56 protein-coding genes, 1 tRNA gene and 1 other RNA gene (2 of these 58 cut by a window edge) are annotated in these 56,182 nt (G+C 71.0%); 31 read left to right on the forward strand and 27 right to left on the reverse strand.

Annotated elements, in window-relative coordinates:
• Together ABD143_RS32375 and ABD143_RS32380 are read right to left on the reverse strand one after the other, a co-directional pair.
• Positions 1–636, reverse strand: the 5' portion of a protein-coding gene (locus tag ABD143_RS32375; protein ID WP_343985537.1) for an S-adenosylmethionine:tRNA ribosyltransferase-isomerase. The gene continues 453 nt to the left of window position 1, outside the view; 636 of the gene's 1,089 nt are visible here — the first part of the coding sequence; its start codon is at positions 634–636; its stop codon lies off the left edge, out of view.
• A complete protein-coding gene (locus ABD143_RS32380) occupies positions 633–1,331 on the reverse strand; it encodes an SDR family NAD(P)-dependent oxidoreductase (RefSeq protein WP_343985539.1) in 699 nt (232 codons plus the stop codon). The genes ABD143_RS32375 and ABD143_RS32380 overlap by 4 nt, the downstream gene beginning before the upstream one ends.
• A 51-nt stretch (positions 1,332–1,382) precedes the next feature.
• Here ABD143_RS32380 and soxR point away from each other — a divergent pair, with 51 nt between their 5' ends.
• Entirely contained in the window at positions 1,383–1,853 is a 471-nt protein-coding gene (gene soxR / locus ABD143_RS32385; protein ID WP_343985541.1) for a redox-sensitive transcriptional activator SoxR, read from the forward strand.
• A 75-nt stretch (positions 1,854–1,928) separates the two neighbouring features.
• Here soxR and ABD143_RS32390 read toward each other — a convergent pair whose 3' ends face one another.
• On the reverse strand, positions 1,929–3,053 hold the full coding sequence (locus ABD143_RS32390) for a polysaccharide pyruvyl transferase family protein (RefSeq protein WP_343985543.1): 1,125 nt from the start codon (positions 3,051–3,053) through the stop codon (positions 1,929–1,931).
• Positions 3,054–3,333: 280 nt separating this feature from the next.
• On the opposite strand from ABD143_RS32390, the gene ABD143_RS32395 reads away from it, so the two are divergent.
• Complete coding sequence (locus tag ABD143_RS32395) at positions 3,334–3,657, forward strand: NIPSNAP family protein (protein ID WP_343985545.1); 324 nt, start codon at positions 3,334–3,336, stop codon at positions 3,655–3,657.
• A gap of 61 nt (positions 3,658–3,718) precedes the next feature.
• Positions 3,719–4,474 carry a tyrosine-protein phosphatase gene (locus tag ABD143_RS32400; RefSeq protein ID WP_343985547.1) on the forward strand — a complete coding sequence of 252 codons (756 nt, stop codon included), beginning with the start codon at positions 3,719–3,721 and terminating at the stop codon, positions 4,472–4,474.
• Between the two features lie 10 nt (positions 4,475–4,484).
• Here the strand turns inward: ABD143_RS32400 and ABD143_RS32405 are convergent, their stop codons facing one another.
• Together ABD143_RS32405 and ABD143_RS32410 are read right to left on the reverse strand one after the other, a co-directional pair.
• On the reverse strand, positions 4,485–4,877 hold the full coding sequence (locus ABD143_RS32405; protein ID WP_343985549.1) for a hypothetical protein: 393 nt from the start codon (positions 4,875–4,877) through the stop codon (positions 4,485–4,487).
• Between the two features lie 40 nt (positions 4,878–4,917).
• On the reverse strand, positions 4,918–5,160 hold the full coding sequence (locus ABD143_RS32410; protein ID WP_343985551.1) for a ribbon-helix-helix domain-containing protein: 243 nt from the start codon (positions 5,158–5,160) through the stop codon (positions 4,918–4,920).
• Positions 5,161–5,287: 127 nt separating this feature from the next.
• Between ABD143_RS32410 and ABD143_RS32415 the strand changes: the two genes are divergently transcribed.
• From ABD143_RS32415 to ABD143_RS32425, 3 genes are all read left to right on the forward strand, one after another.
• Complete coding sequence (locus tag ABD143_RS32415) at positions 5,288–6,457, forward strand: acyl-CoA dehydrogenase family protein (protein ID WP_343985553.1); 1,170 nt, start codon at positions 5,288–5,290, stop codon at positions 6,455–6,457.
• 9 nt (positions 6,458–6,466) lie between these two features.
• Positions 6,467–7,483: an acyl-CoA dehydrogenase family protein gene (locus ABD143_RS32420; RefSeq protein ID WP_343985555.1), complete on the forward strand. Its 1,017-nt coding sequence runs from the start codon at positions 6,467–6,469 to the stop codon at positions 7,481–7,483.
• A gap of 75 nt (positions 7,484–7,558) precedes the next feature.
• Positions 7,559–8,107 (forward strand): DUF2087 domain-containing protein, encoded by a 549-nt coding sequence (locus ABD143_RS32425; protein WP_343985557.1) that lies wholly within the window; start codon positions 7,559–7,561, stop codon positions 8,105–8,107.
• Positions 8,108–8,281: 174 nt separating this feature from the next.
• Here the strand turns inward: ABD143_RS32425 and ABD143_RS32430 are convergent, their stop codons facing one another.
• From ABD143_RS32430 to ABD143_RS32450, 5 genes are all read right to left on the reverse strand, one after another.
• Positions 8,282–9,244, reverse strand: a complete 963-nt coding sequence (locus tag ABD143_RS32430; protein WP_343985559.1) for a hypothetical protein — start codon at positions 9,242–9,244, stop codon at positions 8,282–8,284.
• An 11-nt stretch (positions 9,245–9,255) separates the two neighbouring features.
• Entirely contained in the window at positions 9,256–10,956 is a 1,701-nt protein-coding gene (locus ABD143_RS32435; protein ID WP_343985561.1) for an ABC transporter family substrate-binding protein, read from the reverse strand.
• Between the two features lie 91 nt (positions 10,957–11,047).
• On the reverse strand, positions 11,048–13,210 hold the full coding sequence (locus ABD143_RS32440) for an ABC transporter ATP-binding protein (protein WP_343985563.1): 2,163 nt from the start codon (positions 13,208–13,210) through the stop codon (positions 11,048–11,050).
• Positions 13,207–14,199 carry an ABC transporter permease gene (locus tag ABD143_RS32445; protein ID WP_343985565.1) on the reverse strand — a complete coding sequence of 331 codons (993 nt, stop codon included), beginning with the start codon at positions 14,197–14,199 and terminating at the stop codon, positions 13,207–13,209. The genes ABD143_RS32440 and ABD143_RS32445 overlap by 4 nt, the downstream gene beginning before the upstream one ends.
• Before the next feature lie 21 nt (positions 14,200–14,220).
• Complete coding sequence (locus ABD143_RS32450) at positions 14,221–15,198, reverse strand: ABC transporter permease (RefSeq protein ID WP_343985567.1); 978 nt, start codon at positions 15,196–15,198, stop codon at positions 14,221–14,223.
• A gap of 311 nt (positions 15,199–15,509) precedes the next feature.
• On the opposite strand from ABD143_RS32450, the gene ABD143_RS32455 reads away from it, so the two are divergent.
• The 6 genes from ABD143_RS32455 (at position 15,510) to ABD143_RS32480 (ending at position 20,521) form a co-directional block, all read left to right on the forward strand.
• Entirely contained in the window at positions 15,510–16,040 is a 531-nt protein-coding gene (locus tag ABD143_RS32455) for a PadR family transcriptional regulator (protein WP_343985569.1), read from the forward strand.
• Between the two features lie 188 nt (positions 16,041–16,228).
• The gene (gene prfB, locus ABD143_RS32460) at positions 16,229–17,338 is read left to right on the forward strand and encodes a peptide chain release factor 2 (RefSeq protein WP_343985571.1); all 1,110 of its coding nucleotides are present in this window, start codon (positions 16,229–16,231) and stop codon (positions 17,336–17,338) included.
• Positions 17,339–17,446: 108 nt separating this feature from the next.
• Positions 17,447–18,136, forward strand: a complete 690-nt coding sequence (gene ftsE / locus ABD143_RS32465; protein WP_343985573.1) for a cell division ATP-binding protein FtsE — start codon at positions 17,447–17,449, stop codon at positions 18,134–18,136.
• Between the two features lie 6 nt (positions 18,137–18,142).
• Positions 18,143–19,045: a permease-like cell division protein FtsX gene (gene ftsX, locus ABD143_RS32470; RefSeq protein ID WP_343985575.1), complete on the forward strand. Its 903-nt coding sequence runs from the start codon at positions 18,143–18,145 to the stop codon at positions 19,043–19,045.
• A 40-nt stretch (positions 19,046–19,085) separates the two neighbouring features.
• Complete coding sequence (gene smpB / locus ABD143_RS32475; protein ID WP_343985577.1) at positions 19,086–19,571, forward strand: SsrA-binding protein SmpB; 486 nt, start codon at positions 19,086–19,088, stop codon at positions 19,569–19,571.
• A 50-nt stretch (positions 19,572–19,621) separates the two neighbouring features.
• Entirely contained in the window at positions 19,622–20,521 is a 900-nt protein-coding gene (locus tag ABD143_RS32480) for an amidohydrolase family protein (RefSeq protein ID WP_343985579.1), read from the forward strand.
• 29 nt (positions 20,522–20,550) lie between these two features.
• Here the strand turns inward: ABD143_RS32480 and ABD143_RS32485 are convergent, their stop codons facing one another.
• Both ABD143_RS32485 and ABD143_RS32490 read right to left on the reverse strand, forming a co-directional pair.
• Entirely contained in the window at positions 20,551–21,339 is a 789-nt protein-coding gene (locus ABD143_RS32485; protein ID WP_343985581.1) for an LppU/SCO3897 family protein, read from the reverse strand.
• Positions 21,340–21,668: 329 nt separating this feature from the next.
• Positions 21,669–22,415: a DUF4328 domain-containing protein gene (locus ABD143_RS32490; RefSeq protein ID WP_343985583.1), complete on the reverse strand. Its 747-nt coding sequence runs from the start codon at positions 22,413–22,415 to the stop codon at positions 21,669–21,671.
• A gap of 197 nt (positions 22,416–22,612) precedes the next feature.
• Here ABD143_RS32490 and ssrA point away from each other — a divergent pair.
• The 3 genes from ssrA to ABD143_RS32505 all read left to right on the forward strand — a co-directional run bounded on the left by ssrA (position 22,613) and on the right by ABD143_RS32505 (position 26,003).
• Positions 22,613–23,004: a transfer-messenger RNA gene (gene ssrA, locus ABD143_RS32495) on the forward strand.
• A gap of 259 nt (positions 23,005–23,263) precedes the next feature.
• Positions 23,264–24,604 (forward strand): serine hydrolase domain-containing protein, encoded by a 1,341-nt coding sequence (locus tag ABD143_RS32500; protein WP_343985585.1) that lies wholly within the window; start codon positions 23,264–23,266, stop codon positions 24,602–24,604.
• A 169-nt stretch (positions 24,605–24,773) separates the two neighbouring features.
• Entirely contained in the window at positions 24,774–26,003 is a 1,230-nt protein-coding gene (locus ABD143_RS32505; RefSeq protein WP_343985587.1) for a saccharopine dehydrogenase family protein, read from the forward strand.
• A gap of 4 nt (positions 26,004–26,007) precedes the next feature.
• Here ABD143_RS32505 and hpxZ read toward each other — a convergent pair whose 3' ends face one another.
• The 7 genes from hpxZ to ABD143_RS32540 form a co-directional block, all read right to left on the reverse strand.
• Positions 26,008–26,412 (reverse strand): oxalurate catabolism protein HpxZ, encoded by a 405-nt coding sequence (gene hpxZ, locus ABD143_RS32510; protein WP_343985589.1) that lies wholly within the window; start codon positions 26,410–26,412, stop codon positions 26,008–26,010.
• Positions 26,409–27,200, reverse strand: a complete 792-nt coding sequence (locus ABD143_RS32515) for a hypothetical protein (protein WP_343985591.1) — start codon at positions 27,198–27,200, stop codon at positions 26,409–26,411. Before ABD143_RS32515 ends, hpxZ begins: the two co-directional genes overlap by 4 nt.
• Positions 27,197–28,000, reverse strand: coding sequence for a hypothetical protein (locus ABD143_RS32520; RefSeq protein WP_343985593.1), 804 nt, complete (start codon positions 27,998–28,000; stop codon positions 27,197–27,199). Before ABD143_RS32520 ends, ABD143_RS32515 begins: the two co-directional genes overlap by 4 nt.
• Complete coding sequence (locus ABD143_RS32525; protein WP_343985595.1) at positions 27,997–28,677, reverse strand: cysteine hydrolase family protein; 681 nt, start codon at positions 28,675–28,677, stop codon at positions 27,997–27,999. Before ABD143_RS32525 ends, ABD143_RS32520 begins: the two co-directional genes overlap by 4 nt.
• On the reverse strand, positions 28,674–29,399 hold the full coding sequence (gene biuH, locus ABD143_RS32530) for a biuret amidohydrolase (protein WP_343985597.1): 726 nt from the start codon (positions 29,397–29,399) through the stop codon (positions 28,674–28,676). The genes ABD143_RS32525 and biuH overlap by 4 nt, the downstream gene beginning before the upstream one ends.
• Positions 29,396–30,772 (reverse strand): allophanate hydrolase, encoded by a 1,377-nt coding sequence (gene atzF, locus ABD143_RS32535; protein WP_343985599.1) that lies wholly within the window; start codon positions 30,770–30,772, stop codon positions 29,396–29,398. The genes biuH and atzF overlap by 4 nt, the downstream gene beginning before the upstream one ends.
• A 112-nt stretch (positions 30,773–30,884) precedes the next feature.
• A complete protein-coding gene (locus tag ABD143_RS32540) occupies positions 30,885–31,595 on the reverse strand; it encodes a GntR family transcriptional regulator (protein ID WP_343985601.1) in 711 nt (236 codons plus the stop codon).
• 112 nt (positions 31,596–31,707) lie between these two features.
• Between ABD143_RS32540 and ABD143_RS32545 the strand changes: the two genes are divergently transcribed.
• Complete coding sequence (locus ABD143_RS32545) at positions 31,708–33,006, forward strand: MFS transporter (protein ID WP_343985603.1); 1,299 nt, start codon at positions 31,708–31,710, stop codon at positions 33,004–33,006.
• Here ABD143_RS32545 and ABD143_RS32550 read toward each other — a convergent pair.
• On the reverse strand, positions 33,003–33,734 hold the full coding sequence (locus ABD143_RS32550) for a VIT1/CCC1 transporter family protein (RefSeq protein WP_343985606.1): 732 nt from the start codon (positions 33,732–33,734) through the stop codon (positions 33,003–33,005). The two genes, ABD143_RS32545 and ABD143_RS32550, sit on opposite strands and share 4 nt — an antisense overlap.
• A 112-nt stretch (positions 33,735–33,846) precedes the next feature.
• Here ABD143_RS32550 and ABD143_RS32555 point away from each other — a divergent pair, with 112 nt between their 5' ends.
• Entirely contained in the window at positions 33,847–34,323 is a 477-nt protein-coding gene (locus ABD143_RS32555) for a MauE/DoxX family redox-associated membrane protein (protein WP_343985609.1), read from the forward strand.
• A 1-nt stretch (position 34,324) separates the two neighbouring features.
• Positions 34,325–35,077, forward strand: coding sequence for a DsbA family protein (locus ABD143_RS32560; protein ID WP_343985612.1), 753 nt, complete (start codon positions 34,325–34,327; stop codon positions 35,075–35,077).
• Between the two features lie 2 nt (positions 35,078–35,079).
• On the opposite strand, the gene ABD143_RS32565 is transcribed toward ABD143_RS32560, so the two are convergent.
• Positions 35,080–37,092, reverse strand: coding sequence for a S9 family peptidase (locus ABD143_RS32565; RefSeq protein WP_343985615.1), 2,013 nt, complete (start codon positions 37,090–37,092; stop codon positions 35,080–35,082).
• Positions 37,093–37,175: 83 nt separating this feature from the next.
• Between ABD143_RS32565 and ABD143_RS32570 the strand changes: the two genes are divergently transcribed.
• Positions 37,176–37,248: transfer RNA gene (locus ABD143_RS32570), tRNA-Ala, on the forward strand.
• 165 nt (positions 37,249–37,413) lie between these two features.
• Positions 37,414–38,091, forward strand: a complete 678-nt coding sequence (locus ABD143_RS32575; protein WP_343985618.1) for a site-specific integrase — start codon at positions 37,414–37,416, stop codon at positions 38,089–38,091.
• A 489-nt stretch (positions 38,092–38,580) separates the two neighbouring features.
• On the opposite strand, the gene ABD143_RS32580 is transcribed toward ABD143_RS32575, so the two are convergent.
• Positions 38,581–41,700 (reverse strand): GAF domain-containing protein, encoded by a 3,120-nt coding sequence (locus ABD143_RS32580; RefSeq protein ID WP_343985621.1) that lies wholly within the window; start codon positions 41,698–41,700, stop codon positions 38,581–38,583.
• Positions 41,701–42,365: 665 nt separating this feature from the next.
• Here ABD143_RS32580 and ABD143_RS32585 point away from each other — a divergent pair.
• Together ABD143_RS32585 and ABD143_RS32590 are read left to right on the forward strand one after the other, a co-directional pair.
• Positions 42,366–43,214, forward strand: coding sequence for an RICIN domain-containing protein (locus tag ABD143_RS32585; protein ID WP_343985624.1), 849 nt, complete (start codon positions 42,366–42,368; stop codon positions 43,212–43,214).
• A gap of 143 nt (positions 43,215–43,357) precedes the next feature.
• A complete protein-coding gene (locus ABD143_RS32590) occupies positions 43,358–43,492 on the forward strand; it encodes a hypothetical protein (protein ID WP_343985627.1) in 135 nt (44 codons plus the stop codon).
• Positions 43,493–43,526: 34 nt separating this feature from the next.
• Here ABD143_RS32590 and ABD143_RS32595 read toward each other — a convergent pair whose 3' ends face one another.
• Entirely contained in the window at positions 43,527–43,793 is a 267-nt protein-coding gene (locus ABD143_RS32595; RefSeq protein WP_343985630.1) for a hypothetical protein, read from the reverse strand.
• 878 nt (positions 43,794–44,671) lie between these two features.
• Between ABD143_RS32595 and ABD143_RS32600 the strand changes: the two genes are divergently transcribed.
• Entirely contained in the window at positions 44,672–44,806 is a 135-nt protein-coding gene (locus ABD143_RS32600; RefSeq protein WP_343985633.1) for a hypothetical protein, read from the forward strand.
• A gap of 45 nt (positions 44,807–44,851) precedes the next feature.
• Here the strand turns inward: ABD143_RS32600 and ABD143_RS32605 are convergent, their stop codons facing one another.
• Complete coding sequence (locus ABD143_RS32605) at positions 44,852–45,466, reverse strand: CGNR zinc finger domain-containing protein (protein ID WP_343985636.1); 615 nt, start codon at positions 45,464–45,466, stop codon at positions 44,852–44,854.
• A gap of 187 nt (positions 45,467–45,653) precedes the next feature.
• Between ABD143_RS32605 and ABD143_RS32610 the strand changes: the two genes are divergently transcribed.
• The 4 genes from ABD143_RS32610 (at position 45,654) to ABD143_RS32625 (ending at position 50,592) form a co-directional block, all read left to right on the forward strand.
• Positions 45,654–46,937 (forward strand): MFS transporter, encoded by a 1,284-nt coding sequence (locus tag ABD143_RS32610; RefSeq protein ID WP_343985885.1) that lies wholly within the window; start codon positions 45,654–45,656, stop codon positions 46,935–46,937.
• 30 nt (positions 46,938–46,967) lie between these two features.
• Positions 46,968–47,801: an alpha/beta fold hydrolase gene (locus ABD143_RS32615; protein ID WP_343985639.1), complete on the forward strand. Its 834-nt coding sequence runs from the start codon at positions 46,968–46,970 to the stop codon at positions 47,799–47,801.
• Between the two features lie 495 nt (positions 47,802–48,296).
• On the forward strand, positions 48,297–49,310 hold the full coding sequence (locus ABD143_RS32620; protein WP_343985642.1) for an AraC family transcriptional regulator: 1,014 nt from the start codon (positions 48,297–48,299) through the stop codon (positions 49,308–49,310).
• A 289-nt stretch (positions 49,311–49,599) separates the two neighbouring features.
• The gene (locus ABD143_RS32625) at positions 49,600–50,592 is read left to right on the forward strand and encodes an alpha/beta hydrolase (protein ID WP_343985645.1); all 993 of its coding nucleotides are present in this window, start codon (positions 49,600–49,602) and stop codon (positions 50,590–50,592) included.
• Positions 50,593–51,030: 438 nt separating this feature from the next.
• On the opposite strand, the gene ABD143_RS32630 is transcribed toward ABD143_RS32625, so the two are convergent.
• The 3 genes from ABD143_RS32630 to ABD143_RS32640 form a co-directional block, all read right to left on the reverse strand.
• Positions 51,031–52,317 (reverse strand): ArsB/NhaD family transporter, encoded by a 1,287-nt coding sequence (locus ABD143_RS32630; RefSeq protein WP_343985648.1) that lies wholly within the window; start codon positions 52,315–52,317, stop codon positions 51,031–51,033.
• 64 nt (positions 52,318–52,381) lie between these two features.
• Complete coding sequence (locus tag ABD143_RS32635) at positions 52,382–52,840, reverse strand: CBS domain-containing protein (protein WP_343985651.1); 459 nt, start codon at positions 52,838–52,840, stop codon at positions 52,382–52,384.
• Between the two features lie 134 nt (positions 52,841–52,974).
• Positions 52,975–53,256: a cation:proton antiporter regulatory subunit gene (locus ABD143_RS32640; protein WP_343985655.1), complete on the reverse strand. Its 282-nt coding sequence runs from the start codon at positions 53,254–53,256 to the stop codon at positions 52,975–52,977.
• Positions 53,257–53,551: 295 nt separating this feature from the next.
• Between ABD143_RS32640 and ABD143_RS32645 the strand changes: the two genes are divergently transcribed.
• The 4 genes from ABD143_RS32645 to ABD143_RS32660 all read left to right on the forward strand — a co-directional run.
• Positions 53,552–54,565 carry a sensor histidine kinase gene (locus tag ABD143_RS32645; protein ID WP_343985657.1) on the forward strand — a complete coding sequence of 338 codons (1,014 nt, stop codon included), beginning with the start codon at positions 53,552–53,554 and terminating at the stop codon, positions 54,563–54,565.
• Positions 54,562–55,254 carry a response regulator gene (locus ABD143_RS32650; protein ID WP_343985660.1) on the forward strand — a complete coding sequence of 231 codons (693 nt, stop codon included), beginning with the start codon at positions 54,562–54,564 and terminating at the stop codon, positions 55,252–55,254. Before ABD143_RS32645 ends, ABD143_RS32650 begins: the two co-directional genes overlap by 4 nt.
• Positions 55,255–55,402: 148 nt before the next feature.
• Positions 55,403–55,951 carry a hypothetical protein gene (locus ABD143_RS32655; protein ID WP_343985663.1) on the forward strand — a complete coding sequence of 183 codons (549 nt, stop codon included), beginning with the start codon at positions 55,403–55,405 and terminating at the stop codon, positions 55,949–55,951.
• Positions 55,927–56,182, forward strand: the 5' portion of a protein-coding gene (locus ABD143_RS32660) for an NfeD family protein (RefSeq protein WP_343985665.1). The gene runs 176 nt beyond the window's last position; only the first 256 of its 432 coding nucleotides appear in the window; its start codon is at positions 55,927–55,929; its stop codon lies beyond the right edge, outside the window. Before ABD143_RS32655 ends, ABD143_RS32660 begins: the two co-directional genes overlap by 25 nt.

Consider the following 56,182-nt stretch of genomic DNA (forward strand, 5'->3'; position numbering starts at 1 on the left):
TTGGAGCGCGGTCAGCACGTCCGGGGTGAACGGTCGGCCCGCGCTGGGCATCTCCGCGCTGCCGAACTCGGGTTCCGCCCGGGCGAACACCGTGCGGTAGGCGGCGAGCGGCCACTCGCCGTGGAGATAGGAGTAGCGGATCGGACGGCCGACGGCAGCAAGCCAACCCCGGAGCCCGCCCGCCACCGGAATGCGCGCCCGCCACAGCCTGCTGCCTGCGACGGTCCGCGGGTCGGGGTGCCCGGTCAGCAGCGTGGCCGCCACGCCGCACGGCAGGAGCACGGTCTCGCCCGCCACGCCGTCGGTCACCCGCCGCCCGCCGGGCGTGCGCAGCTCGACGACGTGCAGCCCGTCCGGTGCGGGACCGGAGACGTGCAGCGTGACGGGCCTGCCGTCGTCCCGGTGGCCGTCGATGGCGGCCGGCTCGGTCTCGGAGGTGTTGACGACCACGAGATCGCCTGGTGCCAGTGCGAGCGGCAGGTCGCGAAACCGCACGTGCTGCGGCGGGCCGGCGTGGCCCGCGACGAGCAGCCGCACCTCGTCGCGGGCCAGGCCGCGCACCTCGGGCGGCTCGGTGGCCGCGAGCGCCTCGGGAACTGTGAACTCCGTCGCCGGGGCGGGCCGCCGCAACGTCACCGGGTGCTCCCGGCGGCGAGATCCGCTGCGCGGTGGCGGCCGCTGGGCGGGCGCTCGTCGAGCAGGCGCAGGAGCGCCGGCACGACCGTCGCCGGTTCGGGCCGGTCGGAGATGTCCTCGCCGGGGAACGCCCGCTGGTGCATCGCCGTGCGCATGTCGCCCGGGTCGAACGCGTGCACCCGGAGGCTCGGCTCCTCGACGGCGAGGACGGCGGTGAGCTGGTCGAGCGCGGCCTTCGCCGCCCCGTAGCCGCCCCACCCCGGGTAGGCCTCGACCGCGGCGTCCGAGCTGAGGGAGACGACCGTGCCCGTCGCGGACGCGCGCAGCATCGGCAGCGCGAGCTGGGTGAGCGCGAGCGGGGCGAGCACGGTCGTCTCGAACACGCCGCGGAGCGCGTCGAGGGGGTAGTGCTCGAGCACGGGGAGCGGGGAGGGGCCCAGCTCGCCCGCGTTGTGCACGAGCAGGTCGAGCCCGCCGTGCCGGCGCGCGGTGGCGACGAGCGCTTCGCGGAAGGCGGGATCGGTGACGTCGCCCGGTACCGCGACGACGCCGGGCAGGCCGGCCGTGGCCGCCCGCAGCCGCCCGCCGTCGCGGGCGCAGGCGACGACTGTGGTGCCGCGGGAGCTGAGCGCGGTGGTGAGGGCGAGCCCGAAGCCCTGACCTGCCCCCGTGACGATGGCGGTTTCGAAGGTCATACGGGTACGGTGCGACCTGAAGTCAGCTTTAGGTCAAGGGGGGACGGGGCGTTGGACACAAAGGACCTGCTCACCATCGGTGAGGTCGCCCACCGCAGCGGGTTTCCGCCGTCGGCACTGCGCTATTACGAGAGGGAGGGGCTGCTGCGGACCACGCGGACCGCCGGCGGGCAGCGTCGCTACGAGCGCTCGGTGCTGCGACGGCTCGCGTTCATCAGGGCGGCGCGGACGGTCGGCGTCGGGCTCGACGAGGTGCGCCATGGGCTCGACCAGCTCCCGGATGGCCGCACGCCGACGAAGGCGGACTGGTCGCGGCTGTCGCGCTCGTGGCGAGGGCGGCTCGACGAGCAGATCCAGGCGCTCGTGGCCCTGCGGGACGGGCTCGACTCGTGCATCGGCTGCGGCTGCCTGTCGCTGCAGCGCTGCCGGCTGTACAACCCCGGCGACCGGGTGGCGGAGCTGGGCCCGGGCGCCCGCCTGCTGCCCCCGATGCTCCGCCGCACGCCGGCAGAGGGCGTCTGAGAAATGCCTGGATAGCCACATTCAAGGCGGTAGCGGCCCTGATGCGGCTTTCCAGGCGTTCGGGTGGGCAGGCCCCTACGAGGAGAGCAGGCGGGGGCGGGCGGACCAGCGCGCCGGGAGCGTCCGATCGACCCACGCGTGCAGGTCCTCCACCGGCGGACGGGTGCTGATGGCCGACTGCTCGTGCTCGGCCAGGAACGCCGTGGTGCGCTCCTCCCAGCCGACGCCGAGGCAGGGCACGCCTGTGGACACGGCGAAGATCAGGGCGTGGATGCGCAGGCCGAACAGCGCGTCCGCCTCGCCGACCACGGCCTTCGCGAGCGCGGGCGGCAGCTGCGGGCCGAGTACCGGGATCGGCCTGCCGAGCCGCTCGCCGAGCTCGCCCACCAGCACCTCGTCGCGGCGGGCGAGGCCGAGGCCGTAGTCGGCGTGGGTGCTGATCGCGAGTCCGGCGACGGCGCCGCCGCGCTCGATCCACCGGCGGGCGAGCCGCTCGGCGGCTTCCTGCAGCGCGTCGACGAGGATCGGGTTGGGCAGCGCCTTCGGGGCGACGAGCAGCAGCGGCACCGCCGGGTCGACGCCTGCGGCTGCGAGCGCGCGCCTGGCGTCGGCGGGCGGGGCGGGCTTGAGGCCCATCGCGAGGTCGCCCACCACCGGCGCCACGATGTCGTCGCCGAGGGTGGCGGCCGAGACCTCGTCACGGACGCTGATGCGGCCGGGCTTGCGCACCGACCGGCGCAGCAGGTCGAGGACGCGGTCGGGGGTGCCCGGGTACACGCCGATGGCCAGGTACGTGATGTCCCGGCCGCGGGCGGTGGCCGCCCACACGATCGCCGGCAGGACGTTGACCAGCGAGGACGCGCCGGTGCCGAACAGGCCGCCACCGACGACCGCGATGCCGTCGCACCACTTGAGCGCCTTGGTGAACGGGAGGCCCTCCATGGGCACCGCGGCGACGCGGTGCAGCGCCTCGACCATCCGGGGGTTGCGTGACATCACGCGCACCTCGACGTCGTCGGGAAGCTCCTGCAGGGTGCGGGCGAGCATCGCCTCGTCGCCCGTGTTGCCGTTGCCGAAGTTGCCGATGATCAGCACCCGGGTGTGGCGAGGCGCTGCGGCCCCGCGGCTCTCGTGCGCGGCGTGCCTCCTGCCCAGGTCGGCGAGCTGCTGGCGGATCAGGTTGGTGCGGGGGTCCGTCATCGAGTTCCTCGTGTCGGGCGGCGAGTCTCGGTGACCACCTGCGGTCACGCGTCCGCCGCAGCCTACGGCGTACCGGGACTGGCCCGGATGGGGTGTTCCACGACCGGCGGCGCGTGCGCGGCGGGCGGCATGCCTCCGGGCGTGTCGATGATCACGATGTGCGCTCCCGGCGCGGGGGACGCCGCCCACCGCGCGATGCCTCGTTGCACGGTCGGTCCCGGTCGGTCCGCAGTGTGACGGGCTTGCCGGCGGCGCACGCTCGTCGGCATACGCTCCGAGCATGATTTACGAGCTCAGGGAGTACACGACCGTGCCGGGGCGGATGCCGGCGCTCGTCAAGCGGTTCAACGACCACACGCTGGGCATCTTCGCGAGGCTCGGCATGGAGGTCGTCTTCATGTCCGTCACGGAGCTGGGCGCGGACTCGACCAACGAGCTCGTCTACGTGATGAAGTTCGACTCCTACGACGACATGGCCACGAAGTGGGAGGCGTTCCGCGCCGACCCGGAGTGGAACGAGGTGCGGCGCGCGAGTGAGGCCGACGGCCCGATCGTCGTGGCGGTGGGCAGGCGGCTGCTCAACCCGGCGGCGTTCAGCGGCTGATTCCGAGATCCTCACCCGCGGTGGGTGGGAATCAGCGATCATTTGAGCAAGGGTTGAGCGCGTGTCTGCATCCGTGGAGCGCTGGCTCACCCTCGAAGGCCTCAGCAACGTCCGGGACGTGGGCGGGCTGCCGCTGCGCGGCGGCGGCACCACCCGCGGTGGCGTGCTCCTGCGCAGCGAGTCGCTGCACTTCTGCACCCCGGGCGACGTCGAGCATCTCGTCGACGTGTTCGGGTTGAAGCTCGTGCTCGACCTGCGCACGCGGCGCGAGATCGAGCGCGACGGGCCGACCGCGGTCGCCCGCGCCGGTGTCGAGACGGTGGCCCTGACCTTCATTCCGGAGGACGGGCGGGAGCTGCCCGAGACCGACGGCGTCGACCCGCTGGTGCACATCTACCTCGGCTACCTGCGCAACCGGCCGGACAACGTCGTCGCGGCGGTGCGGAGGCTGGCCGCGGTCGACGCAGGCCCGGCGCTGGTGCACTGCGCGGCGGGCAAGGACCGCACCGGCACGCTCGTCGCGCTCGTGCTGGACGCGGTCGGTGTGGAACGCGATGCCGTCGTGGCGGACTACGCGCTCTCCGGCGAGCAGATCGAGGCGATGTTCCGGCGCTGGACCACCGCGTCGGGTGAGCCGATGCCGGCCGACCTCACCCCGCACATCCCCCGCGCGGCGGCGATGGCCGAGGTGCTGGCCACCCTCGACGCCGAGCACGGCACGGACGGGGCAGGCGGAGCGGCGGGCTGGCTGCTGGCCCACGGTCTCGACGAAGCCGACCTGGAGCACCTCCGCAAACGCCTGACGGAGAGCTCCTGAGGGCGGGACACTACGGGAGCTCTTCGATCGTCACCGTGGTGTCGAGCATGCGGAGGGTGCCCGGCTCGCCGGTGACGGCGGGCCAGCCCCGGCGCCGCGCGCTCGCGGCCACCTGACCGGCCACGATGTCGTCCTGCCCGGACGCGGCGAGCAAAAGGCCGGACTCCCAGGCCGACGCCGTGCCCAGCTCGTCGATCACGGTGTTGGGCAGGTCGAGCAGCACCTGAAGGGCCGGGTGGTGCTCCGGTTCGAGCAGCGCCCACGCCCGGCCCAGCGCCGTGCTCGGGATCGCGAGGACGATGTTCTCCTCGACGGCCGCCCAGACCAGAGCGCGGACGTACACCGGCCGGCCGATGGCGAACGCGGCGAGGGCGGTGGCGTCGAGGACCCGGCCGCCGATCATGCCGTGGCAGCCGGGTGGGCGGGAGTGGAGGCGTGGCGCATCAGACGGCGGCCGCGGGCGGCACAAGGCGCAGGGTGCGCCGCGCCAGCGCGAGCTCGTCCGCGGGGGGCGGACCACCGTAGAGGTCTGCCAGGGCGGCCAGCGACCGTTCTCGGAGCTGGCGGGCGGACACGGCGTCCGCGATGTACGCCGAGATGCTCCGCGCGGATCCGCGCCGCACCGCATTGCGCGCCTCGGCCATCAGCTCCGCCGGGAGGCTCACGGTCACACGCTCAGTGCGCATGTGCGGAGAGTACCGCTTCGGGTGCTTCTGCTCACCGACCGTCAGGTAACCCGGCCGGGCGACGCAGGTTACTCGTCGGTATGCGATGGTGGGCGCAGATGCTGAACCAGCGTGCGAGGAGGCCGAGGTGGACCTGACCTACACGCCCGCGGAGGAGGATTTCCGCCGGGAGCTGCGTTCGTGGCTGCAGGCCAACATCCCCGCCGAGTGGACCCGTCCGGGCTTCTGGGAGTCCCTCGACGACGCCGAGAGCTTCCGGCTGCGCCGCGACTGGGAGCGCGACAAGGCGCTCGCCGGGTTCGCGGGGATCTCGTGGCCCACCGAGTACGGCGGCCGCGGCGGCACGCCCGGCATGAAGGCGATCTACGACGAGGAGACGGTGCTCGCGCAGGCGCCCCGCACCGTCAACGCGCTCGGCCTGACCTTCCTCGCGCCCACCGTGATGGCCATCGGCACGGACGCGCAGAAGAAGGAGATCATCGGCCCGATGCTGCGCAACGAGGTGATCTGGTGCCAGGGCTTCTCCGAGCCCGGCGCCGGTTCCGACCTCGCGGCCATCTCCACGAAAGGCGTCCGCGACGGCGACGACTTCGTCGTCAACGGGCAGAAGGTCTGGACCACCAACGCCGTGCACGGCGACAAGATCTTCACGATGGTGCGCACGGAGCCCGGCTCCCAGCGCCACCGCGGCATCTCGATGCTGCTGATCGACATGCACCAGCCCGGCGTCGACGCGCGGCCGCTCAAGCAGATGAGTGGCGCGAGCGAGTTCGGTGAGGTCTTCTTCGACGACGCCCGCGTGCCCGCCACCGGCTCGCTCGGCGAGATCGGCGACGGCTGGCGCACGGCGATGCTGCTGCTGTCGTTCGAACGCGGCGCGTCCGGGATCGCGCAGTACACGGAGTTCCGCCGGCAGTACGACGAAATCGTGGCCGTCGCCAGAAAGCTCGGCCGCGACCGCGACCCGGTGGTGCGCGACAAGCTCGCCCGGGTGCTCACCGAGCTGGAGTGCCTGCGGCTGCACGCCATGCACGTGCTCACGCAGGTGGAACAGGGCCGCGACCTCGGGTTCGAGGCGTCGATGACGAAGCTCCAGTGGTCGGAGGCGTTCCAGGACCTCTGGGAGGTGTTCGACGACGTCCTCGGCGAGGACGCCACCCTCGACTCGATCGACGGGCTGGACCTGCGTCCCCTGCACGCGCAGGCGATGTGGTCCCGGTCGGTCACCATCTGGGGCGGGTCGTCACAGGTGCAGCGCAACGTCACTGCCGAGCGTGTGCTCGGCCTGCCGCGGTAGGGAGTCGCCGTGTACTTCGCACTCACCGACGACCAGCGCGAGTTCGACGCCGCCGTGCGGTCGTACCTCGGCGAGCGGTTCGACCTGGACGCCGTGCGCGGCGTGGTCGAGACCCCGGAGTCGGACGGCAACCCAGCCTCCTTGTGGAAGGCCGCGGGCGAGCAGGGGTGGCTCGCCGTGCTCGTCCCGGAGGAGCACGACGGCCTCGGACTGGGACTGGTCGAGGCGCAGGTGATCGCGCGGGCGCTGGGGGCTGGGGTCGCGCCGGGGCCGTGGCGCGGCACGGTGCTCGCCGCCGAGGCCGTGCGCCTGGCCGGATCCGACGAGCAGCGGGCAGCCTGGTTGCCGCGGCTCGCCGCGGGCGCCGCCGTCGGGGCGTTCACGCTGCGCGGCTCGGCACCGGGAACGCTCCCGGCCGTCGAGTACGGCGCCGCAGCCGACGTCGTCGTTGCGCCGTCCGGTGCCGGGCTCGCGCTCGTCACGGACGCGAGCACCACCCCGCGCGGCTCGTACGACGGCACGACGCGGCTCGCGGACGTCGAGGCCGGGTCGGGGGACGCACTGCCAGGCGCCACCGCCGAGGTGATCGGCCGGCTCACCGCGCAGGCGACGGTGCTCGTCGCGGCCGACCTCGTCGGCATCGCCCGCGAGGCGATCACCCGAACCGTGGCCTACGACCGCGAGCGGCAGCAGTTCGGTGTGCCGGTCGGGTCGTTCCAGGCGATCAAGCACGCGCTCGCCAACCTGCACGTGGCCGTCACGATGGCCGAGCACGCCGCGCTGTACGCCGCGCACGCGGTGGACGTCGATCTCCCGGACACGCCGCTCGCGGTGTCGGTGGCCAAGGCGAAGGCGAGCGACGCGGCCCTGGACGCGACGGCCGCGATGATCCAGTATCACGGCGGCATCGGCTACACGTGGGAGCACGAGGCGCACTTCTTCTACAAGCGCGCCAAGCGCCTGGCCGCCCAGTACGGCGACGCGGACGCCCACCGCGCCCGGATCGCCGAACTGACGGTCGACTGACGGCCGACTGACGGCACGCACCGTCGCGGACCGCGGACGGTGCGTGCGGTCGGGGGGCAGGTAGCGTCGCTCGGCGTGACTCCGGCAGAGATCGTCGGGCTCCTCGCCGAGCCCGACCGCCTCAGTGTCCTGTCGGCGCTGGTGCTGGGTGCCCGCAGCCCCGCCGACGTCGCCGCGATCACCGGGCTCAGTACCCGCGAGGTCGGCAAGGCCCTGCAGAAGCTGCAGGCGGGCGGGCTCGTCGACGACGCGCTCGACGTGCGGGCCGAGGTGCTCAAGGAGGCGGCGCGGGCGGCGGCGCCCGTCGTGCAGGCGGAGGACCTCGGGTACGCCGACGCCGGCGTCGAGCAGGTGATCAGCCGGTTCGTACGCGACGGGCGGCTGCTCTCGTTCCCCGCTCAGGGCGCGAAGCGCAGGCTCGTGCTGGAGCACGTCGTGCAGAGCTTCGAGCCGGGCCGCCGGTACCCGGAGCGCGAGGTCGACGCCGTGCTGCGGACCTGGACGGAGGGCGGTGGCACCGACCACGCGACGCTGCGCCGCTACCTGGTCGACCATTTGCTGCTCGCCAGGGAGGGCGGCGAGTACTGGCGCTCCGGCGGGTGGACGGACGTCCGGGGCACCTGAAAGAGAGCGCGGCGGAAGCAGCGACTCGCACGCACCCAGACCCCGACTCGCGCGCACCCAGACCCCGACTCGCGCGCACCCAGACCCCGACTCGCGGAACGCGGGGCCTACCGCGCCCGCGAGTCGGGGTGTGAGTGCGCGCGAGTCGCGCGCAGTTTTCCGGCGACTCGCGGGTCAGGTGGGGTCGGAGCCCCGAATCGCGGCCAGCCAGAGGCCCATCGCCGCGGTCAGGGCCGTCACTGCCGCCCATGTCTCCACGCCGCCGCGGTCCACGTAGGTCCAGAGCAGGCCGATGAACGGTGCCGGCACCACCAGCGGCAGGTCGGCTCGCAGCTGCCTGCGCATGCGGGCGAGCGCGGCGGCGCGGGCGGCGACGGTGTCGTCGGGGCGGGACGGGTTGTCGGTGCGGTGCCCGTGCGGCTCCTCCAGCCGCACCGGGCCGGACGGGACGAGCGGGTGGTCCCCGTCGGGGCCGGGGACGGTGGCGGCGACCATGCGGTCGCGCAGCGGGTCGCCGTGGAGCCGGGCCACCGTGGGGGAGGGGAGGCCCACGAGCACCGGGTCGAAGTGCACGGGGATCCACCGCTGCGGGTGGGTGTCGGTCTCCAGGTACGAGTGGGTGGCGAGCCCGGCCTGCCAGCGGACGCGGCGCACCGGCACCGAGCGTGCGGGCTGCGCGAAGGCGCGCCTGCGGGTGACCACCTGCCAGGCGAACACGGCCAGCACGAGCACGGCGACCACCACGGTGAACGCGAGGGTCGTGAGCGCCCGGTCGGCGTCCACGAGGATCTGGGCGCCCGGGATGAGAGGCCCATCGGGACGGGCGGGGTCGAACGCCACCTCGGTGCGGGTGCCGGGTGCGGGCGGTGTCCCGCTCACCTCGACGAGGTCGACGCGTTCGGCCCGTCCGGGTGGGGTCCAGCGGAGCTGCACGGCGGAGTCGCGGACGGCCTCAACCACGCCTTCGGCCCGGCCGGTCGCGGCGCCGATATGCGCCGACGCCGCAGCGAACGTGGTCGCCGCGACGCCGGCCAGCACCCCGCACACGGCGAGGACGATCCCGGTGGTGAGCAGGGCATGCCGCAGCGGGCGGAGGGCACCGAGACGCCCCCTGCCCGCTGCGCTGCTGCCGGTCAACGCCTACGACCTCACTTGGCGAAGCCGATCTTGGTGTAGTCGTAGTCCGCGAAGCCCTTGGCGCCGAAGTTGACGACGTTGGGCTTCAGGGCGACGGCATCCGGGCGCTGGTAGGTGAGCAGCGAGTGCCCGATGTTCCACAGCTCCTGGTCGATCTCGTTGACGATCACCCGCTGCTTCGCCGGGTCGAGCTCGGCGTTGGCCTGCACCAGCAGGTCGTTGATCTTCTGGTCGCCGATCCGTCCATAGTTCTGCCCGACGGCGTCCGGGACCAGGCGGTAGATGCCGCTCGACGAGCTGATCGGGGAGGGCGTGCCCAGCCACGCGAAGTGGGTGATGTCGAAGTTGCCCACGTTCACGAACTGCTCGAAGAAGTTGTCGCTCGGCACCGCGTCGATGTTCACCTGCACGCCGATCGCGGCGAGCTGCTGCTGCACGATCCGCGACTCCGCCTCGCTCACCGGCGTGCCGGTCGGGATGACGTCGCGGATCACGAGCTGCTTGCCGCCCTTCGCCCGGACGTTGCCCTGCAGGGTCCAGCCCAGGGCGTCGAGCTCGGACTTGGCCTTCTCCGGGTCGTAGGCGACCACGCCGGAGTGGTCCTCATAGCCTTCCTGGCCCTCGACGTAGAGGTGGTTACCGAGCGGCTTCGCGGTGGGCACGATCGGGCCGATCTGCGACTGCGTCAGGACGTTGCGGTCGATGCCCTTCATGATCGCCAACCGCATCTTCGGGTCCTCGAGGATCGACCCGGGGGCGCCGTTGAACGTGATGTGCCGGTAGTTGGGGCCGTTCGCCGTACGGATGACGGTGTCGGGCACCTGCTGGGCGCGCTGGAAGGTCGCGACGCTCGGGCCAATCTCGAGGAAGCTCAGGGAGCCGTTGGCGTATGCGTCCGCCTGCGCGGCCTGGTCCAGCGCGACGTAGACGATGCGGTCGAGCTTGGCCGGCTCACCCCACCATTTCTCGTTGCGCACGACGGTGAGGCGCTTGGCGGTGGCGTCGACGCTCTCGAACTTGAAAGGCCCTGCGGTCTGGTCGTTGATCGGCTGGTTGATCCAGCCCTCGTTGAAGACCTTGGGATCGGAGTTCGTCTCCCGGGGGTAGAGCGGGAGGAAGTTGCCCTTCCAGTCCGCGAACTTCGAGCTGTAGGTGACGACCACCTCCTGAGGCGTCGCCCCCTGCGTCACGGAGGAGATGACGTCGTAGCCGGTCGTGCCGGCGACGAGGAACGCCGGGTTGGACCCGTTGAGCGCCTTCCACTGGGCCTCGAAGTCCGTCCAGTCGATCGGGCGCCCGCTGTTCCACTTCGCGTTCGGGTTGAGCTTGTAGGTCACCACCTGCGGGTCGGTGCTGGTGAGCTCCGCCGACTCGAGGTAGTTCGGGTCGGGCTGGTAGACGCTTTGCGGATCACCCTTCATGATCAGCGGGACCATCGAGCTCATGACGTCCGCGGTGTCGGCTTCCGTGCCGTCGAGCTGATTGCGGTTGTACTGCGGGGGCAGGCTGTTGATCGGCCAGAGGAAGTCGCCGCCGTCGCGCACCTGGTCGTAGGCGACCGGGTTGATGTCGTTCCCGGCCTGCGGAGGCGCACCGCCGGCGACGTCGCCGACGGATCCGCTGCCACCTCCCCCACCGCCACAGGCGCTCAGCACGAGCGCGGCGGTCGCGGCGAGCGCGAGCAGCCCCGCTCCTCGTCGTGACGGTCTCATCGTTCCTCCTGGTCCATCCGCGGTAGCGGAGTTGCTGACGAATTGGGGGTGCCGTCACTCGGGGATGACGGACGTTCGGGGGCGGATGCAGCTAGACGACGGTCTTGATCCGAGCCCAGTGGCAGGCCGCCTCGTGGTCGACTACGGACATGCCCCGCTGGGCGGGCTGGGCAGCGGCCCTCGGCGGCTCCTCACCGATGCACCGTGCCTGGCGATCCGCGTCGAGCGTGAGGAACAGCGGGCAGCGGGTGCGGAACCGGCAGCCCGACGGGGGGTTCGCGGGACTGGGCATGTCCCCCTGGAGCAGGATCCGCTCGCGGCGCCGCTCGACCTCGGGGTCGGGCACGGGGATCGCCGAGAGCAGCGCCTGCGTGTACGGGTGCTGCGGGGCGGCGAACATCTCGTCCACCGCGCCGATCTCCACGATCTTGCCCAGGTACATGACGGCCACGCGGTCGGCGATGTGGCGCACCACCGACAGGTCGTGCGCCACGAACAGGTAGGCCAGCCCCAGCCGCGCCTTCAGCTCGTCGAGCAGGTTGAGCACCCCGGCCTGGATCGAGACGTCGAGCGCCGATACGGGCTCGTCGAGCACGAGCACCTTCGGCTCCAGCGCGAGCGCGCGGGCGATGCAGATGCGCTGGCGCTGGCCGCCGGAGAACTCGCCGGGGTAGCGGTTGATCTGCTCGGACCGCAGCCCGACCAGCCGCATCAGCTCCGGCACGCGCTCGGCGATGTGCTGCTTCGAGAAGCCCTGCACCTCGAGCGGTTCGGCGATCAGGTCGCGGACGGGCAGGCGTGGGTCCAGCGACGCCATCGGGTCTTGGAACACGATCTGCATGTCACGGCGGATCCGCTTCCGGTCGGCCTTGGACAGAGCAGCGGTGTCGGAGCCGAGCACCTGCACCGTGCCGCCCATCGGCGGCTCCAGCCCCAGGATCTCCAGGATCGTCGTGGACTTTCCGCAACCGGACTCCCCGACGAGGCCGAGGGTCTCACCGGCGCGGACGTCGAACGTCACGCCGTCGACGGCGCGCACGGTGCCGACGGTGCGGCGGAAGATCCCGCCCGCACGGACCGGGTAATGCTTGACCAGCTCGTTCACGCCCAGCACCACCTCGCGGTCGGTGCGTGGCACGGCGTCGACCACCGGGCTCTCGACGACGTGGGCGTCGAACACCTCGGCGGCGAGCACGCCGCCCTGGGCCTCGGCATCGGCGAGCACGGCCGTCCGGATGCAGGCGGCGCGGTGGTCCCCGGTCGGGCCGGGGGCGACGAGCAGCTCCGGCTCGGCCTGGTCGCATGCGTCCACGTGCAGGGGGCAGCGGGGCCCGAACGGGCAGCCCGGCGGAAGCGCCACGAGTGACGGCGGTTGGCCCTCGATGGGCACCAGCGGCTGCCCGCGGCCGATGTCCAGACGGGGGATGGAGCCCAGCAACCCGAGCGTGTACGGCATGCGGGGCGCCGCGAAGATCTCGTCGACGGTGCCGGTCTCGACCGCCTTCCCCGCGTACATGACCACCACTCGGTCGGCCGTGCCTGCGACGACGCCCAGGTCGTGCGTGATCAGCACGATCCCCGCGCCCGTCACCTCCTGAGCGGTCTTGAGCACCTCCAGTACCTGGGCCTGCACCGTGACGTCCAGAGCGGTGGTGGGCTCGTCGGCGATGATGAGGTCGGGATCGTTGGCGATCGCCATCGCGATCACGGCCCGTTGGCGCATCCCGCCGGAGAACTCGTGCGGGAACGCCTTCACCCGGTCCACCGCGTTCGGGATCCCGACGAGGTCGAGCAGCTCGACCGCGCGCTTGGCCGCAGCCTTGGCGGTGATCGAGCGTCCACCGTGCACCAGAAGTGCCTCGGCGATCTGGTCGCCCACGGTGTACACGGGAGTCAGGGCGGACAGCGGGTCCTGGAACACCATGGCGATCTTCCGGCCGCGGATCCGGGACAGCTCCGTGTCGGAGAGGCCGAGCAGCTCCTGGCCGCGCAGCCGGATCGAGCCGCTGATCTTCGCCGACGGCGGCAGCAGCCCCATCACGGCCAGTGACGACACCGACTTGCCCGAGCCGGACTCGCCGACGATGCCCAGCACCTCGCCCGGAGCCACCTGATAGCTGATCCCCCGCACCGCGCTCACGCGGCCGTCCTCGCTCGGGAAGGACACCTCGAGATCGGAGACCTCCAGCAGGGCGTCGCCGGGACCGGGTGGGAGACCGGGGTCGGCCAGCACGTCGGTGTCGATCATCGTCATGAGGTGGGGACCTTCTTCGTCTTCCGTCCCGACTTCGAGCGGCGGCGGCCTCCGCGGGAGTTCGGGTCGAGCGCGTCACGCAGGCCGTCGCCGACGAAGTTGACGGCCAGCACCGAAATGACCAGCAGGCCGCCGGCGAACAGGAACAGCCAGGGCGTGGTGACCGCCGCGTTGCTCCCGTCGCGGATGAGGGTGCCCAGCGAGACGTCGGGCGGCTGCACGCCGAAGCCGAAGTAGGACAGCCCGGTCTCGAGGAGGATGGTCGCGCCCACCGTGATCGTGACGTCGATGATCATCAGCGACGCCATGTTCGGCAGGATGTGCCGCCGGATGATCAGCGACGACGGGGCGCCCATGAACTTCGCGGCCTTCACGAACTCGCGCTCGCGCAGCGTCATCGTCATCCCGCGCAGGATCCGCGCTGTGATCATCCAGGCGAACACGCCCAGCAGCAGCACGAACAGGATCCAGCTGCTGCCGCGCAGCGCGGGGGAGATCACCGCGATGATGAGGAACGAGGGCAGCACGAGGAGCAGGTCGACCACCCACATCAGCCCGCGGTCGACCCAGCCGCCGAAGTACCCGGCCGAGGCTCCCACCAGCGACGCGATGATGATCGAGATCAGGCCCGTGAGCAGGCCGATCGTCAGTGACTTCTGCAGCCCGCGCATGGTCTGCGCGAACACGTCCTCGCCGATCTGGGACGTGCCGAACCAGTGGCTGGGCGAGGGCGGCTGCAGGAACGCGGTGTAGTCGTACTCGTTGTACGCCCACGGCGCGAAGAGCGGGCTGAGCAGCGACAAGGCATAGAGCAGTACGAGGGTGAGGAGGCCGACCAGCGCGAGCCGATTGCGGAGGAACCGGCGCAGCACCAGCCGTCCGCGCGTGATGCCCTCGGTCTCGTTCGTGGGCGTGCCCAGCGGGACCTCGACCGGCGCTCCGCCGCCCGAGGGGACATGCGTTCCGGCGCCGACATCTGTGGTGGTCATCGGGATCTTCTCCTGTCGGCGTCAGCGCAGCCGGACCCGTGGGTCCAGAAGGGCGTAGAACACGTCGGACAGCCAGCCCGAGATCAGCACCAGCACGGCGACGAACAGCGTGACGGTCGCCGTGATGTTCGTGTCGTCCTGCTCGATGCCGTAGACCAGCCAGTCGCCCATGCCGTACCAGCCGAAGATCCGCTCGGTGAACGTGCCGCCGGTGATCAGCAGGCCGAAGCCGAATGCGAACAAGGTGGCCATCGGGACGAGCGCCGTACGCAGTCCATGCTTGAAGAGCGCTCTGCGCCGCGTGAGGCCCTTGGCCTGCGCCGTGCGGAGGAAGTCACTGCCCAGCACGTCGAGCATCGCGCTGCGCTGGTAGCGGCTGTAGTACGCGATCTGGCCCAGCGCGATGGTCAGCGTCGGCAGGATGAGGTGCTGGACCCGGTCGAGCAGGGCGGCGCCGAAGCTTCCCTGGAACCCGGGTGAGGTCTCCCCGGTGAACACGAGGAGCTGGGCTCCCGCAGCCGTGTTGAGCTGGAGCGCGCCGTACTTGAGAAGCAGCCCGAGTAGGAACACCGGTGTGGAGAGAATGACGAAGGAGAAGAGCGTGGCGAAGTAGTCGCTGAACTTGTACTGCCGGATCGCCCCGGCCACACCGAGCACGACCCCGAGCGCGATGCCGACGGTAGTCCCGAGCAGGAAGAGCCGCAGGCTCACGCCGATCCGGCGGGGGAGTTCGTCGCTCACCGACTGGTTCTGCGTCGTCTTGCCGAAGTCGCCGACAACGGCGCCCCCGAGCCACAACACGAACCGCGTGGGGATGGGCTCGTCGAGGTGCAGCTCAGCGCGCTTCGCGTCGATCACAGACTGCGGCGGCGGGGGGTTGCGCTCCATCAGCTTGCCGACCGGGTTGAACGTGAGCGCGGCGAGGGTGAAGGCCAGGAAGGTGGCCACGAGGCAGAGCGCGACGTAGTTGATCAGTCGGCGCAGTAGGAACCGGGCCATGAATCTCCTTGCCTACACCGGATGGGTTGCACACCGGTTCTGTGTCCGCTCGGCGTGAAAACCGGTGGGCCCGCCGGGCTACTGCGCGGTACCTTGAAGGCCGCGGTGTGAGTTCGGTGTGAAGTGCCGGCGGTCGGCGACTAGTCGTAACGTCCCGATGCCGATTCGTGTCCGGTTTCGTGCCCGCTTGTGGTGGTATTGCTCGCACCGGGGCATCCAGATCGTTACAGGCCGAAGCGGGCGCCGCGCGCCGCGCGGCGTGTCCGTGCGCGCGGGCTGCGGCCCCGGCCGCCGGGTGGCAAGGTTTGGGGATGCCGCCCCCGGGAGCGACACGACCCAGAGCAAGGGCAGTCAATTCCACCGCTGCCGCCCTGCTCGGGCTCCTGCACGGCGGGCCGATGACCGGCGGCCAGCTCGTCAGCGCGGCCGTGGAGCAGTTCGGCTCCTTCTTCTCCGTGACGCGCAGCCAGGTCTACCGCGAGCTACCGACGCTCGCCGAGGCCGGGCTGGTCAGGCTGGGGGCGCAGGGGCCGCGCGCGTCGCAGCAGTACGCGATCACCGCCGCGGGGAAGCGCGCGTTCAAGTCTTGGCTGACGTCGGGCGGCGGGGCCGACTCGCTGCGCAGCCCGCTGGTGCTGCGGCTGCTCCACGCCGGGGCGCTCACCGAGAAGCAGCGCACCGAGCTGGTGGACACCAGCCGGGAGGCCTACGCCGCACGGCTCGACGCGGCCAGGAAGGTCGCGCGCGGCGAGCCCGATCCGTACCGGAAGGCCGTCGCCGACTTCGCCGTGGCGCACATGCGCGCGATGCTGAAGCTCCTGGACGCCATCCCGTACGGCTAGGCCGTGTCCCGCGGATCGTCATCCGCGTTCTTCGCGCCCAGATGGCACCTGGCTGCGTTGTCGGCAGGCCCAGGTACGCCCGGTACGTGGGCTTGCCTCCGCCTTGCCAGGAGCCATCTGGATCACGAAGCCCATCGGCCACGATCCACGGGACACGGCCCTAACAGATCCGCGTAGCCTAGAACGTTGTGAACCCCGACGTCGCAGCCGACCTCAAGGACCTCTCGAGCACCCTCGAGGGCATCGAGGCGGTCACCAACGTGCCCGGGCTGCGCGCCGAGATCGCCGACCTGTCGGACCAGGCAGGCCAGCCCGATCTCTGGAACGACACCGAAGCCGCGCAGAAGGTCACGAGCCGTCTCGCGCACGCGCAGGGGGAGCTGCGGCGGGTGGAGGACCTGCGGCGCAGGCTCGAGGACCTCCCCGTGCTCTACGAGCTCGCCGAGGACGAGAGCGACGCCTCGGCCATCGCCGACGCCGACGCCGAGCGCGTCAAGCTACGCCACGACATCGAGTCGCTAGAGGTCCGCACGCTGCTCTCCGGCGAGTACGACGAGCGCGAGGCGCTGGTGACGATCCGCTCCGAGGCCGGCGGGGTGGACGCCGCCGACTTCGCCGAGATGCTCATGCGGATGTACTTGCGCTGGGCGGAGCGCCACGGCTACGGCATCGACGTGTACGACACCTCGTACGCGGAGGAGGCCGGCATCAAGTCGGCAACGTTCCAGGTGCACGCCCCCTTCGCCTACGGCACGCTCTCGGTGGAGCAGGGCACCCACCGGCTGGTGCGGATCTCGCCGTTCGACAACCAGGGCCGCCGCCAGACCTCGTTCGCCGGCGTGGAGGTCGCGCCCGTCGTCGAGTCGACCGACCATGTCGACATCGACGAGAAGGAGCTGCGGGTCGACGTGTATCGCTCCTCGGGTCCCGGCGGGCAGGGCGTCAACACGACCGACTCGGCCGTTCGCCTCACGCACCTACCCACCGGCATCGTCGTGAGCTGCCAGAACGAGCGGTCGCAGCTGCAGAACAAGGCCACGGCGATGCTGGTGCTGCAGGCCAAGCTGCTGGAGCGGCGGCGGCAGGAGGAGCGGGCCAAGATGGACGCCCTCAAGGACACCGGCTCGTCGTGGGGCAACCAGATGCGCTCCTACGTGCTGCACCCGTACCAGATGGTGAAGGACCTGCGCACCGACCACGAGGTGGGCAACCCCTCGGCGGTGCTGGACGGCGACATCGACGGCTTCATCGAGGCCGGCATCCGCTGGCGGCGCAGCCAGACCGACGACGCCTCCTGAGACCTCTGATACATCCGGCCGCCGCTGGTCGGCCGACGGCCGCCGTCTGTCGCTCGACGGGCGGGTCGGGTGGGGGTGCCCCCCTGTGTTGGCGGTACCGTCCCGGCCGTGATCCGCCTGGAACGCGTCACCAAGTCGTACAAGACCTCGACGCGCCCTGCCCTCGACCAGGTCTCGGTCTCTGTGGAGAAGGGCGAGTTCGTCTTCCTCATCGGACCGTCGGGCTCGGGCAAGTCCACGTTTCTGCGGCTGCTGCTGCGGGAGGACGTCCCGACGCGCGGCAACATCTTCGTCTCCGACCTCAACGTGGCCAAGCTGCCGCGCAGGCGGGTGCCGCGGCTGCGGCAGCGCATCGGGTGCGTGTTCCAGGACTTCCGGCTGCTGCCGAACAAGACCGTCGGCGGCAACGTCGCGTTCGCGCTCGAGGTGATCGGCAAGTCCCAGACAACGGTGAAGAAGGTCGTGCCGGAGGTGCTCGAGCTGGTTGGGCTGCGCGGCAAGGCCGACCGGATGCCGCACGAGCTCTCCGGCGGCGAGCAGCAGCGCGTCGCGATCGCGCGCGCGTTCGTGAACCGGCCGCTGGTGCTGCTGGCTGACGAGCCGACGGGCAACCTCGACCCCGACACCAGCCAGGACATCATGCTGCTGCTGGAGCGGATCAACCGCACGGGCACCACGGTCCTGATGGCCACCCACGACCACTCGATCGTCGACTCGATGCGCCGCCGGGTGGTCGAGCTCGACCTGGGCCAGGTCGTCCGCGACGAGGTGCGCGGCGTCTACGGCGTGGGGCGGTAGCGGGTCATGCGCACCGACTTCGTCCTCCGCGAGGTCCTCACCGGCCTACGGCGCAACGTCACGATGACGATCGCGATGGTGCTGACCACCGCGATCTCGCTCGGCCTGGTCGGCACCGGCCTGCTCGCCGTACGCACCATCGACCGCACCGAGCAGCTCTACAGCGACCGCGTCGAGGTACAGGTCGCGCTCACGGCCGACGTGTCGGCCGCCGACCCCGACTGCAGCCAGCCGATCTGCACCAACCTGCGCACAATGCTGGAGAACTCGCCGCTCGTGGAAGCCGTGCGGTACGAGAGCCAGCAGCAGGCGTACGAGCGGTTCCAGCAGCTGTTCGCCGGCCAGTCCCTTGCCGACGTCGTGCGGCCGCAGTCCCTGCCGGCGACGCTGCGGGTGCGTCTCGCCGACCAGGCGACGGGCGCCGACGCCGTGCGTGCCGCGATGGCCGACCAGGTCGGCGTGCGCAACGTGATCGACCAGCGCGCGGTGGTCTCGCAGCTGTTCGACTTCCTCGGCGGCGTGCGCAACGTGACGTTCGCGCTCGCGCTGGTGCAGGCGATCGCAGCCCTCCTGCTCATCTCCAACACCGTGCAGGTCTCGGCGTTCACCCGGCGCACCGAAGTCGGTGTGATGCGCCTTGTTGGCGCCACGCGCTGGTACACGCAACTGCCGTTCCTCATCGAGGCGGTGGTGACGGGCGTGATCGGTGCCCTGATCGCGACGGGCGGGCTGTTCGCGGGCAAGTTCCTGTTCATCGACCAGCTGCTCTCCGGGATCGTCTCCAACGGGGTCGTGCCGCCGGTCGAGGTGGCCGACATCATCTGGGTCTCGCCGATCCTCGTGATGATCGGCGGCGGCATCGCCGCTGTCACCGGGTACGTCACGCTGCGGCTGTACGTGCGGCTGTAACTGCGCGGCCCCGCAGGGCCCCTCCGCGTAGGCTGGACCGGTGAAGGAGAAAGGCCGCTCGGTGATCGCGCAGAACCGGAAGGCGCGGCACGATTACTCGATCATCGACACGTACGAGGCCGGCGTCGCTCTCATGGGCACCGAGGTGAAGAGCCTGCGGATGGGCCGCGCGTCGCTCGTCGACGCGTTCGCCACCGTCGACGACGGCGAGGTGTGGCTGCGCAGCCTTCACATCCCCGAGTACTCCCAGGGCAGCTGGACCAACCACGAGCCCCGGCGCACCCGGAAGCTGCTGCTGCACCGCGGCGAGATCGAACGGCTGATCGGCAAGATCCGCGAGGGCGGCCTCACGCTGGTGCCGCTGTCGCTGTACTTCAACGACGGCAAGGTCAAGTGCGAGCTCGCGCTGGCGCGCGGCAAGAAGGCGTACGACAAGCGCACCGACCTCGCGAAGCGCGACGCCGATCGCGAGATCCAGCGGGCGTACGGGCGGGCGGCCAAGGGCCGGGCCCGCGAGATGCGGTGAGCGGGCGTCAGCGAGCGAGTCATCAACAGAGCGCAGTTCCTGCCCCGCCGGTGGGTGACGACGACGTCCCGCGGTTCCTCGCCGAGCTGGGTGTGCCCGGGATCGTGGACGCCCACGTGCACTTCCTGCCCGAGCCTGTGATGCGGAAGGTCTGGGCGTACTTCGACCAGGCCGCCACGCACTACGGCACCGACTGGCCCGTCCAGTACCGCACGCCCGAGCCGGAGCGGCTCGCCACGCTGGAGAAGCTCGGCGTGCGGGCGTTCGCGCCGCTGGTCTACCCGCACAAGCCCGGGATGGGCCGCTGGCTCACCGAGTGGGTCACGGAGTTCGCCGCCACCGTGCCCGATGCCGTGCCGACGGCCACGCTCTATCCGGAGTCGGACGTCGCCGACTATCTGGGCGCAGCCGTCGCTGCCGGGGCGCGCGTGGTGAAGGTGCATGTGCAGGTCGGCGCGTTCGACCCGCGGGACCCGTTGCTGCGCCCGGCGTGGGGGCTGCTCGCGGAGGCGGGCGTCCCGGCCGTCGTGCACTGCGGCCACGGCCCGGCGCCGGGCGAGTTCACCGGGCTCGACCGGTTCGGGGAGGTGCTGGCCGAGCACCCCCGGCTGCCGGTGGTGCTCGCCCACGCCGGGATGCCGGACTTCCTCGACGCGCTCGACCTCGTCCACCGCCACGAGCGCGTCTACGTCGACACCACGATGGTCGGCACCGCGTTCAGTACGCGGATGGCGCCGCTGCCGGCCGACTGGCCCGCGCGGCTGGCGGACGTGGCCGATCGGGTGGTGTTCGGTTCGGACTTCCCGAACATCCCGTACCCCTACGCGGAGCAGGTGGCGGCGGTCGCGGGCTGGGCCGCGGCAGACGACCGGCTCGGCCCAGCGTTCCTGCGCTCGGTCCTGCACGACACACCCGCCCGGCTCCTCGGGCTCGACCGCGACGGGCGTTGACCCCTGCCGTCAACGAGGTCCGTGCGTGGTCAGATCGGGGCGAGGCAGAGCACGTAGCCGCTCAGCCCGCCCTGGCTCTGTATCCCCGACACGGCGTCCGGCGCCGAGGCGCAGGCGATCTCCATGGGAACGAAACCGGTGTCGACCCGCTCCACAACCCGGTAGGTGGCCCCCGGTGCCGAGCAGTCCAGCTTCGCGTAGCCGATCTCGTCGCCGGTTTCCCGCAGACAGTCGCCGACCTGCGCGGTGTCAGGCGAGGCCTGGGGGTCCACGCCGGGCGGACCGAGGCAGAACAGAATGTCGGTGATGTTCAGGGGCGCGATCGGTGCGTCACCGGTGCTGGTCTCGTCGAGCGACCAGCTGTAGCTGGCTGTGCTGCCCGCCACGTCGTCGCACTCGAACCCGATCGGCAGGACGTCCTCGCTGCGGCTGAGCACCTGCGCCCCCGCGCTCGGATCCGAGCAGTCCACCTGGTGGACGTCCGATCCCGTGACGCCGGTCCCCGCGTCCGCCCCTGCCAGGCAGTCACCGACCTCGGAGACGTTGACCGCCGTGGCCGGGTCCGTGTCGAGCGGGCCGAGGCAGAGCCGGTACCCGCCGGTGTAGTCGACGTAGCCCTCGGTCACCCCGGCCACCGTCGTGCAGTCGCCTGCATCGTCCTCCTGGCGTTCGAGAACGCGCAGCTGCGCGGCGGAGCAGTCGACGGCGACGTACGAGTCGTCGCCGGACCGCTCGACGCAGTCGCCCGTCTGGGCGGACGCCGGGCCGGAGCAGGCGGTGAGGCCCCAGGCCAGCAGGACGACGAGCACTGCCGGCACGACCAACCATCGGCGGGCCCGCGAAGGGGTGGGCGGACCGAGAGGTGCGGATGGTTGCGTCACTGGTTCCTCCGAAGTCGATCTCTGCCGGAATGATCTTGGCCGAGTCGGGGAGGTCGGATCAGGTGTTAGATGTCACATCTGACCGAGTGGTCTCGCAGCAGCGCGCCGAGGCGGCGGAGCACCGGCACGAACCCGAGCCCGCGGACGGAGCCCGCAGAGGGGCCACAGACATGGCGCCGGCCCTCCGGTGAGTAGATCCCACCGGAGGGCCGGTCGTGTGCGCGGCGGCCCCGCCCGTCCCCCGATCGGGCGGGGCTGGCGCGCGGTCAGGCGGCAGGCCCGAACAACTGCGTCTGCTGGGCGCCGATGCGCTTGACGAGCAGGACGATGAAGGCGGCGCCCGCCAAGATCAGCACCGCAGATGCGGTGTTGACCAGCGCGACGGAGAGGTAGGCGGACATCGCCTCCTCGGCGCCGTCGACGATCCCGGAGCCGCCCGGCGCGTAGGTGACCACTGGTCTGGGGATGGCGATCACGCCGATCGTGCGAACCACCGAGCTGAGCACCATGGTCCCCCACCAGGCGACGACAAGCGTGTCGTGGCGGCGCCCGGTGTCCACGGGGTCGCTCGCGCGGGCGAGGTCGTTCATGACGATCGCCGGGAGCCACCAGTTCACGACCGGGATGAACCAGCCTCCGACCGCCATCGTCGGCGAGTACCGGTGCCGCACCGGGGAGAACTGATCGGCATTGAGCCGAGTGCGCCGGAGCCAGACGAGGAAGACGACCCCAGCCACGGTCACGCCGAACAAGGCGAAGGCGTTCGTCGCCGACTGGCCCATCAGCCGCTCGAACTCCGCGTCGCGGAACGCTTCGAGTGACAGCTTGCCCGCGACGTGGTCCACCAGACGCCCGTAGTCGCTCCAGGTGGCAGTGAGGTCCGAGATCAGGACGAGCACCGTCATCACGACGATTCCCGCACTGGCGACCTGACCGAGCCGGCCGACCGGCCGGAACTCGGCCAAGCGGCCGCCCGGATCCGACGGGAGGGCTGCGGAGGAATGGGGCTGCATCTGAGCACCTCGCCTTTCGTGATGTGTGGCGAGGTCGACCGGCGCACGGGGTGGTCCGTTGGGCGGTGGCGTCAGATGTGACTGGCATCACATTTTGCTCGACGCCGGCCTCGTTCCTGGGCGGCGGGGGTGTAACCGGGATGAAGCCGGGGCCCGCAGGCGTTACTCTGTGCGGACGCCCGGGCACGGGCGCCGAAGGGGGTGAACGGTTTCGACTCCGGATGTCGATCAAGGGGAAGCGTGCCGAGGAAGGCAACGATGATCTCGTTAACCATGCGTTGCAAAAAAATAAGTGCCGCTGATAAGCGCACTGCCCAGGTGGGCGACCAGAGCACCTTCGCTCTGGCTGCCTGATCCAGTAATGGGCTGTCGGCCCGGAGGTGTTCCCGCTCCGGGGTCCGGCATCAGCTAGGGGACTCACCTGCTCGCCCGGTCGCGGGGCGGGCAGGAACATCAAACAGCGACTGGGACCGTCACACCGGCTTGTTCGCGTGATCGGTGGGTCCGAGTAGAGGCAGAGCGGACTGCGCACGGAGAAGCCCTTGTGAAGCGACGGAGGACCCGGGTTCGATTCCCGGCACCTCCACGAGGTGGAACGGCTCATGCTCATGGAGAGCATGAGCCGTTCCTCGTTTCCAGGCCTGGTGGGGCCGCGAGTCGCGGTCTGAGTGCGCGCGAGTCGCTGCAGAAGTGCGCGCGAGTCGGGGTGTGGGTGCGCGCGAGTCGGGCAAGTGTCACGTTTGCAACATCGTCGAGAGCGGCGCTGAACTGCCCGCTCCGACCCAAGGATCCGGAGGCGCCGGTAGACCGGCGAGATCAGCACGCCCGCAGGTGACAGGAGGAACATCATGGGTGTCCTCAGCGGACAGTCGCGATGTCAGCGACGCGGGCACCGCCAGATCGCGAGCATTCTGGTTTGCGCAGGGCTCCTCGTTGCAGCGTGTGCGGGCGGCACGACGCCGGCAACGGACGCTGTGCCGGCCGGCTCGGGGCTCAAGCCGATCGAACCGGCCGCGCTGCAGGCCGTGGTGGACAAGACGGTCCAGGACCTCCTCATCCCGGGCGCGGTGGTTCTCCTGCGCACACCTCAGGGTGATTTCACGGCCGCCTCCGGCACCACCGATCTGGGCACTCAGAACCGGCCCGCCACCGACACCCACTTCCGGATCGCCTCGGTCACCAAGACCATGACATCCGCGGTGATCCTGCAGTTGGCACAGGAAGGCAAGCTGCATCTCAGCGACCCGGTGTCGAAGTACGTCCCCGGCGTGCCCAACGGCGACGACATCACCCTCGCAGAACTGTTGAAGATGCGCAGCGGCCTCTACAACTACACCGATGACCCCGAGCTGGCGGGGTTCCTCGACCATGACCCGACCAAGGTGTGGACCCCTCAGGAACTGCTGGACATGGCGTTCGCGCACCCGCCCAACGCCCCGCCCGACACCATCTTCGAGTACAGCAACACCAACTACGTGCTGCTCGGCCAGATCGCCGAAAAGGTGGATGACAAGCCGCTGGCCGCGGCGATGCACGACCGGTTGTTCGAGCCGCTCGGCCTGAAGAACACGATGCTTCCCGCCAGCACGTCCAACAGCATCCCCGAGCCGTACTCGCACGGTTACCTGTATGGCAGTTCCTCCGTCGTGTTGACCGGCACTCCGCCATACACTGCAGAGGAGATCGCCAGTGCGCAGGCGGGCACGCTCCAGCCCAACGACTACACCGGCATCAACCACTCCTTCGCCGCCGCGGCCGGGGCCGTGATCTCCACCTCCGACGATCTCGCCACCTGGATGCAGGCACTGGTCGGCGGCCGCGTGCTCAACGCCGAGTACCAGCGCGTATGGCTCGACAGCGTGCAACCGGAGGACCCCGGCAACCCCAACAGGGAGTACGGGTACGGCATCACGAGAATTAGCTGGGGACCCAACACCGTCTACCTCCATGGGGGCGAGACGCCCGGCTACAACACGGAGGCCTCCGTGGATCCCGCCAATCAAACGACGCTCGTGGTGTGGGCCAATCTGACCGTGTCGCCGGTCGACAGTAGGGACGCAGCCAACTCCGTCCTGCTGAAGGTGATGGATCAGATCTACGCAGCGTCACCGCTCGCACCGTCACCGCTCGCACCCCAGCCGACGCCACCTCTAGCGACGCCACCTCTGCCCACGCCGACCACGCGTTAGGGTCCACGCCACACCAGGTACTGCGCCGAGCGCTGGACTGGTGTCGTACGGGGTCGCGGCTCCGCTGCGTCTGCGCGGCGGTTCTCCTCCGTCTTGGCAGGCGCACCGTTTGACTGGCGCGCCGTCGGGTGTGGGTGCGCACGAGTCGGGTGTGCGTCAGGATCGGCGCATGGCGGACACAGCCCGGGAACACGACCTCGTCCTCTACGGCGCCACCGGGTTCGTCGGGCGGCTCGTCGCCGAGTACCTGGCCGAACATGCTCCGGCAGACACCCGGGTCGCGCTCGCCGGCCGCTCCAAGGACAGGCTCGAGGGCGTCCGCGCAGCCCTTCCGGTGGCGGCGCGGGAGTGGACGCTGGTCGACGCGGACTCGGAGGACCCCGGCTCGCTCGCCGCGCTCGCCGGCTCCACCAGCGCGCTCGTGACGACGGTGGGCCCCTACGCGCGCTACGGGCTGCCCGTCGTCGAGGCCTGCGCCGCGGCGGGCACCCACTACGCCGACCTCACGGGGGAGGTCCTGTTCGCTCGCGAGGCGATCGACCGCTGTGACGCGCCGGCTCGCGAGACCGGGGCGCGGATCGTGCACTCCTGCGGCTACGACTCCATCCCGTCGGACCTCGCGACCCTCCTGCTGCACGAGCGCGCGGCCGCCGACGGGGCAGGCGACCTGCGAGACGTCAGCCTCGTCGCGACCATGCGCGGAGGGATCAGCGGCGGCACGATCGACTCGATGCGCAGCCAGGTCGATGCGATGCGGCACAACCGGGCCCTGCGCCGGGTCGCTGGGGATCCGTTCGCGCTCAGCCCCGACCGGGCCGCCGAGCCCGCGCCACCGCAACCGCCGGACGCCGCCCGACCCGGCCGAACGCCCGGCGGGATGTGGACGGCCCCGTTCGTGATGGCCTCCCACAACACACGGATCGTGCGGCGGAGCAACGCCTTGCTCGACTGGGCGTACGGGCGCTCGCTGCGCTACGGCGAGGTCATGGGTTGCGGGAAGGGCCCGGCGGGCGCGGTCACCGCCGCCGCCGTCACGGCCGGACTGGGCGGGCTGCTCGCCGGGATGACCATCCCGCCCACACGCATGCTGCTCGACCGCCTGCTCCCGGCGCCCGGCGCCGGCCCGTCCGAGGCGACCCGGCGGAAGGGCTGGTTCCGCATGGTCGTCGACGCCACCACCGAGAGCGGCAGGCGCTATCGGGCCACCGCCGCGGGTCCGGGCGATCCCGGCTACGCGGCCACCGCCGTCATGCTGGGGGAGAGCGGGCTGGCGCTCGCCCTGGACGGCGACCGGCTGCCCGCCCGGACCGGCTCCTTGACGCCCGCGACGGCGCTGGGCAGCGTGCTCGTGGAGCGGTTGCGGGCAGCCGGGCACACCTACGAGGTGACGCCCGCCTGACGGGTCAGCGGCTCACCTCGGACACGTGGGCAGCCACGATGCGCCAACCCTCGGGCAGCCGCACCCATGTCTGGCTCTGGCGGCCCTCCAGCGCGCCGCCGGGATAGCCGAACAGCGTCGTCACCACGGCCGTCCGGTCGCCGATCGCCAGCACGTTGGTGTCCCGGAGCACCCGGCCCCGCGGCACCGACGGGTGCGCGCGGCGCCACGCCGCGATCTCCGCCCCGCCCCGCTGCCGGTCCGCGACGCCGAACCGCACGCAGCGCGGGTCGTCCCAGAACAGCTCGGTGAGAACGGCGACGTCGCCGTCGACGAGGGCGCGCTCGTACCGGTCGAACGCCGCGCGGACCTCCGCGACGACGTCCGGCCGGTCGAGCCGGACAGGGTCGGTGACGTGTTCGACCCTCACGCCGTCGCGCCGTCGACGCTGGGCTCGCGCACCCGCTCGGCCGGCACCACCTCCGCCGCCGGCTCGCTGGTGGTCGTGCGTTGCCTGGTGGCGAGCCCGAACAGCACGAGCAGCACGGCCGCGAAGGCGTAGCCGAGTGCGACTTGAGCGCCCACGTTCCAGCCCACATGTTCGGCGTGGATGAGCCCGACGAATGCGAGCACGGCACCGGCGAGGGAGTAGGCCGCCGCCGCGAAGAACCGCTTCTCGATCAGGAACGCGACGATCGCGCCGAGCACGAGCCCGGCGAGGATCGCGCCCCCGCCCAGCAGCTTCATGCCGTGGTAGACGAGCCCCGCGCCGGCCAGCGCCTCCTCGCCGAGGGCGGTCGCCGTGGTTCCGGCCGCGGCGAGCGCGTTGTCCATGAGGCCCGTGGCCCACGCCGCGATGTTCGGGATGAGCGCGATCACCACCGCGACGGCCTGGACCTTCGGCACCTCCTGGAAGGCCTGGGCGCCGATCAGGAGCCCGATGTAGAGCAGGATCGGCACGATCGCGGGCAGCGGCAACAGCGCCCCGAGCAGCGAGAACATCCCGAGGAAGCACAGCAGCGCGATCACGACGCCGGATGCGAGCGAGTACGTGGTTCGCCCGCCCGCCGCCTTCCAGCCCGGGTGCCCGATGTAGACCGCGGGCGGGAAGGGACAGCCCAGCGCCGAGCCGACCACCGCACCCGTGCCGTCGGCGATCAGGATCGCTCGCAGGTTGTACTCGTCGCCCGCCACCGCGGCGCTCTCCACGTTGGTCATGCCCTCGGTGAAGTTGTAGTGCCGAGCGGGATGGCCGTGGCGAGGAGCGGGGCCACGTTCGACAGGCCGTCCACGAGCCGCCCGATGTCGAGGGTCGGCAGCGACAGCGCGACGTCCTGCGCCGCAGTGACGACGTCGGGGGCGGACATGTACCCGCCGATCCAGCCGATCGCGGACCCCAGGAGCAGCGCCGCGAGCCCGACCGGGATGCCGCCGGGCAGCTTCAGGTCGGTGAAGAACCCGATGAGGATGATCACCATGACGGGCAGCGCGATCCACAGCGCCTCCCACATCTGCGCCGCAGGCCGCATCGAGATGAAGGCGATCGAGATGCCGGCGAGGGTGCCGAGCATCGCCGCCTGCGGGGTGTACCGGCGGATGTAGGGCCCGACGAACGCGCCGATCAGCACGATCACGCCGATGACGAACGACCACGCGAGGCCGGCCGTCCACGCCGCGATGGGGTCGTTCGTCTGCAGGTAGATCGGCAGCATGATCACGAAGACGACGATGAACATGTGCGGCACGGACGGGCCGTAGGGCATGGCGCAGACGTCGGTGCGGTTCTCGCGGCGGGCGAGCCGCCTGGCCAGATAGGTGTAGTAGACGTTGCCGATCAGCAGTTGGACGCCGAGCGCGGGCAGGATCACCCCGAAGACGTCGCCACCGGGGATGTTGACCACGCCGAGGCACAGGCCCGACAGGACCAGCACGTTGACCAGCGTATTGAAGCCGAGGCCGAAGAACGCGTTCGTGTCGCCGGCCACCCACCAGGGCAGCTTGAACGTGGTCGGTGTCATGACGCGACCTCCTGGGGGACCAGTGCGGTGATCAGGGCATCCGACGGCGCCACCCAGCCGAAGATCGCGCCCTGCGCGGCGATCATGGCCAGGCCGACCCGCTGGAACTCGGGGAAGTAGGAGCCGGTGCAGTCCGACAGCACGAGGCACTCGTAGCCGCGGTCGTTGGCCTCCCGGACGGTGGTGTGCACGCACACCTCGGTCGTGACGCCGGTGACGACGAGCCGGCTGATCCCGCGCTCGGTCAGCTCGGCCTGCAAGTTCGTGGCGTGGAACGAGCCCTTGCCCGGCTTGTCGATCACCAGCTCTCCGGGCAGCGGCGCCAGTTCGTCGACGATGTCGTGGCCGAACTCGCCGCGGACGAGGATGCGGCCCTTCGGCCCGGGGTCCCCGATCCGCAGGCTGGGTTCGCCGCGGTTCAGCTTGGCGGGCGGGCAGTCGGAGAGGTCGGGGACGTGCCCTTCGCGCGTGTGGATCACCGTCATGCCGACAGCGCGCGCGGTGTCGAGCACGTTCTTGAGCGGCGGCACGACCGACTGCAGGAGCGAGACGTCGTTGCCCAGCGTCTCGCCGAACCCGCCGGGCTCGACGAAGTCGCGTTGCATGTCGATGAGGACCAGCGCCGTCGACGCCGGGTCGAAGGCGAACGGGTACGGGTCGGCAGGGATCGTGATCACCGGCTCGTCCCCTCGAACACGGCGGTCGACGTCGCGACGGCGCCGAACACCCCGCCCTGCATGGTCACCATGTGCAGCGCGGCTTCGTGGTTGCCGGGGTCGGTGGCGCCGGTGCAGTCCGACAGGATCAGGCACTCGTAACCGCGGTCGTTCGCGTCTCGCATCGTGGTGTGCACGCAGACGTCCGTGGTGATGCCGGTCAGGATGATGTGGGTGATCCCGCGGGTGTGGAGCACCAGGTCGAGGTTCGTGGCGTAGAAGGCGCCCTTGCCCGGCTTGTCGACGATCACCTCGCCGGGAATCGGCGCGACCTCCGGCACGATCTCCCAGCCCGGTTCGCCCCGGACGAGGATGCGCCCGGCCGGACCGGGCGAACCGATCTCCGCCCCGATCTGTGCCGACCGCCAGCGCTTGTTGGCGGGCAGGTCCGACAGATCGGGCGCATGCCCCTCCCTGGTGTGGACGACGAGCATCCCGGTGGCCCGCGCGTGGGCCAGCATCGCCGCGGCCGCCGGGAGCCCGGCGCGGGTGAGGCCGATGTCGTAACCCATGCGGTCGACGTAGCCGCCGGGCCCGCAGAAGTCGACCTGCCAGTCGATGAGGAAGAGCGCAGTCCTGGCGGGGTCGACGGACCCGTCGTACGGCCAGGCGTACGGGGTCGCGGCAACCGGGCCGATGCGCGCGGTCGTGCGCACCGGGGCGGAATCGACGTCGGTGGTCATGCGGCCTCCCTGCTGATCAGTTCGTGTGCTGAGGAGATGAGGCGGGCTTCGGAGAAGGCGGGGCCGAGCAGGGTGACGCCGACCGGTCGTCCGTCCGGGGTGGCGCCGGCGGGCACGGCGACGGCGGTGAGGTCGAGGAGGTTCGCGAACTGCGTGTACCGGCCGAGGACGAGGTTGCGGGCGACCGGCTCCTCCGCGATCTCGGCGCGGGTGAACGTGGTGGGCACGGTCGGGAGCAGCAGGACGTCCGCGCTCTCCCACAGCGGGGCTATGCCGGCGCGCAGCTCCTGCAACCGGTGCCGGGCCCGGAACGCCGCCACCGCGTCGAACTCCCGGCCGCGCTCGATCACCGCGCGCGTCACGGGCAGGACGTCGGCGGGATGGGCGGCGAGGAAGTCCGCGAGCCCGGCGAGTCGCTCGGCCACCCACGGCCCCTCGTAGAGCAGGTCGCCCGCCTCGAGCAGCGGCGCGACCGGCGTTCGCACGACGGCCGCGGCCTTCCCGGCGGCTCGTTCGGCCACCTCGGCGAAGCGCGCTGCGACAGCGCTGTCCCCGCTGAAGTCGAGGGTCCCGTCCGCGGCCAGGGCGAGCCGGACCGGGCCGCGGGGCGCCGTTTCGGGTCGGGGCCTGCGCGACCACGGGTCGGCGGGGTCGGGGCCGGCCAGCACGTCCAGCACGTCGGCGGCGTCGTCGAGGTCGCTCGTGAAGACGCTGACGCAGTCGAGCGACCGGCACGCCGGGACCACTCCCGCCGTGCTCACGAGCCCCCGGGTCGGCTTGAGCCCGACGATGCCGTTCATCGCCGCGGGGACGCGGCCCGACCCGGCCGTGTCGGTGCCCAGCGCGAACGCCACGAGTCCGGCGGCAACGGCCACGGCGCTCCCGGAGCTGGACCCGCCGGAGACCAGATCGGCGCCGAACACACTTTCCGGCGCTCCGTACGGGGAGCGGGTGCCGACCAGCCCGGTGGCGAACTGGTCAAGGTTCGTCTTCCCGACGGCGATCGCGCCCGCGTCGAGCAGGCGGCGCACAGCGGTGGCGTCGGCGTCCGGTTGGTAGGCGTAGGCCGGGCAGGCCGCCGTGGTGGGGCTGCCGGCGAGGTCGATGTTGTCCTTCACCGCGAACGGCACTCCGAAGAGTGGCGGCAGCGATGTGCCCGCCCGGCGCAGCGCCTCCAGGTCGGCCGCCCGCTCGCGCAACGCCGCAGCCGGGACGCGCGAGATCCATACCGCGTCGTCGCCCCGCGCCGCGGTCCGGCGCAGGACCTCCTCGACCACGTCGTGGACGGTCAGCGTGCCGCTTCGCAGGGCGCTCCGTAGCCCCCGCACACGGAATGGGATGGGGGCGTCCCGGAGGTCTGCGAAGGAGTGCACTTCGTCGATTGTCGACCGTTTGGTGTCAGCCGAAGGTTCGTCCGGTTAAGCCCGTGTCACACCAGGCCCGGGACGGCAGGGCCGCTGGGACGATCGGGCCAGTGGTACGGGCCTAACGGTCGAACGTGCCGTTTGTGCGGCGCTGCCCGGGACCGCGGTGGCTCGGGGTGAGATAAGCGCGGGCGCCGTGCCGCTCGAGGACCGCGATCACCATCTCGGGATCGCCGCCCGCCACGGCCTCGTACAGCCTCCGGTGGCGCTCGGCGCCCTCGCGCGGGGACCGGTCGCGAGCCTCCCGGCGCAGGTTCGTGGCCATGTAGAGCTGCAGTTGCAGCAGAACGGGCTCGTAGACGCGCAGCAGGTGCGTGTGGCCCGCGAGCCCGACGACGGCCAGGTGGAACTCGCGGTGCGCCGCGGCCTGTTCGAGCGCCGCGCCCGCCTCCGCCGTCCGTTCCATGTCCTCGACCGCGGCACCGAGCCGGCCGAGGTCCGGTGGCAGGCGACCACCGAGCGCCGTGCGTACAGCGAACTCCTCCAGCACGCCGCGCAGGCTGAACAGTTCCTCGATGTCGCGCTCGGACAGCTCGGCCACCCGCACGCCGCGCCGCGGCAGGTGCTCCACTAGGCCCTGCTGCCCGAGCAGCCGTAGCGCCTCTCGCAACGGGGCCCGGCTCGTGCCGAACCGTCTCGTGAGCTGCTCCTCCACGATCCGTTCGCCGGGAGCCAGCGCGCCGCTGAGGATCTCGCTGCGCAGGCGCCGCACCGTGAGCTCGACGAGGCTCTTCGCCCCCAGACCACCGTCGGCGGCCGGCGCTGCGGTCACGGATTCTCCTCCTGGCGTGCTCGACGTCCCTGGCAAGAGTGTCAGACAGCCGACACTGCCGGGCCCGGCGACCTGACGTAGGTTCATCCGGGCACGACGGGGGGACGAACGGGTGGTCGAGATCGACGCGAGCACCCATGCCCCCACCACGGAACGGATCCCGCGCGAGATCTGGGTGCTCGTCGGCGCCGCGTTCCTCATCGCGATCGGCTACGGGCTCGTGGCGCCGACGCTGCCGGTCTTCGTCCGCTCCTTCGACGTCGGCATCACCGCTGCGTCACTCGTGATCAGCATCTTCGCGCTGTCCCGGCTGGCGTTCGCGCCGCTCAGCGGGCGGGTCGTCGGCCGGTTCGGCGAGGTCCCCGCGTTCGGCTGCGGGCTCGCCATCGTGGCGCTGACCACCGGAGCCTGTGCGTTCGCGGGCGAGTACTGGCACCTGCTGGTGCTGCGTGGGCTGGGCGGCATCGGCTCCACGATGTTCACCGTCGGTGCGCTCTCGCTGCTCATCCGCCTCGCCCCCGTCGGGCTGCGGGGACGGGCGTCGGGGATGTGGGCCACCGGCTTCCTGCTCGGCAACATCGTCGGGCCGCTGGTCGGCGGCGGGCTCACGGCGGTGAGCCTGCGGGCGCCGTTCCTCGTCTACGGCTCCGTCCTGGTGGTCGTCGCGGTCGTCGGCACGCTGCTGCTTCGCGGTGGCGCCCGCAGCCCGGAGGAGACGAGCGCCGCGGGACCGCCCGCCCGTTTCCGCGAGGCCTTGCGCCACCCCACCTACCGCGCCGCCCTCACCTCGAGCTTCGCCAACGGCTGGTCGGTCTTCGGTGTGCGTGTCGCGCTGGTGCCGCTGTTCGTCGTGGAGGCCCTGGGGCAGCCGGAGGCGTGGGGTGGGATCGCTCTCGCGGTGTTCGCCGCCGGCAACGCGGCCACGCTCGTGCTCTCGGGGCCGCTCGCCGACCGCCGCGGCCGCCGCCGACCCGTGCTCGCCGGCCTCGCGGTCTCCGGTGTCGCCACGGCCGCGCTCGGCTTCGTCACCCCGCCGCCGCTGTTCCTCCTGGTGAGCCTCGTGGCCGGCATGGGGAGCGGCCTGGTCAACCCGCCGATGAACGCCGCGGTCGCCGATGTCATCGGCTCGCGCGCCCGCGGCGGCACGGTGCTCGCCGGGTTCCAGATGGTCGCCGACCTCGGGGCGATCATCGGGCCGCTGCTGGCCGGCCTGCTCGCCGAGACCGTGGGCTTCCCGGCTGCGTTCGCCGTCACCGGCGTGGTGACGCTCGCGGCGTTCGGCTTCTGGCTGCGCGCCCCTGAGACGCTGCCCCGCTCGCCGGCCCGGACGTCGGGCGCGGCGTTGGCGGAGGAGACGCTCGCCGGGTGCGCGGTGGCCGAGAACCCGGCGCCCCGCGGCGTGCAGAGCTAGCCGGCGATGCCCACGCCGATCAGCATGCCCACCAGGTACGTCGCGCCCGCTGCCAGCGCGCCGAACCCGAGCTGGCGCAGGCCGCTGAACAGCCAACCGCGGGTGGTGAACCGCGATGTGAGGGCGCCGACGACGAACAGTCCCACCGCTCCCACGAGCAGCGCGGCCAGCAGGGAGGAGTAGCCGAGCAGGAACGGGACGAGCGGGATCACACCGCCGATCGCGAAGCAGAAGAACGACGAGATAGCCGCCACCCACGGTGACGGCTGGTCGTCGACATCGACCCCGAGCTCCTGGGCCGCGTGCACCTTCACCGCGAGCTCCGGGTTGGCGTGTACCTCGCTGGCCATCGCCTCAGCGGTCGCCCGGCTCAGCCCCATCTCCTGGTACGTCGCCGCCAGCTCGGCCTGCTCGGCGTGCGGGTGCCTGCGGATCTCGTCGCGCTCGACGGCCACCTCGCTGGCGACGGCGGCGTTCTGCGTGTCGACGGAGGCGAACTCGCCGAGCGCCATCGAGAACGCCCCGGCGACCAGCCCGGCCATGCCGGTCAGGATGATCACCTGTCTGCCCCCGCCGCCGCCCCCGACGCCCGCGACGAGCGCGATGTTGGTGACGAGCCCGTCCATCGCCCCGAACACCGCGGCCCGCAACCACCCTCCGGAGACGTCCGCGTGGTGGTGGTCGTTCGCGTGCTCGGCGAACTCAGCCGGGCCGGGGGGCTGGGTCATACGGAGAGCCTAGGCCGCGGTGCTCTGGCGGGCTCGTCCCCGAGTCGGGGGGCAACCGCGCCCGTGGTGCCCGTCACGAACGTCTGACCTGCGACGGCGCTAGGCTGATCGTGTGAACAGCAGCCGCGCACTCGACATCGTCGGGACGTTGGCGAGGGTCGGCCTCGCGGCCGTGTGGCTGGTTTCCGGCACGATCAAGGCGGCCGACCCCGACCAGACCTACGTGGCCGTCCGTGCCTACGACGTGCTCCCGCCAACGGGTATCGAGGTGGTGGCCGCGCTTCTGCCATGGGTCGAGCTCGCGCTGGGCGTGCTGCTGCTCATCGGCGTGGGCGTTCGCTTCGTGGCTGGGCTCTCGGCCGCGCTGCTGCTCGTGTTCGTCGCCGGCGTGTCGCAGGCGTGGGCGCGCGGGCTGCTGATCGACTGCGGCTGCTTCGGCGGGGGCGGTGCCGTCGCCCCCGGCGAGACGACGTACGTGCAGGAACTGCTCAGGGACGCGGGCTTCCTGCTGATGGCCGGATGGCTGATCGTCCGGCCGCGCACATTGGGGGCGCTGGACGAGCGGCTCGTGAATACGGGAAGGATCTGAGATGGGCGGAGCGGCGCGCGGCAAGAAGAGGCGCAATCAGGAGGCGGCGCAGCGCAGGCTCGCCGCCGCCGGCATCCGCGTCCCGCGCAGGAACAACCGGCGGCCGCTGATCATCGTCGCGGCCGTGCTGGTGGTCGCGGTGATCGTCGGAGGTGTGGTCCTGCTCACCCAGCGCGGCAGCTCCAGCACCGTCACGCCCACCTACACGGCCACGGCATCCGGCGCGGTTGTGACGGCAGGCAACGGGCCAGTGGTCGTCGACATGTACGAGGACTACCTCTGCCCCATCTGCGAGCGGTTCGAGCAGGCCTACAGCACCGAGATCACCCAGGCGCTGAACGCCGGTCAGATCACCGTGCGCTACCACAGCATCGCGATCCTCGACTCGCGAAGCAACCCGCCTGGTTACTCGACGCGCGCGGCGAACGCCGCCCTGTGCTCCGTGCCTTCCGGGATCTTCCCCGCCTACCACGCGGCGCTCTACGCGCAGCAGCCCGCCGAGGGCAGCGCCGGGCTCAGTAACGACCAGCTCATCGCGATCGGGACCCAGCTCGGCGCCAAGGGCGACTTCGCCTCCTGCGTGACCAGTGGGGCCAACGCCCCAGCGGTGACCGCCGAGACCGCGGCCGCCGAGTCGAACCCGGCCCTGCAGACCGACGGGAGCTTCGGCACCCCGACCGTCGCGATCAACGGTGCGAAGGTCGACATCAGCAACCCCAACTGGCTGCAGGACGCGATCTCGGCGGGCCGCTGACCCTACGCGCGCGACGGGTGGTCCCACGTGATCGTGGGGCGCGTCCCGCCGAGGTGCCTGCCGAACCAGTCGAGGATGATCTCGGCCCGCTGCACCCGGTGGCGCGGTGAGCCGCTGCGCGACAGCTCGTGGCCCTCGCGCGGGAAGCGCCAGTACTCCACGGGTTTGCCAAGCAGCCGCAGCGCGACGAAGAGTTGGTCGGCCTGCTCGATCGGGCAGCGCAGGTCGTCCTCCGAGTGCAGGATCAGCACCGGCGTCTCTATGTCGCGCGCGTAGGTGATCGGGGACATCCGCAGATAGGCGTCCGGCGCGTCCAGATGCGTCGCGCCGAACTCGAAGCGGAAGAGGCCGGCCGCGTCGGACGCCGTCTCCAGCGTCAGAAGGTTGTTGACCGCCCGCTCGCTGCACGCTGCCGCGAACCGATTGGTGTGGCCGATGAGCCAGCTCGTCATGTATCCGCCGTACGAGCCGCCGAGCACCCCGACGCGGTCGCGGTCGAGCAGCGGCTCACGCTCCAGCGCGGCGTCCAGGACGGCGAGCACGTCGTCGGCGTCGATCCCACCCCAACCGGTGCCCGGCACCGTCGACGCCTCCGGCGGGCGGATCGAGCGGACCCAGGCCTCGGAACCGCCCGTGGAGCCATGCGGGTTGCAGTAGACGACGGCGTATCCGGCGCCTGCCCACATCTGGAACTCGTCGAACCACAGGTTCGGGTACTGCGTCATCGGACCGCCGTGAATGGACAGCAGCACGGGTACGCGCTCGCCCTCCGGCACACCCGCCGGACGCATCAGCCAGGCGTCGACCTCCCCGTCACCCGCGGGGGACGGCACCGTGAAGTGCTCGGGTGCCGCCGTCGGCACGGCGGTGTGGAACGCGGCGCCGAGCGACGTCAGCTGGCGCTCGGTCCCGTCGCCGTCGAGGACGAACAGCTCCGGGAGCTCTGTGGGCGTGCCGGCGACGAACGCGAGCGTGCCGCCCGCGAGGTCGATGCCGGTGACGGTGCGCATGCCGCCGATCAGCCGCTCGGGGCCACCGGAGCCGTCGGCCGGCACGCGGTACACGTGCACGTCGCCGTGGTCCTCGATCGAGAACAGCAGCTGCTCGCCGTCCCAGATCGGCGGCCGGCCCTCCGCGGAGGGAGCACATTGCCGGTCGAGCACGGCCGTGACGACCCGCTGCTGCCCGCCCGCGACGTCGGTGACGACGACCTGTGAGTGCGACGGGATGACCTGGGGGTCCTCGGCGAGCGAGGCCACCCACTTGCCGTCGGGGCCGAACGCCGGGTGGCGGTGCGACAGCGTCCGGTCGGTGAGCGGGCGCGGCTCCCGGTCCGCGCCGGGCACGACGGTGACGAGGTGGATGTCGTCGACCGGGTCGAGGTCGGAGTCCTTGCTGCGTGTGGTGGCGACCGCGAGCGTCGTGCCGTCGGGTGACCAGGTGGGGTTCCCGTGCTCGTACGGCCCGCCCGCCACGACCTCCGGCGCGGTGGAGCCGTCGCTGGGCACCACGAACACACTCTGCGGCCGGTCGACGATGAACCCCTCGCCGTCCACCCGGGAGAAGAGCCGGTCGATCCGCCGCGGCGGCCGGGACTGCTCGTCGTGACCGTCGGCGTAGCGGCCGGTGCGCTCCCGTGACGCGAACGCGATGCGGCTGCCGTCGGGCGACCAGACGGGCTGTCCGATCTTCTCCGGGCGCGTGCACAGCGTGAGCGTCTCGCCGGGCATGCCGACCGGGATGACGTGCAGGGAGTTGGCGCCGTCGTCCGAGCCGCTGCGGGTGAACGCGAGCCTGCGCCCGTCCGGCGCCCACGCCGGGTTCCCGTCGCCGTGCTTACCGGCCGTGAGCTGGTACGGCGGCGTGGAGCCGTCGGCGGCGGCGAGCCACACCGAGCTCCGGTACTGGTTGCCTTCCAGGTCGACCCGGGTCACCACGAAGGCGACTGTGCGCCCATCGGGAGAGACCTTGGGGTCGGCGACGGCCACGAGACGTCCGATGTCAGCAGGCTGCACCGCCCGACCGTAGATCAGCAACGGGGCCGAGGGCGACCCCGTTGGTGGGCGGCGGCGCGGGTCGTGTAACTTCGTTCGGGCAAGGGGCTGTGGCGCAGCTGGTAGCGCACTTGACTGGCAGTCAAGGGGTCAGGGGTTCGAATCCCCTCAGCTCCACCCACTCTGACCAGCGGAAACTGTCTGGTTAGTCGATCTCCACCACTTGCCATAGGTACAGATGTGGTGCGAGTCGCTCTATTCTTGCCCCATGGCCCGCACACGGCGCGACGACGAGGCCGTGAGCGTGGCCAGATCGAGGAGCTGCCGAGCGGTTCCCTCCGGGTGACGGTGTACGCCGGCGTGGACCCGCTGACCAAGCGGCGGCACTACCTCCGCGAGGTCATCGCCGCCGGGCCGACCGCCCACGCCGACGCGGAAAAGGCGCTGCGGCGGCTGGTCGTGCAGGTCGACGAGCAGCGGAGCCCCCGAACCGCAGCGACCGTAGAGCAGCTGCTCGACCGCCATTTCGAGCTGCTCGAAGTGGAGCCAAGCACGCTGGCGACCTATCGCAGCCTCACCACATCGCGCATCCTTCCACTGATCGGCAAGCAGAAGATGGGCGCCCTCCGCGCCGCCGTGTTCGACTCGTTCTACGCCGAGCTGCGCCGGTGCCGGGCACACTGCGACCGTCGGCCCTACACCGAGCACCGGACGGACCTGGCACACGAGTGCGACCATCGTTGCCGCCCCCACGCCTGTCGTCCATTGTCGAAGTCGACGGTCCGGCAGATCCACGTCATTCTCAGCGGAGCCTTGAAGCGCGCCGTGCGTTGGCGCTGGCTATCGACGAACCCGATTGAGCACGCGGAGCCGCCCGCGCAGCCCGCCGCGAACCCGCAGCCACCGACAGCCGAGGAAGCCGCGCGAATTCTCAATGAGTCGTGGTCTGACCCGGATTGGGCCGTGCTCGTGTGGCTGACGATGGTGACTGGCTTCCGGCGCGGCGAGCTTTGCGGGTGACGCGCGCCGTGCCACGGGATGTGCCGCGAAGCCGATTGCGCAGGAGTGGTCAGAAGCAGCTGTAGCGTTCGTGCTGATGACTGTTGTTGCAGGTAGAGGCCCTGTTGTACAGAGAATGACTATCTTGTAAGCGGTAGCTCGTCGGTTCGATCCCGACCTCCGGCTCCAGTTTCGACCAGCGTTCTCGCCCAGTCGACATGGACGGGCCGAGCAAGGTGGCATCGTCAACGAGGCGTGGCGCGAGCCGGACCGGGGGCTCGCGATGACGACCGGAGCCCGGCGGGGGGCTCTGCACGGTCCGCTCGTCATCGGTGAGCCTCGAGGAGGGCCGGAAGACGATCGGTTGCTCGTGCGATCCGCAAGGATGATCGCGTTCGGGTCATCTCCGCCGTCGCCACTCCCCACTCAGCCTGCCGACCTGTCGGTGCTCCCCAGAGGCCGGCGCGCTTCACGATGTAGCCCCCTGGCATCGCAGGGCGGGTCGACTGGTTAGACGGGCTGCAGCGGAAGCTCAACGAGGATCGCCGTTCCGCCCCCGGGACGGCTGTTGACCTCGATCGACCCGCCCAGGGCCTGCACCCGGTCGCGCAGCCCGATCAGGCCCGACCCTCCGGCGGGGTCGGCGCCGCCGATCCCGTCGTCGCGGATCGAGAGGTGCAGGTGGGCGTCGCGTTGTTCGACGGTGACGTGGGCGTAGGAGGCGTGGGCGTGTTTGGTGGTGTTGGTGAGTGCCTCGGACACGACGTAGTAGGCCGCCACCTCGATCGGGTCCGCGTGGCGGGTTTCGGTCTGGATGTCGAGTTCCACCGGGATCGCGGCGCGGCGGGCGAGGGTGCGCAGGGCCGGGCCGAGCCCGCCCTCGGACAGGATCGCGGGGTGGATGCCGCGGGCGATCTCGCGTAGTTCCTCGATCGCCCCGGTGAGCTCGTCGGCGACCCGGCCGATTTGCCTGTGGGGCTCGGGCAGCTCGGCGGGCACGGTGGCCTGGGCCTGGCGCAGCGCGAAGCCGAGCGCGACCAGGCGCTGCTGGGTGCCGTCGTGCAGGTCGCGTTCGATCTGGCGCCGGGCGTCGTCGGCGGCGGCGACGATCCGCGCCCGGGAGGCGGTGAGCTCGGACTTGCTGTCCGCATTCGCGATCGCGGTGCCGAGGAGCTCGGTGAACTTCTCGAGGCGTTCGTCGGTGTCCAGCGGCAGCGGCTCCCGGGACTGGACGGCCATGGCGCCCCAGAGACGGCCCTCAACGACGATCGGGCTGGCCACCGCCGAGATGATGCCCATACGGCGGTGGATGTCGCCAATTGGGCTGTCGACTGTGATCAAGTGCGCGCCGCTGCGGGCAGAGCGTCCCGTGCGATACACCTCATAGGAAGCCATCCCTTCCTGGAATTTCCAGTGCACTCCGACCGGGAAGGCTGCGTTGACCTTGCTCGAGGAGCCGACGTAACTGATCCCCTCACCGTCGTCGTCGTACCTCATGACCGTTGCCGAATCCGTTCCGACCAGGCGCGCGACCTCGTTGCTGACGGCCGCGAAGATCTCGTCGGGTCGGACGCCGTGTGCCACCAGCGTCGCCACGCGCCGCAGCGCTGCCTGCTCGTTGGCGAGACGGCGCAGCTCGTCGCGGCTGTGCTCGAGCTGGGCGCGGCCCTCGGCGTTGGCGACGGCGGTGGCGACCAGCTCGGTGAACCCGGCCAGCCGGGCCTCGGTGACCGGGGGCAACGGCTCCACCTGCGTGGACACCGTGCTCATGAATCCCCACAGCCGGCCCCCGACGTTGACCGGCGCCCCGACGAGCGAGCAGGTTCCCCGCTCCCGCGCGAGGTCGGCGGCCGGGCCGGTGGCCTCGGCGTAGGCGTCGATCCGCGCCGGCCGACCGGTCTGGAACACCCGCGTGGCCACGTTGTCCCCGCCGAGGTCCCACCGGGTGCCGACCGGGAACGGCACGGCCTCGCCGGTGCTGGCCCACGTACCGACGGTGACCACCGTGCCGTCGGGGTCGTACCGGTTGAGAAGGGTGAAAGCGACCTGCAGCAGCCGCCCGGCCTCCTCGGTGACCGCGGCGAACACCTCTTCCGGGCGCGCCCCGCTCGCGACCAGGGTCGCGACCCGCCGCAGCGCCGCCTGCTCCTCGGCGGAGCTGCGCAGTTCCACCCGGGCCTGCGCGTTGGCGATCGCGGTGCCGACGAGTTCGGTGAAGCCGGCCAGCCGCTGGTCGGTGTCGGCCGGGAGGTGCTCGCGCCGCGTCCCCATGCCGATCGCGCCCCACAAACGCCCCTCGACCACGATCGGCGCCGCGACCCCCGACCGGATTCCCAGCCGGCGGAGGCTGTCGCCGTAGACGTCGCAGACCTGGCTGAAGTCGTCGAGGCGGGCCGGGCGGCCGGTGCGCAGGGCGACCGCCAAGGGCAGCGGCGGCTCGAGGTTGAAGCGGCGCCCCACGGCCAGCTCGTCGGGGGGGTCGCCGACGCGGGTGAGGATGGTGGCCGCGCCGTCGGGCTCGTGGCGGACGATGGTTGTGGAGTCGGCATCGAGGACGTGGCCGACCTCGTGCGCGACGGCCGCGAAGACCTCGCCTGGTGGTATCCCGCGGGCGACGAGGGTGGCGACGCGGCGCAGGGCGGCCTGTTCCTGGGCGAGCCGGTGGAGTTCGTCGCGGCTTTCCTCGAGTTGGGCGCGGCCCTCGGCGTTGGCGATGGCGGTGCCGATGAGTTCGGTGAAGTCCGCTATGCGCTGTTCGGTGTCGTCCGGGAAACGCTCGTGCCGGGTTCCGACGGCGATCGCGCCCCAGAGATGCCCCTGGACGACGATCGGCGCCACGACGCCCGACCGGAGTCCGAGCCGGCGGACGGCGTCGCCGTACGGGTCGGAGGCTTGGCTGAGGTCGTCGATGCGGGCCGGGTGGCCGGTGTGAAGGACCGCCGCCAGGGCCAGCGGCGGCTGCGGCTGCCAGCGGCTTCCTATCGGGAACTCGGCGGGGTAGGCGCCGACGCGGGCCGCGACGGTGGTTGCGCCGTCGGGATCGAGGCGGAGGATGTTGGTGCCGTCGGCGCCGAGGACGCTGCCGACCTCGTGCGCGACGGCCGCGAGTACCTCGGCCGGTGGCAGCCCGTGGGCGACGAGCGTGGCGACGCGGCGCAGCGCGGCCTGCTCGTCGGCGAGCCGGCGCAGTTCCTCGCGGCTCTCGGCGTTCGCGGTGGCGAGGGTTTCGGCCTCACGGCGGCGTGCGGCCAGGGCGACAACGGAGCTGGCCGCGGCGGCGACGAGGAGGAACGCGACCAGGGCCACCACGTTGTCGGGGTCGGCGACGGCGAAGTCGTACAGCGGTGGGATGAAGTAGTGATCCAGCAGCACCGCGGCCGCGACCGCGGCGGCCAGCGCCGGGACCAGCCCACCGACCAGCGCCACGACCACGACGGTGAGCAGGTAGAGCAGCGTCTGGCTGGGCAGATTCACGACGTCGCGAAGCTGGGCCAAACCCAGGGTCAGCAGGGGAAGAACGACCAGCCCGGTCAGCGCCCCGGCCAGCCGGCGCCGCGGGGACAGCCCCGCCCACAGTGCGGGCAGCCGTCGTCGGGTCGCGGCGGGCTTCGTGGATGACGATGTCTGCACGTCAAGGTCGCCCTTCCCGTCCGGGTGCCGGTAGCGCCAACGCCCGGTCCCCGTCGACGACCGGGCCAGCTGCGACGGCCAGCGCCCAGGACGAGCCGGGTGGCGTGCTCGGCCCGGGCGAAGCCCAGGCAGCGCGGTCGGAATGTGTCGCCGACCACAGCATGGTAGGACCCCCCGGGGCCGGGCGGTGGCGCCTGCGAGCTTCGCTTTCGCCCCGTCAGCCTGGGCTCGGGTGCGGCCGCCAATGGCGAAGTCCCACCGGACGGGTGATCACACCGACAGCCACTGCTCTTGCAGCCCGACGGCGCAGAGGTTGTGTCCACCGACCCGGACCGCTCCTCGGATCCCGCTCTCCGGCCCGCGGTCCAGCGAGGAGGGGCGGCCCAGCCTGTCTCCACCACCAAACGGGGCCGCGAGTCTGGATCGGTGGAGTGTGGTGCCCTGTCGGTGCCGGGTGCCATCCTCTACCTCACTGCTGTGATCTTGAACGGGAATGAGGGGTCTCGTGCAGGAAGCCGCGGCTCACCGTGAACCGGTCGAGATCATTACCTGCGATGACGCCGGGGCGTGCCCGGTGCTGATCGTGGATGGCATTGAGGTGGCGGTGTCGGCCGGGCAAGACCCTGGGGTGGTGGGATCGCGGTGGTTGCGGCGGAGGCCCGGCGGTGCGGGCACCCGGTACCGGTGGTCTTGATCGGGACCGCGGGAGCTTCCGCTGGCGGCTGCTTGTTCATCCCGACGGCAGCACCACCGACGACACGTCAACTCCGCCACCGCCGGTGCGCCGACCCGGCCCCCGGCCGCGACTGCGCGGGGGGCTCGTCGTCGCGGGTGTCGCCGTGCTTCTGCTGGGCGGCGGCGCGGCGCTGGTGGTGGCCAACACCCCCACCGGGTCGCCCGAGGAACTGGTGGCGTCCGGTCCGCCGAGCCTCGCGCCGGCATCACCGTCCGGGTCGCCCGAGATGCTCAGCCCTCCGCCAGTGCCGCCGACGCCGGATCTGACGAGTGTGTCGGCGATCCCACAGCCACGGTCCGCCCCTCACGCTGCCGGCCCGGTGGTGCCCGGGTCGGCGGGTGCGCGGGCCAGCGGAGGCGCCCGTGTCGAGACGCATTCCGTGACACCACCGGCTCCGGTACCGCCGGCGCTCGAGACAGCTGGGGCGTCGGCCCCCGCGGCCCCGTCCGGACACACGGTCGTCGTCCGCGACAGCACGGGCCAGTGCCTGACCGCCAGCGGCGACGGGAGCGCGGTGTGGACCGCGGCCTGCGACCAGTCGCTGGGACAGACCTGGACCTATACCGCGGGGGAGCTGCGCCGGGGTTCACGGTGTCTCATCGTCAGCTCCGGGGTCGGTATCACCGACTGCGCCGGGACCTCGGCAAGCGCTCGAACCTGGCGCCCGTCATCTGGTGCCACCGTTCACCCGGGTACCGGCCTGTGCCTGGAGCGGACCGGCACCGCCGCCGTGCGGGCCGCGCAGTGCGGCACCGGCCGCGCCATGATCATGATCTGATCTGAGCTGCCGCGGAAGCGCCCTCGGCCCGCTCCGCATCCGCGAGCGCTACGCGCTCTCCGGCGGCCCTGAGGGGCCGGACGCCGCTCCAGATCGCGTCTTCGCGTCTACGGGGGACGATTCGCGCACCGATCCGGTACCGCATGGCCGAGGAGATCTACCTGAGCGAGGCCAACCCCACCTCCCTCGCCGACGTGATCGTCGACAACACCGAGTTCGGCGCACCCCGCATCGTCACGCGGGCGCCGCCCCGCACCGCCTCCTCATCACAGCGGTAGGTGAGCGACAGTTCGATGACCGGGAGGTGAGCGGTCAGCGTCGGTGGCCGGTTGCGCGGTCGACGGCGTGGGCTACGCGCAGGGCATGTTGGGCGATGTCGTCGGGCAGCCAGAGGTAGTCGCGGCCGCAGGCTTCGAGCAGGGCGGCGAGGCTGGCGGATACGTCGCCGCGGAATGCGTCGATCTGTGCGTCGTGGTGGGCGACCTGGCGCAGGATGTCTGCGGTGTCGGTGATCGCCGCGATGTCGGTGAGGCCCCGGCGACCATCCTGGACGGTCTTGGGCAATGGGGACGAGGTCATGGCGGGCTCCCGGCAGCTTGGGGTGTGATGCCGCCTGCCGGGACCTTCCCCGCCCCGGCGGCCGCCCCGCGACGCTAGCGAGTATCGAACGTTTGTTCTAGTGGTGTCGCTCGGAGGTGTAGGCCACACCGAGGGCCTTCTCGTTGGCTGAGTGATCGTTCGACAGTGACGGTTGCACTGCGCGGGGCCTCGCTTGGCCGAGCCCGTCGCAGCTGTGACGCTGAGGTGCAGGCGCTTGGTGGGCCGAGTAGTTGGCCGCTGTCCTGAGCTCCGGCCCGCGTGCGGCAAGGCAGGTCCGGCTACCCGGCCCTTCCCGCCAAGGCCTGCACGGCGTCCCACATCGAGTAACTCGGACTTCACCGCCAGCACCCAAGCCCCCTGCAACCGAACCGCTCGCCAAAATGGCCTGATGCGCATCACCTGAGACCGTGTCGCCGATGCCGCCTACTTCTACCTGAGGCGTGACGAGCGGGCAGACCCGGTGCTACGCCGCGCCCCCGCACTCGAGATCATCGGCGAGGCCCCGCCCTCGCCCTCGCTCGTGGAGTTGATGCGACCCGATGCCCGGTTCCACCGGCGGTCGGTGCTGGCCGGACGCGGTTGCCCTGATCGCGGTGATGGTACTGGTGGCTGGCGCAGTCTGACTGATCCTGGTGTGGGTCAGGGCCGAGAACGGCGCCGCGGATGCTGATCCACAGGCTTCGGTGTATGGCGGGGTGATCCTGACCAGCCGTCGTGGCGAGTACCGCAGCGCGGTCGCCGACGCGGCCGACGTGCTCTGCGGCTGCAGTGATCGGTCCACTGGCCCTGTCCGGCCGCGAGGCGGCCGCATTCTTGCGCACGCACCGCCCTCAAACCCAGATGCGGCGTGGGACGCCGTGCTGGACGCCATGGAGGAGGGCCGCGCGCCGCACCTGACGGCGGTCACGGCCAACCCGTTGGGGCTGTGGCTGGTCTGCAGCACCGTCTACATCGACGACCGCCGTCCACCCGCCCTCGCACAAGGTTGCTGACACGCCTGTCACAGGTGTCGGGGGAAGTCGCCGGGAGGTGGCGGCCTACCGGGTGTCGGGCCGGGCTGGCTGGCGGTCGGCGCGTCTGCGTGCGCGGAATGCGGCGACGCTCTGGCGATGTGCGCAGGTCTGGGAGCAGTAGACCTTGGACGTGTTCTTGGATAGGTCGAGGTAGACGGCGCGGCAGGAGTCTGCGGTGCACGTGCCCAGCCTGCGTCCGCCGTACTCGCTCAGCATCGCCGCCATGCCAGTCAGTGTCGTGGCGGCCAGCCAGCTCGCGCAGTCCAGCCGGGTGGAGGTGAAGTACCGGTAGGGCCACCCGTCCCGGTGGCTCATCCGTGGCATCGCACCGCTCGCGATCAGGCCGGCGTCGAGGGCGGCGACGGCACGTGCCGGTTCGGTGGCGGCGAACTCGAAGATCACCCGCAGCGTGTCCCGCAGCTCCCTCGTCTCGCGCACCTGTGCTGCGTTCACGTGCCATCGCGCCGCGGGCTCGTCGGCGGCGGAGACGGCTTCGTCGTGAGCTCGTAGGAAGTCCCGCAGGTCCTCCTCGCGTTCCAGTCTGTCCCCGCCCGTCATGGGAAGGAGCGTGTTCGCGAGATCGACGGCAATGTTCAGCGACAGCGAGGTGTAGTCGTCAAACAGCGTTTGACTTGTCACGCAGCCCTCCTCTAGCCTGTGATAGGCAAAGCTCATGTAGCCTACTACACCCCAAGGAGGTCGGCGTATGTCGTGCAGCGCGTCGGAACCGTCACCTGTCATGACCGACCTGCGTGCCGGCTCTGGTCCATCGGGGCGCAAGGCGGGATTCCTCTTCGGGTGCCAGGTGCTTCCGCAGTTCGTCGCGATGGGAGCTCCTTCGATCGCGTTGCCCGCGGTGGGCAGATCGCTCGGACTGCCGTTCGGAGCGACGGCCTGGGTCCTCGCCGGATGGGCGCTGACCTCGGCGCTCGCGATGCCGCTGACCGGCAGGCTGGTGCCGAGGTGGGGCACGCGCCGAGTTCTGGTGTTGATGACGGTGACGATGGCCGGTGGGTCGCTCGTCGCGGCGTTCGCGCCGTCGTTGCTGATCCTGGTCGCGGGCCGGCTGATCGGCGGCTTCGGTGCAGGCGGCACGATGATCGCGGCCTACAGCGCACTCACCGGGCTTCTCGTGAGCAAAGAGCGGGACCGTGCGCTGGGCACTGTGGCCGCCTTCGGCGGAATGGCCTCGGCCTGCGGCACGCTGGTCGGTGGTGTCCTGACAGCGTGGCTCGGGTGGCGCGCGGCGATGGCAGTGCCGGCGGTGGGTTTGCCGCTGCTCGTGTTCACCGCCCGGCTCGCCCCCGTGGGGCAACGGGACACGCCGCGGCAGAAGCTGGACTGGGGCGGCGCCGTGGCCCTTGCGGTGCTCGGCGGAGCATTCGTCACTTTGCTGCAAGCCCGATCCACCGGGCTGTCCCAGCCGGTGATCCTCGCTCTCGTCGTAGCCGCCGTGCTGTCCGCCGCGATCCTTGTGCGACGGATACGTCGCAGGCCGGACGGGTTCGTCCCTCGCCGGGTGGTCGGCGCGCCGGGTTTCCTGACCAGCGCTGTCGCGGGCCTGGCGATCTTCGGTGGTTATTACGCGCTGTTGTTCGCGGCACCGTCCTTGATCGAAGGAAACACCGGGTGGGGAAGTCTTGGGGTGGGTGCCGTCCTGCTTCCGCCGGCGTTGTGCTCCTTGGTCGCCGCACGGCTGATCCGCCCGTTGACGTCACGGTTGCGCACCTGGCAGATCACTGCGGTGCTCGGCGTGCTGTCGATGACGGGCATGCTGCTGGGGGCGCTCGGCAAACCGGTTTTCGTCGTGGTGGCCCTGGCACTGGCGGTCTGTGGATTCACCGGCGCCCAAGCCGTCCTGTTCGGCCTGGTACCGAGGCTGGTGGCCGACGAGGACAGTGACACCGCGCAGGGCCTGTTCTCTTTCCTGGTCTACGGGGGCAGTTCGATCGGCACCGCAGTTGTCGGCGGCCTGGCTTCGGCCCTGTCGTTGTCCGCCGCGTTGGCCGTGGTCGCCATCCTGCCCGCAGCTGGTGTGGCCGTGAGTGTTCTCGGCCGCCCAGGGGAGAAAACGGTCCGTCAGGCGGAGGCTCGGTCCCCGACCGCCTGAGAACTCAGACCACTCTTCGAAGGAGGAACCATGGCAACCGCTGTGGTCAACGGGATTCGCATGCACTACCGGCGTATCGGGGAGGGTTCCCCGATTGTGCTGCTGCACGGCTGGCCGCAGACCGGGTACGCCTGGCGGCACGTCGCCGACGACCTGGCCGCCGACCACACCGTGATCGTGCCCGATCTGCGTGGTTACGGCCGCAGTGACAAGCCGGCCGGGGGGATGGACAAACGCACGATGGCCGCCGACCTTTCCGCGTTGTTGCGCGAACTCGGTTTCGAGCGGGTCGCCGTGGCGGGCCACGACCGTGGCGGGCGGGTAGCCCACCGCTGGGCACTCGACCATCCGGCGGAGGTATCCCGGTTGGCGCTGCTCGACATCGCTCCGAAACCCGCCCTCGCCCAGATGGACCGCGAATGCGCCGCACAGAGCTGGCACTGGTGGTTCCATCGTCAGCGGGATCTGCCCGAACTGCTGGTCGGCGCGGACATCCCGGCGTACCTGAACTTCTTCTACCAAAGCATGACCCACAACCGGGACGCCATCACCCCGGATGCGGTCGACGAGTACGTCCGCGCCTTCTCCCGGCCAGGAGCACTGCGGTGCGGCTTCGACGACTACCGCGCCGACGTGATCGACGATGTTCGTGACGAGACGGACGCCGCCGCCGGCCGCAAGCCCGAGATGCCCATGCTCGTGCTGTGGGGAGAGCAGGGTGCCCTGGCCTCGTCCTCGTTACTGTCCAACTGGCAGCGCCACGGGCACGACGTGCAGGGCCGTGCAATCGCTGACAGCGGCCACTTTCTTCCGGAGGAAGCACCTGAAGGCGTCGCGCGTGAGCTGCGAGCCTTCTTCGGCTGACCTGCGTCGTCGCAGAGAACTGAAGAGCGTGACTGTTCCGGGTCCTATGTGGATACCGAGTCGTTAGGCCGGGCGGCCGAGGGAACCGGGTGCTGCCCGGCCAGGCCGACCAGCACGTGAGCGCCTGCTCGTCCGGGCTGCCGGGCTCGGCGAAGAAGACGAGGTGGGCGGGGTGTATCTCGGGGACTGCAAGATCACCGCTGTGACAGACCCCGACGCCGCGGACGCGTTGAAGCACGGCGTGCACCCCCATGCCGCAGACCCGTCCGCCGCAGCCCGGCAGTGGGAGATCTCGGCCGCACTCACGGGTGATGACGACGGTGCTGAGGTCGACACCAGCTGCGGCGAGGCCCTGCAGCAGCGGGGCGAACCCGCGGTGGCGTCCGATCGAGCACGTGGATGCCGCTACTCTCGGGCATGACAATGACCGGGCCCTATCGAAGTGACCGGGCCCTATTGAAACGTGTGCTCGGAATCTGCGCGCGGAAGTGATGGATGACACACGATCTGACCGCATTGACGCAACCATTGCCGTTAGTCAGGTACCAGGTCCTCAGGACAGATGACGCCGACGAGGCCTGCACCCAGATCAGTGACAGGATCGCTCCACACGAGCTGAGCATAGTCAGGGACGCCGCCCGGTTTGGTGTCCGGCTGCACACTGCACCTCTGCAGTCATGGGCGCTGTCCTACCTGGACTACGGCCACGGTGCCCGGGTGCTGGTCTCCTGGCCACACATCGACGGGTTCTATCAACTTCGCATTCCCCTCGCCGGGGCCGTGGAGACGATCAACAGCCGGGAACGGGTTGTCGCGACTCCCTCTATGGCGACCATGGCGCAGCCGGATGAGTCGTTGCATCTGGACGTGCAGCCAGGGGCCCCTTTGATGCTCGTACGGTTCGACGCGGCTGCATTGGAGCGCAGTCTGTGGCGGATGCTTGGCGAGGAACCGACGGGGCGGCTGCGGTTCAACCTCGGCCAGGACCTCACCACGCCGCAGCTGCGCGGCTGGCTGGACCTGGTGCGGCTGGTGTCAGGCGAACTCGATCAGGGTCGCAGCCTGACCACCCACCCCCTCGCCGTGCGGCACCTGCGGCACCTCGTCACCACCGGGTTGCTCCTTGGCGCGCGGCACAACCTCTCGGAGCGACTGCACGAAGCCGACGGTCGGGGTGTCATGCCGCGGCACGTGCGCCAGGCGGTCGACTATATGTACGGGCACGCCCGGTCATCGATCACGGTGGAGGAGGTGGCCGCCGCGGTCGGTGTTGGGGCCCGCGCGCTTCAGCATGCGTTCCGCCGGCACCTGGACACGACACCAGGCGCCTACCTCCGGTCCATCCGGCTCCGCGAAGTCTACGAGGAACTGCAGGCAACCCCGCCCGGTTCCGGGGTCACGGTGACCGAGGTCGCCACCCGGTGGGGTTTCCTGCATCTCGGCGACTTCGCCCGCGCCTACGGGCAGGAGTTTGGTGAGAAGCCGTCGGTGACGTTGCGCCGCCGCTGATCGCCACATTGCGGTTTCCCGATAAGTCGCATCGCCTCGGCGATAGTCCGCCCCCGGACCCGGTTCATACCGTCTGAGCATGGCCGGGGACCGCGCAGAACTGAGGTATCGCGCCGCGGGTGGCCCGTCCCGTCGAGGTCCCTCCCGCGCTGTGCGGTTTGATGCGGGCGAATGCCCGTCCTCGGGCGGGAGGACTCAATTGGCAGCTCCTACGGTCGCCGGGCCGACAGCACAGGCCGCGCCTCGCGGGATCTCCGGCTGTCCGACCACCATCCGACCAGGAGGACAAGTGAGCAAGTTTCGTCCCACTCGAAGGGGCGTGCTGAAAGCCGTCGCCGCGGTCACCGCGGCGCTGGCCGTGAGCGGGGGGACCCTCATCGCGACGGCGCCAGCCGCTAGCGCGGTCGAGGATGCTGCCGGGCTGCACATCGTGGAGAGCAACGATGGCGACCCGCGCATGAAGTACTACAGGTTCGACACCCCCGAAATTGGCTGGGACCCCGCGGTCAACGTCCTGCTCCCGGACGGCTACGACCCCGGGCGCCGCTACCCCGTCCTCTACCTGTTCCATGGCGGCGGTTCCGACCAGAACTTCATGGCCTGGGACAGGATGGGCATCCGCCAGATGAGCGCGGGCAAGGACATCATCATCGTGATGCCCGACGGGGGGCCGGCCGGCTGGTACTCCAACCCCGTCAGTAGCAACGTCGGTCCCCGCAACTGGGAGAACTTTCATATCAACCAGCTGGTCCCCTGGGTTGATGCCAACTTCCCGACCTACGCGGAAGCTGACGGTCGCGCGGTGGCGGGCTTCTCGATGGGCGGGTTCGGAGCGCTGAAGTACATGGCCACCCACCCCGACCTGTTCGCCTCGGTGAGCTCGCACTCCGGCCCGGCCGACCTGCGCCACGACTTCGGCGCGGTCGGCCACTGGGCCAACGTGTCCTCGGCGGCCGTTGAACTGGGGGGTGGAACGGTCTTCGGCGTGCCGTGGGACGAGGCGAAGGTCAGCAGGGACAACCCGGCCGAGAACATCGAGAGCTTCCGCGGCAAGCGGATCTTCCTGTCCGCTGGGACAGGTCCTTTCCGCGACGCGGCTAAAGCCATCCCCGACGCCAACGAGGTCGAGGTGCTCCCCAACCAGCGGGCGTTCCGCGCTCGCCTCGACCAGGCCGGTATCCCGCACGAGGGGCGCGAGCACGGGGCAGGCCACGAGGTCGACCCGAAGAACTTCACCGACGATCTCAACGGCATCATCGATTGGCTGCGCAAGGCCTCCTGAACCGGCGGGCAGCAACGCCGGATAAGCAACCACCGAGCCCTCTGACCGTCGGCGACGGGACCTCGCTCGGCGGAACCGGCGGGTGGTCTGGCAAAGTCGGTCGGTGACGTGGTTTGAGGTGGGTCGCGACACGCCGAGGCCTGCAGGTAGCGGTGCGGGCATGACTCTCGCGTTGATCATGACGGTTCCTACGCCGACCTTGATCACCTGAAAAGAGTCATGCCCGCGCTTCGTGAGCGCCTTCTCGGCGACTCCGCGGAGCAATGTCATCTCGGAGTGGTATCGGTGACGACGAAAGTCCAGGCGTCGGGTGACAGCGACGGTTGATCGGCGAAGCGTTCGTAGAACCGGGCTAGCAGGGCCACATCGACGCCAGTTTGTACCCCGTAGGGAGAGTCTTTCCGCCCGCCTGAATCCCCGCGCAGCGGAGCTGGAGAATTACATGAAGTAACGGAGGAACACGTATATCCAGGCCATTGTCGTGCTGAGGACGGTGACGACGATCCCGTACCTGGTGAACTGCCAGAACGTGATGTGGTGGCCGGTGCGGGCGGCGATTCCGATGGCCACCACGTTGGCGCTCGCGGCCACGGCGGTGCCGTTGCCGCCGAAGTCGGCCCCGAGGGCGAACGCCCACCAGAGAGCCTGACCGGTGGCCGGGTCCGGAACCTGTGCGACGAGGCGCTCCACGACGGGGGCCATGGTGGCGACGTAGGGGATGTTGTCGAAGAAGGCGCCGAGGACGGCAGAGCCGAAGATGAGTGCCGTGGCCGCGCCGAACCAGTTGTCGCCCACCATTGCGACGGTCCATGTACCGACGGTGGCGATCACCCCGGTGTGGACCAACCCCGCCACCATGACGAACAGCCCCATGAAGAACACGAGCGTGGGCCATTCGACCTCGCGCAGGGTGTCGGAGACGTCGGCACCGGAGACGAGGAGCATCACCCCCGCCCCGACCAAGGCGATGATCGATGGTTCGAGGTGCAGCACGGAGTGCAGCCCGAAGCCGACGATCACGACGCCGAGCACGGCGAGGCAGCGCACCAGCAGGCGGGGATCGGTGATCGCGCGCCGTTCGTTGAGCGTCATGATTTCGGCGACGCGGTCCGGGTTGTACTGGAACGAGCGCCGGAACAGCACCCGGGTGAAGAACACGAACACGACGAAGATCACGACGACGATCGGCGCCATGTGGACGAGGAAGTCGTTGAAGGACAGCCCGGCCCGGCTTCCGATGATGATGTTGGGCGGATCGCCGATCAGCGTTGCGGCACCGCCGATGTTCGAGGCGAGCACCTCGGCGATGAGGTAGGGCTGCGCCGGGATGCGCAGCCGGGTGCACACCACCACCGTGACCGGGGCGACGAGCATGATCGTGGTGACGTTGTCCAGGAACGGCGAGGCGATGGCCGTGATGGCCATCAGCATGACCATCAGCCGGTACGGGCGGCCCTGTGACCGCTTGGCGGCCCAGATCGCGAGGAAGTCGAACACCCCGGTCTGCTTGATGATGCCGACGATCACCATCATCCCGAACAGCAGGAAGATGACGTTCCAGTCGATGCCCTCGTGCTCGGAGAAGAACACCTCCGACCCGGGCGTGAGCCCGAGCACCGCCATCACCCCGGCGGCGATCAGCACGGTCTTGACCTTGTCGGCCTTCTCGGTGGCGATGTAGAAGAACGCGACCACGAAGGTGCCCAGGGCGAGAACCGCGCTCATCGCGGGCACCTCGGACGCCGGCCCGTCCGCAGGTCGGCGGGCGGCGGCGTCGGATTCCCGCTGGTCAGCCGCCAGGTTCGGCGGCGGCCAGGGTGCGCAAGAGCCGCTCCAGGGTGATCGCGCCGACGAGCACACCGGCCCGATCGACGACCGCGACCAGCGGGCTGCGCAAGCGTGCCATCAGCGCCGCGACCTCCAGCAGCGTCGCCTCCGGCGGCACGGTCGCCGGGCGGGCCGGTGGGCGCGGCAGGCAGTCGCCCACGGTCAGGTCGCCGAGCTCCTGCCAGAACGCGTCCGCGTGGGGCTCGTCGATGGTCCGGACCAGCGCCGGGTCCTCCTGGTGTGTTCTGGGGACCGAGAGCCGGAGGACCTGCGTCCCGGGGAGCACCGTGCGCGGTCTCGACTGTTCGTCGACGATGATCAGGCCGGGGAGGTGGGCCTGCGCCATCAGCCGCACCGCGGTGGACACCAGGTCCGCTGTGGTCACGGTGGGCAGCTGCTCGACGATGTCGCCTGCCTTCATGGCGCCGCCCCCTTGCGCTCGGCCCGTCCGCGGCGGGCGATCGCCCGACCCTACGGGTCCTCCGCTCACACCGAGCGTTGTCACATGCCACCTCCTCGCATCGGTCGCCCGGGCGTGCCCCGGGCGCGCATTGCTCAGCCCCCCGGGCCGGTGAGGTCGGCCAACCGGCGCTCGACATCGGCGAGACGATCGGACATCGGCCTGCTGCGCAGGATCTCCGCGAGCTCATCGGCCTCATCGGGCTCGATGACGATGCGCAGCACCGGCTCGTCCGGATCCTCGACACGACCGGCGTCGTAGATCAGCAACGACCGCCGGCCCCGGCCGTCGACCAGCACGCCGAAGCGCCGCCCGGCACGGGTGTGGAGATGGTGCACGGTCCCGATGCCCGGGACGGTGGCGCGGGTGATGTCCACAGTGGAAGGCTCGCCTCTCCCGGGTGTGGGGTGAACGAGTGGCGGCAGCGGGACGGGCCGAGCGCCCTGCGCACGTCCGACCGAACGCCGGGACACTCGCGCCCATGTCCGTACCTCCCGTTCCGCTGCCGTCGATCGAGTCTCGGCAGGGCCGGGCCGGTGCACCATCGGGTCCAGCACCCACTTCGGGCCGGGCACGGCATGTAGATCCGGTGACCGCGATTCATCCCGGGGTACAGCCGCTGGTGTCCGCCCCGGATGGACGGGAGCACCACCGGGCGGAGACGCTGCTGTCATGAGCGAGCGCACTGCACGCCTGGCCGCAGGCCCCGGCACGCGCGCGCCGGCCCGGGCACTGTTCCGCCGGCTCGCCCTGATCAACGGCACGGTCTTCACCGTCGCCACGCTCGTACTGGCGCTGTCCCCGGCCACCGTGTCCTCGCCGGTCCTGCTCACCGAGCTGCCGGTGCTGACGGTCGGGCTGGCTCTGATCCTCGTGGCCAACACCCTGCTGGTGCGCAGGAGCCTCGCTCCGCTCGACGCTTTGACCACGCTCATGCAGCGGGTGGACCTGCTGCGCTCCCGCGATCGGCTCGCGGAGCGTGGGAACGGCGACCTCGCTCACCTGGTCGAGACCTTCAACGCGATGCTCGACCGGCTCGAGAACGAGCGCGACACGAGCAGTGCGGACGCACTCGCGGCGCAGGAGGGCGAACGGCGGCGCATCGCGCGTGAGCTCCACGACGAGATCGGTCAGAGCCTCACCGCCGCGCTCCTGAGCCTGAAACGCACGGTCGACCGAGCCCCGGACGACCTCGCCGAGGAGCTGCACTCGGTGCAGGACACCGTCCGTTCCAGCCTCGACGAGGTGCGGCAGGTCGCCAGGCGGCTGCGTCCCGACGTGCTGGAGGACCTCGGCCTGGCGAGCGCACTCAGCGCGCTCGTCACCGAGTTCACGCAGGCCAGCGGCATACCAGTGAAGCGGATAGCGGACGTGGAGCTGCCCGCGCTGAGCAGCGAGGTCGAGCTCGTCCTCTTCCGGATCACGCAAGAGAGCCTCACGAACGTCGCCCGCCACGCCCACGCGACCCGCGTCGAGCTTGCCGTGCACGCCACCCCGGCGGCAGTCATCCTCAGCGTCACCGATGACGGGCGCGGCGGTGTGCTCCACGAGGGCGCAGGCATCCGCGGGATGCGTGAGCGCGCCCTCCTCATCGGCGCCGACCTGACCATCACCACGCCGAACGGCGGCGGCACCGACGTGCGTCTCCTCGTGCCAACGGCCACCCAGCAGAGGCGGAACCCGTGAGCTCCTCCAGCACCCGGATCCTGCTCGCCGACGACCATGCGCTGGTCCGACGGGGGCTGCGCCTGATCCTCGACGCCGAACCCGACCTCACGGTCGTGGCCGAGGCGTCCGACGGCGCGGAGGCAGTGCAGATCGTCGCCGCCTCGACGGGCGCATCTTCGTCCGGCACAGCTTCGTCCGGCGGGCTGGACCTCGCGATCCTCGACATCGCCATGCCGCGGATGACCGGCATCCAGGCCGCCAGGGAGATCTCCCGCCGGGCCCCGGGCATCCGCATCCTGATGCTGTCGATGTACGACAACGAGCAGTACTTCTTCGAATCCCTCAAGGCGGGAGCGTCGGGCTACGTCCTCAAGTCGGTGGCCGATCGCGACCTGCTCGAGGCCTGCCGCGCCGCGATGCGCGGCGAACCCTTCCTCTACCCCGGCGCGATCACCGCGCTCATCCGCGACTACCTGCAGCGCAGCAGGCAGGGCGACCGCCTCCCCGACACGATCCTCACGCCCCGCGAGGAGGAGATCGTCAAGCTCATCGCCGAAGGGAACTCCTCCAAGGAGATCGCCGAGACGCTCGTGATCAGCATCAAGACCGTCGACCGGCACCGGGCCAACATCCTGCAGAAACTCGGTATGCGGGATCGGCTGGACCTGACCAGGTACGCCATCCGCGCAGGCCTCGTCGAACCGTGACGGGCGGGGTGCGATCCCTCTGCATGTCGCAGGACGCCGAGATGGGTGGTGGACCCGATGGCCGCGGGCATCCCGTCGCATCAGGCTGGCCGGAGCGCTCCTGCCTCGGGAGCGCCACCAGGACCTGACCACGACGAGAGGGTCGAGCATGGACACCCACGCGCTGGTCGCGGCGCTCGGTGCGGATGCGTCCGCGGCCGTGCACGGGTACCGGCTGGACGTCATGTTTGAGGCCGGGCGACGCGGTCTGCGCCTGGTCGACGAGCTGGTGCCAGACTTCGGACGGCTCCTGACCGAGCGCAGCAGGCCCGACCCGCTCGAGATCCGCCTGACGTTCCTGCATTGCCCGGGCCGGCCGGAGCTCGCCGGCCGGACACTGCGCTGGTGCCCGTCGCACGGATGGTCCTCGTCCCACCGCGTTGCGAGCGCTGCCCTCAGCCACTTCGCCGACTCCCGGGCATCCGCGTTGGACCTCGTGCCCACCCCGGCCGAGGTTCTGGACTGGGCCACGAGTGGCTTCGACGGGTCGTCCGTTCCGCCGGCGGGTGTCGATCTCGACGACGACCCACGGGCGATCCGGCGCCTGCTGACCCACGCCGGCCCGCTGGGTTCCCGCCCCGACGGGCGGGGCGACGAGCGAACACCGGTACCGCGACCGAGGAGGGCGGACGGATGGATCCGTGGATCCTCTGGCTGACCGGTGCGGTCCTGCTGGGAATCGCCGAGGTCTTCACCCTGACCGCCGTCTCCGGGCTGCTCGCCGGCGCAGCGCTCGTCACGGCGGTGCTGGCGGCCGCCGGGCTGCCGGTGCCCCTGCAGGTGATCGTCTTCGCGGTGGCCGCCACGGCCGGCATCGTCGTCCTGCGCCGAATGGCCGCCCGGCACGGTCCCCGCGTCGACCAGGTCCGCTTCGGAGTGGACGCGCTGC

Source organism: Pseudonocardia aurantiaca, from assembly GCF_039526725.1.
GTDB lineage: Bacteria > Actinomycetota > Actinomycetes > Mycobacteriales > Pseudonocardiaceae > Pseudonocardia > Pseudonocardia aurantiaca.

Bases quoted from the DNA above. Each gene is read 5' to 3' on its own strand.
- ABD143_RS32455 (WP_343985569.1), top strand. From the start codon at position 15,510: ATGCCGCCCCCGGGAGCGACACGACCCAGAGCAAGGGCAGTCAATTCC.
- ABD143_RS32590 (WP_343985627.1), top strand. From the start codon at position 43,358: ATGGCCGAGGAGATCTACCTGAGCGAGGCCAACCCCACCTCCCTCGCC.
- ftsX (WP_343985575.1), top strand. From the start codon at position 18,143: ATGCGCACCGACTTCGTCCTCCGCGAGGTCCTCACCGGCCTACGGCGC.
- ABD143_RS32445 (WP_343985565.1), bottom strand. From the start codon at position 14,199: ATGACCACCACAGATGTCGGCGCCGGAACGCATGTCCCCTCGGGCGGC.
- ABD143_RS32405 (WP_343985549.1), bottom strand. From the start codon at position 4,877: ATGATCGGCGGCCGGGTCCTCGACGCCACCGCCCTCGCCGCGTTCGCC.
- ABD143_RS32440 (WP_343985563.1), bottom strand. From the start codon at position 13,210: ATGACGATGATCGACACCGACGTGCTGGCCGACCCCGGTCTCCCACCC.
- ABD143_RS32655 (WP_343985663.1), top strand. From the start codon at position 55,403: ATGGACACCCACGCGCTGGTCGCGGCGCTCGGTGCGGATGCGTCCGCG.
- ABD143_RS32435 (WP_343985561.1), bottom strand. From the start codon at position 10,956: ATGAGACCGTCACGACGAGGAGCGGGGCTGCTCGCGCTCGCCGCGACC.
- ABD143_RS32550 (WP_343985606.1), bottom strand. From the start codon at position 33,734: ATGACCCAGCCCCCCGGCCCGGCTGAGTTCGCCGAGCACGCGAACGAC.
- ABD143_RS32630 (WP_343985648.1), bottom strand. From the start codon at position 52,317: ATGAGCGCGGTTCTCGCCCTGGGCACCTTCGTGGTCGCGTTCTTCTAC.
- ABD143_RS32500 (WP_343985585.1), top strand. From the start codon at position 23,264: ATGGGTGTCCTCAGCGGACAGTCGCGATGTCAGCGACGCGGGCACCGC.
- ABD143_RS32615 (WP_343985639.1), top strand. From the start codon at position 46,968: ATGGCAACCGCTGTGGTCAACGGGATTCGCATGCACTACCGGCGTATC.
- ABD143_RS32490 (WP_343985583.1), bottom strand. From the start codon at position 22,415: ATGCAGCCCCATTCCTCCGCAGCCCTCCCGTCGGATCCGGGCGGCCGC.
- ABD143_RS32395 (WP_343985545.1), top strand. From the start codon at position 3,334: ATGATTTACGAGCTCAGGGAGTACACGACCGTGCCGGGGCGGATGCCG.
- ABD143_RS32380 (WP_343985539.1), bottom strand. From the start codon at position 1,331: ATGACCTTCGAAACCGCCATCGTCACGGGGGCAGGTCAGGGCTTCGGG.
- ABD143_RS32595 (WP_343985630.1), bottom strand. From the start codon at position 43,793: ATGACCTCGTCCCCATTGCCCAAGACCGTCCAGGATGGTCGCCGGGGC.
- ABD143_RS32520 (WP_343985593.1), bottom strand. From the start codon at position 28,000: ATGACACCGACCACGTTCAAGCTGCCCTGGTGGGTGGCCGGCGACACG.
- ABD143_RS32635 (WP_343985651.1), bottom strand. From the start codon at position 52,840: ATGAAGGCAGGCGACATCGTCGAGCAGCTGCCCACCGTGACCACAGCG.
- ABD143_RS32560 (WP_343985612.1), top strand. From the start codon at position 34,325: ATGGGCGGAGCGGCGCGCGGCAAGAAGAGGCGCAATCAGGAGGCGGCG.
- ABD143_RS32610 (WP_343985885.1), top strand. From the start codon at position 45,654: ATGGGAGCTCCTTCGATCGCGTTGCCCGCGGTGGGCAGATCGCTCGGA.
- ABD143_RS32515 (WP_343985591.1), bottom strand. From the start codon at position 27,200: ATGACCAACGTGGAGAGCGCCGCGGTGGCGGGCGACGAGTACAACCTG.
- biuH (WP_343985597.1), bottom strand. From the start codon at position 29,399: ATGACCACCGACGTCGATTCCGCCCCGGTGCGCACGACCGCGCGCATC.
- ABD143_RS32410 (WP_343985551.1), bottom strand. From the start codon at position 5,160: ATGCGCACTGAGCGTGTGACCGTGAGCCTCCCGGCGGAGCTGATGGCC.
- ABD143_RS32390 (WP_343985543.1), bottom strand. From the start codon at position 3,053: ATGACGGACCCCCGCACCAACCTGATCCGCCAGCAGCTCGCCGACCTG.
- ABD143_RS32645 (WP_343985657.1), top strand. From the start codon at position 53,552: ATGAGCGAGCGCACTGCACGCCTGGCCGCAGGCCCCGGCACGCGCGCG.
- ABD143_RS32505 (WP_343985587.1), top strand. From the start codon at position 24,774: ATGGCGGACACAGCCCGGGAACACGACCTCGTCCTCTACGGCGCCACC.
- ABD143_RS32450 (WP_343985567.1), bottom strand. From the start codon at position 15,198: ATGGCCCGGTTCCTACTGCGCCGACTGATCAACTACGTCGCGCTCTGC.
- ABD143_RS32620 (WP_343985642.1), top strand. From the start codon at position 48,297: ATGACACACGATCTGACCGCATTGACGCAACCATTGCCGTTAGTCAGG.